Here is a 57,671-nt window from a genome sequence, read left to right on the forward strand (position 1 = left end):
TGGCCATTACAACCTCTTCCAAGGCCGTGTTGCCCGCCCGTTCACCGATACCGTTGATGGTACATTCAATCTGTCTAGCCCCGTTTTGCACCGCAGTCAGTGAATTGGCCGTTGCCATACCTAAATCGTTGTGGCAGTGAACAGAAATTACCGCCTTATCAATGTTTGGCACACGGTTACGCACCTCTTTGATAATATTGCCGTATTCACTTGGCAGGCAGTAGCCCACGGTGTCAGGAATGTTTACTGTAGTCGCACCCGCAGAAATAGCCGCTTCCACAATACGGCAGATGTTATCAATACCTGTTCTGCCCGCATCTTCGCAGGAAAACTCCACATCATCAGTATAGTTTCTGGCTCGCTTAACGGAAGCGACAGCCATTGCGACTACATCATCAAAGGAACGTTTGAGCTTGGCTTCTACATGGAGGGCGGAGCTGGCGATAAAGGTGTGGATACGGAAGGCTTCGGCCACCTTGAGGGCTTCATAGGCGGCATCAATGTCCTTGTCCACCGCACGGGAGAGGGCGGCAACCCGGCTGTTTTTGATATGTTGGGCAATGGTGCGAACTGACTCAAAATCGCCTGCCGAAGAAACAGGAAAGCCGACTTCCATCACATCCACCCCCAGGCGTTCAAGGGCCAGGGCGATTTGCAGTTTTTCTTTCACGGTCAAACTGGCCTTTAGGGACTGCTCGCCATCACGTAGGGTGGTATCAAAAATAATCACGTTGTTGCTCATAGGGATCCTCTCTTAATATAAATTCGACCTCTCAGCTTATTCCCTCCCCCGCTTGCGGGGAGGGTTAGGGAGGGGGATTGCAACGAAGTTGCAAGAAAACATTACATAGCAAGCGGGGCAAAAATCTCAAAATTTTGCAAAACCATACTTTGCCTGTCGGCAAATCCCCCACCCTAGCCCTCCCCGCAAGCGGGGGAGGGAATTGGAGAGTGGAGGCTTCAAATAAAAAAGCCCGCAAGGTGCGGGCAAATATGGATAGTCAATTTCTTTTCCTCACCACTTAACCACGCACCGAGGTACGCAAGGTCAGAAGCAGGAGGAGGGAAGAAATACGTGTTACCATTGTCTTGTGTGTGTTTGCATATGTTTTAATGTGGGAGCTATATTACCGCTTAAAAAAGCCCTGTCAATAGCATTTTATATTAAAAGCAAACGTTTAACTGGCCATTTCCCTTTTCACAAAAAGATTTTATTTTTCATAAAAACCCTTTTGCGAGATTTTATGCTAATTTATTTAATCCTTATGGCAAAAATCTGCCTCTTTTAGACAAAAGGCAGATGTTAATTTTTTGTGAAAATTTTTTATTTACTGACCGCTTGCTGCCAGGTATTTGACCATTCCTTAATCACTTCTGGACTTGGCTGGCTGAATTTCAGCGCTGGATAAGTCGGGAGGGTTTTAAAGAGCGGATCGGCCTGGCTGCTCACCACAGGCTTCATCACATTATTAAAGGAGATGATTTTTTGAGCTTCTGGGCTTTGTAGGAAGGTCAGGAACTGACGGGCCAATTCAGGCTGCTTGCTGGTTTTGGTGATGGCAGCCACTTCAATTTGTGCCAAATGGCCCTCTTCAAAGCTGGCGGCAACATAGTCCTGGCTTTGTTCGTGCCACTGATGGTAGAGCGGTGAGGTGCTGTAGCTTAGCACTAAATCCGATTCGCCCTTGAGAAAGGCCCCATAGGTTTCCGACCAGCCCTTGCCCACGGTAACGGTATGTTTTGCAAGTTTTTGCCAGGCCTGGGCCGCTTGTGAGCCATAGACTGTATTGACCCAATAGAGCAAGCCCCGGCCAACCGTGCTGGTGCGGGGGTCTTGGTAGATGACCTTCAGATCTTGGCGTTCAACCAGCTCTTTGAGGCTTTTTGGTGGGTTGGTTAGCTTGGTTTTATTGTAAATAAAGGCAAATTCTCCGTAGTCGTAGGGGTAGAAGGTCGGGTTGATCCAGGCTTCTGGCAGTTCGGCCTGGCTGCTTAGGCCATGCTCAACAAATAATCCTGATTTTTCCGCCTCGCCCATGGCGAAATTATCCAGGCCCAACATCACGTCCGCCTTGGTTTTCTTGCCCTCTAGGCGAATGCGGTTGAACATGGTAATCCCATCTTCAAAGGGCATAAATTTCAGATCGCACTTGCATTGGGCTTCAAAAAGCGGTTCAAGTTGCGGGGCTGGGCCGTATTTGGAGGTGAAGGAGTCGTAGGTGTAAACGGTTAAGGTGGGTTGGCTGGCAAATGCACTTGTGGCAAGAGCAAGGCTTGAAAGCACGAATAAAGAGCGTTTCATGGTGTGTTCCTTCTAAAGTAAAAAATGGGTGAGCTGTAGGGAGGGCATCCCTGCCCACCATTTCATATTCCTTTGAACGGTGGGCAGGGATGCCCACCCTACATCAATAATTTAGAAGGATTTAAAACAGAAAAAGCACTGTCTCAAATCCCTACGCTGATGCTAATCAGATCAGGTTCTATGGGTATTTCTCAGCTTGCGCACCCCATTGAGAACGCCACATTGTAAATAAAATGTAAACAAACCACAAGAAAATTTCCGCAACCGTTTGCTTTTCTGGCAAAAACCTTTATACTAGGCACCCGTTTGTTCAACGGGAAAATAAGATGAAACACGCTAAAGACACCAAATTTTCACAGCCAAGCCTTGCTATCCGAGGCTTGGCTATTTTTTTATTTTCCCCTTATTAAGATCTCGTTTGAGATCTTTTTTTTCGCCTACAAGCGGGCAGGATTTGATAAAAATTTGCAAATTTAGAGGAAAACCATGAGCCAGTTAATTCGCACCCTAAAAAGCCATATTCGTGATGAAGTGATTAAAAAAGGCGGTTGGGTCAATGCCCATGCCCACGCCGACCGGGCCTTTACCATGACGCCTGAAAAAATCACTATCTACCAAAATGCCAACCTGCAACAAAAGTGGGACTTGGTGGATGAGGTTAAGCGCCAATCCAGCGTGGACGACTACTACCGCCGCTTTAGCCAGGCCATTGAGCTGATGATTTCCCAAGGGGTGACGGCCTTTGGCACCTTTGTGGACATCGACCAAATTTGTGAAGATCGGGCCATTATTGCCGCCCACAAGGCCCGAGAGGTTTATAAGAGCGACATCATCCTCAAGTTCGCCAACCAAACCCTCAAGGGGGTGATTGAACCGACCGCCCGCAAGTGGTTTGATATTGGTTCGGAAATGGTGGATATGATTGGTGGCCTGCCCTATCGGGATGAATTGGACTACGGCAAGGGCCTGGAGGCCATGGATATTTTGATGGAGACGGCCAAGTCCCAGGGCAAGATGTTGCATGTTCACGTCGATCAGTTCAACACCCCAACCGAAAAAGAAACCGAGCAGCTTTGCGATAAGGCCATGGAGCACGGCATGCAGGGCCGAGTGGTCGGCATTCACGGCATTTCCATTGGCGCCCATTCCAAAGAATACCGTCAGATGCTTTATCAGAAAATGAAGGCCTGCGATATGATGATGATCGCCTGCCCTATGGCCTGGATCGACAGTAACCGCAAGGAAGATCTTATGCCCTTCCATAATGCCCTAACGCCTGCCGATGAGATGATCCCCCAGGGCATTACAGTGGCCATTGGCACGGACAATATCTGCGACTATATGGTACCGCTTTGCGAGGGCGATATGTGGCAGGAGTTGAGCCTACTCTCGGCAGGCTGCCGCTTTACCCACTTGGATGAGATGGTTAATATTGCCAGTACCAATGGGCGCAAGGTGCTGGGTTTGCTGTAATAACATAAAATAACAAGGGGGCTATTGATAATTCCCCCCTCAGCCCTTCGGGCAGCTCCCCCGCAAGCGGAGGGAGCGAAAGTTACACAAAATATTGATGGGAAACTTCCCTCCACCCGCTTGCGGGGGGAGGTGCCGAAGGCGGAGGGGGGGGATTTAACTAACTTTAATTAAATTATCAACAGCCCCTAGGGCGTGTCCTAGCTTATTTAAACCAAGTTCCCCACAATAGAACGAGTTTCTAGGCGAACTTCAGTCAATTTTACCCGTACAGCCTGGCCAATTTGGTAAGCCTTTTCGCCCTTGATATAGAGGGCGATTTCCTCTGGGCGGTAGTCCATTTCCTCCTTGTTGTCGTGGAGGGTGGAGAAAGGCACAAAGATGGACGCACCATTTTCAATCACTCGCACCCGTAGGCCACCACGGGAAACATCGGCAATTTCGCCCTCAAATTCCACATTCTGCTCCACTTTCGGGGCCAAATAGCGGGCATAGAGCCAGTCGGCAATATCCCTTTCCACCATACGGTTTTGCTTGCGAGCCTCTTGCAGGCGGGCCAAAATACTTTCCTCTACAGGCGGTGTAGCTTGCTGACGCAAACAGGCCTTAATCAGACGATGATTGACCATATCGCCATACTTACGAATCGGTGAAGTCCAGGTGGCATAGTGGCTAATGCCCAGGCCAAAGTGCGGGGCCACCGTGTTGCTAAAGAGGGCGAAGGTCAAATAACGGCGTAAACGTAGTTCCAAGAAGTTTTCAGGGAAATCCCGAATGTCCCGCTGCATTTGGCAGTAGCCATCTAGGGTTTGTAAGGCCTCTAGGCTGTAACGCTCTGCCAATTCGGCTCGGTTTTCATCGGTCGCTAGGGTATCCAGCAAGAAGGCTTGCACAGCTTCTAGGTTCTTAGGATCAAAGCCTGAATGGGTGTTAAAGACCCCTGTTTGGGCGTTTTTGTCCAAGAATTGGGCGGCACAGATATTGGCAATGATCATCGATTCTTCAATCATCTGGTTGGCAATGCGACGGTATTCCACGTGAATATCGGTCACTTCGCCATCTTCTGCTAGCTCAAAACTGTAATCGCCTTGTTCCTTAAAGACCAGGGCGTTTTTGCTACGCCAGTCAATTCGGGCCAGGGTGAATTGGTGGAGCCAGTCGATTTGTTGCTTGGTCTCCGCCTCCTCTGGTTGCCAGGCCTTTTCCTTGCCCTCTAGGTAGTCGGACACATTATCGTAGGCCAGTTTCGCCTTGGACTCGACCCAGGCAGAGGTGAAGCGAGTCTCGCCTACAATCTCCCCGCTTAAATCGGTTTCGATAAAGGCCACCAGGGCTGGGCGTTTGGCATTTGGCACAAGGGAACAGAGGTCGTCTGATAATTCCCGTGGCAGCATTGGGATATTAAAGCCTGGCAGGTAGTTGGTGAAACAACGCTGGCGGGCGGCCTGTTCAATCTTGGAATCCAGCGGAATATAGGCCGTTGGGTCGGCAATGGCTACCACCAGCTTCCAGCCTGTTTGCTGGCCCTTGGTCTCAAGTGGCTCGATATAAAGGGCATCGTCCATATCCTGGGTGCTTGGGCTGTCGATGGTGGTGAAGTAAAGACTGGTTAGGTCTTCACGTTCTAATTCATCGTGCAACTCATAGCTGGCCTCATTGGCCACGGGTTCACGGGGCTGCTCGTGGCGGGCCAGCGTAACCCACCAAGGAGCGAAGTTGTCGTCCTTGCTACAGATAAACTGGGTGATTTGGGCGAAGAAAAAGCGATCATCACGCAAAGGGTGGGTCTTGAGTTCAGCCACCACCCAGTCGCCCTCTTGCAGTTTTTCCGCCACCTTCTTCTGCTGGCTGGCTCCGATTGGTGCCTTGATGTTAGGGTGATCAACCACCACCTGCAACTTGCCCTCACGGCCGAATTTGACCCGTGCAATAAAGCGGGTCAGCATAGGCTCAATGAGGCTGTCCACTTCGGCTTGTTCCTTATCACCATCCTTGATCACAGCAGCCTTGATCTTATCGCCGTGCATCACCTTCTTCATTTCTTGAGGGGAATAAAGTAGCTCTTTTTCTCGCATTCTAAGAAGCCGTAGGCCTTGTCCGTGCCTTTGACCGTGCCTTCAACAAATTCCTTGCTGTCGTGCATTTGCTGTTTTAATTGGGCAAGTAGGGGGTTGTTTTGAAACATTAATTTTAATTCTCTATAAATAAAAATGCCCTGCCCTATAATTAGAGCAGGGATGGGAGGATATAAGCGGTATAAAAAGCCTTATTTTTTGCAAGGCCTGCACAAAGATTACTCTTCGCCCAACTCACCCATGGCTGTGATGCTAAAGCCTGCATCCACATGGACGATTTCACCGGTAATACCTGAGGCTAAATCAGAGCATAAGAAGGCGGCTGAGTTACCCACATCTTCAATGGTTACGGTACGTTTAAGAGCAGCTGTTTGTTCAAAGGCAGCTAGCATTTTCTTGAAGTTCTTAATACCAGAAGCTGCAAGCGTGCGGATTGGGCCGGCTGAAATGGCGTTTACACGAATGCCGTCTTTACCCAGGTCGGCTGCCATCACACGGGTGGCCGCTTCAAGGGAGGCCTTGGCCAAGCACATCACGTTGTAGTTTGGAATGGCACGCTCTGCCCCTAAGTAAGACAGGGTTAAGAGGGCCGCATTTGGATTTAAGAAGGGGCGAGCAGCCTGGGCCATGGCTACAAAGCTGTAGGCACTGATGTCGTGGGCAATGCGGTAGCCCTCACGGGTGGCGGCATTAACGTAGTCGCCGTCTAACTGATCGCCTGGAGCAAAGGCAATGGCGTGGACAAAGCCATCAAACTTATCCCAAGTTTTGCTAAGGTCTGCAAAGCAGGTTTGGATGCTTTCATCGGTGGCCACGTCTAATGGCAACACGATGTCTGAACCAAATTCCTTGGCGAAGTCTTCAACACGCGATTTTAATTTATCATTTAAGTAGGTAAAGGCCAGCTCTGCCCCCTGCTCTTTCATGGATTTGGCAATGCCGTAGGCAATAGAACGGTTGCTTGCAAGGCCTGTGACTAAAATACGTTTACCAGCTAAAAAGCCCATAGTGTTTTCCTCTTAATTTGATTTCTGCCCCAATGGCAAGTGGCAGGATTATAGCCAAATTTGGAGGGATTAGCAAAGCTGACCATTAAGCCACAAAACCCTGTAAAATTCTGGCGGTAAATTGCTTGCGTAAGTAAAAACCCAGGGGCAGGGACTGAACCTGCTCTCCCCTGTCGTTGATGGCTGCTGCTCTAGCCTGGCTATTCCTGCCCTTGGGGCGAAGCTGGAGGACTTCTCCCAATCTGGCATTAATTTGGTGAAGTTTGCCCAGCACGATGAGATCCATCAGTTCCTCCCAATCGGCCTTTAACAAAAGCTCCTCTTCTTCACTGGGCGACCATAAAATAGGCTGGCCGATCAGGCGTTGGCCTAGCGGGATAGCTCGCTCCCCCTGCACGGGTATCCACAAAACCCTTTGTAATTTATGCCGAACGTGGGACTGCTCCCAAACGAGTCCGTGATTATGGGTGAGCGGGGCCAGGCTGACAAAGGTGGTTTCAAGCGGCAGGCCTTGGCCATTGACTGGAATGGTTTTAAGCTCAATGCCCAAATGGGCAAAATCCTGCTCGGCCTTGGAACCTGCCTTAGCACCTAGGGCCGTTTCAATCAGCATACCGACCCAGCCCTTGTCTCGGCGCAGATCAGGCGGCACAGGAATATTGAGCTGGCCGGCAATTTCACCTAGGCTAAAACCTGCCAGCAACTGGGCTTGGGCCAAGAGCTGGCTTTCAGATAAGGAATGGTTGGCTAAGGGCATCATACAAGCGAATAATTTCTAAACCTAACTTAATTAAACTCATCTCCTAAGGTTGCCACCATCACGGCCTTGATGGTGTGCATGCGGTTTTCGGCTTCATCAAAAACGATGGAGGCTGCTGATTCAAAGACCTCATCGGTCACTTCCAGCCCTTGCATCCCGTATTTTTGGGCAATTTCCTTGCCCACCACCGTTTCATCATCGTGGAAGGCTGGGAGGCAGTGGAGGAATTTCACATGAGGGTTGCCTGTGAGCTTCATCAAATCAGCATTAACCTGATAAGGCCTCATCAGTTTAATCCGCTCATCCCAGGCTGATTCAGGTTCGCCCATGGAGACCCACACATCGGTATAGACAAAGTCCACATCCTTAACTCCCTCAGCCACATCTTCGGTGCAGGTAATTTTAGCACCGGTTTCCTGGGCAAGTTCCTTAACCTCATCCAGCAGGGCCTCTTCTGGGAAGAACTGTTTTGGCGCAACTAGGCGTAAGTCCAAGCCCATCAGGGCTGCTCCTTCCACAAAGGAATTGCCCATATTGTTGCGGGCATCGCCCAAATAGGCCAGTTTCATTTGGTTGAGGGGCTTGTCGCAATGTTCCATCATGGTCAGGAAATCAGCCAAAATTTGAGTTGGGTGGAATTCATCGGTTAAGCCATTCCAAACCGGCACACCAGCATGATCGGCCAGGGTTTGCACTAACTCCTGGCCAAAGCCCCGATATTGAATGCCATCGTACATTCTACCCAGCACACGGGCCGTGTCCTTCATGGATTCCTTATGGCCAATTTGCGATCCACTTGGGCCGATATAGGTCACATTAGCCCCCTGATCAAAGGCCGCCACCTCAAAGGCACAGCGGGTGCGGGTGGAAGTTTTCTCAAAAATCAGGGCGATATTCTTGCCCTGCATGGTTTTCTGTTCGGTCTTGTTTTTCTTATCTGCCTTTAACTTGGCTGATAGATCTAAGAGAGACTGGATTTCAGCAGGGGTAAAATCCATTAGGCGAAGGAAGTGGCGATGTTTTAAATTGGGTGTTGGCATAGGGAGATCCTCTTGGTTTGTTATTATGGCGAGATTATAGGCTAGTTTTTCGTTTTTTTTAAGCCTTGTTTGCCTCTGTCAAGCAGGAATTTTTGCTTTTGCGATCCTGATCGAGAAAATCGCTTTTCCTGCTTGTTCTTACTCTTTTTCGCATTAAAATCCTTTTATTGATTGAAAAATAGTTAAAAGGTAATTATTATTTTATATGTATTCATATAGATTTGAATGGGATAAAAATAAGGCGCTAAGCAATCTGAAAAAACATCAGATTAGCTTTGAAACAGCAACTCATGTCTTTAAAGATCCTAATATATTGCTTAAACAAGACCGTTTTGAACACGGAGAAGAACGTTGGCAAGCCATTGGAAATGTTGCAGGCCATCGTATATTGTTAGTTGCTCACACATATCGTTTCCAGCAAGGAACCGAAGTGATTCGGATTATTTCCGCCCGTAAAGCCAATGCCAAAGAGAAGAAAGAATATGACAATCGTTAGTTACACTTTAGAAACCTTACCACCGCCTAACCCTAAAGAGCTTCAGGCTATTGATGCCATGTCTGATGATGATATTGACTATTCAGACATTCCAGCCAATACGCCCGAGCAACTAGCCCAATTCTACCGCCCCATCAAAAAGCAGGTGACTGCCAAAATTGATGCTGACGTACTGGCCTGGTTAAAAAGCAAGGGCAAGGGCTACCAAACCCGGATGAATAACATTTTACGCCAAGCCATGTTGGAAGAACGCCAATTTGCCAGAGAATAGGCCCTAAACCTTGTGACAAGCCAGGTCTTGTGGTATCTTGCCCCTAATTTTTAGTCCTGCAAGCGAGCCAGTTTGGCCCATTTTTTGCAAACAGAGGCAACCCTATGTCAAAACACCTCACTGAACAACGTTTTATTGATTTCCCCATCCACGAAAATGTCCTGGCCGCTCTTGATAGCAAGGGCTTTGAGTTCTGTACCCCTATTCAGGCCTCTTCCCTGCCCTACACGCTGGCAGGCCAAGATATTGCAGGCCAGGCTCAAACAGGGACAGGCAAGACCATGGCCTTTTTGGTGGCCACCTTCCACCACCTGCTCAAGCAAGATTTAGACACCAAATCCAACCAGCCTCGTGCCCTCATTCTGGCTCCAACCCGTGAACTGGCGGTACAAATCGCCTCTGATGCGGAACTCTTAGTCAAACATTCTGGCCTCAAGATTGCCTTGGCCTATGGCGGCGATGGTTACGACAAGCAACTCAAGGCCATTGAACAGGGCGTGGATATTTTGGTCGGCACGACTGGCCGGGTGATTGATTATGTTAAGCAGGCTATTATTGATCTGAATAAGGTGCAGGTGGTGGTACTGGATGAGGCCGATCGGATGTTCGATCTGGGCTTTATCAAGGACATCCGCTACCTCATGCGTAAATGCCCTAAACCAAGCGAACGCCTGACCATGCTCTTCTCTGCCACCCTTTCTCACCGTGTGCGGGAGCTGGCCTTTGAAGATATGAACGATGCCCAATATATTGAAATTGAACCAGAGCAACGCACCGGCGAGCGGATTAAGGAAGAGCTCTTTTACCCCTCTAACAAGGACAAGATGGCCCTGCTCTTAACTCTTCTGGAAGAAGAATGGCCTGAACGTTGTATTGTCTTTGCCAACACCAAACAGAAATGTGAAGACGTTTGGGGCTTTTTGGCCGCCGATGGCCACCGTGTCGGCCTCTTAACCGGCGACATTCCTCAGAAAAAACGCCTAGCCCTGCTGGATAGCTTTACCAAGGGCGATTTAGATATTCTGGTCGCCACCGATGTAGCCGCCCGTGGCCTGCATATTCCACAAGTCACCCACGTTTTCAATTACGATCTGCCAGATGACCGTGAGGACTATGTTCACCGTATTGGCCGGACAGGCCGGGCCGGCGAAAGTGGTCACTCTATCAGCTTTGCCTGCGAACGCTATGCCATGAACCTGCCAGCCATTGAGGAATATATTGGCCACTCCATTCCAGTTAGCCAATATAACAGCGAGGCCTTACTGGATTTGCCAAGGCCTTATCGCCTGAAATCCAGCAGCAAGCCGAGCCGAGAGCGCCGCAGAAGATAGTCCAATCCACAAACAAAAATAGCGAGTTAAACTCGCTATTTTTAGGCATATAGGACAAAATAGTTGGTAAAAAGTGGCTTAAAGCCTTATAGTACAAGGCTTTAAGCCCTCTTTTTGAAATATGCACAAAAAACTGTCCTTTCTGCCAACATTCCCCGATCCAGAAGTATGGCAAACAAAATAATGTACAGCGTTACAAATGTCTTAGCTGTAATAAAACATTTACCTTTAAGAATAAATTAGATCCTGAAAAAATTTGGCTTGATTATTCATCTGGAAAACAAACACAAGTACAGTTAGCAGAAAAATATTCTTGCTCTTCTCGAACTATTCGAAGATATTTAGAGAAGCACCCTAAATCCTCCTTAAATAAACCTCAAAATACATACTTGAACTTAATTATTGATACAACATTCTTTCACCGAGATTTTGGTGTAATGGTGTTTATTGATAGCTCTACAAAAAAGGTGGTTTATCACCAAATAGTCAAAACAGAAAAAGATATCTATTACAAGAAGGCCATGAACCGTTTAAGGGAAAGAAATTATATTATTCAATCAGTTACCTGTGATGGGCGTAGAGGCCTCTTAAAAGATTTGTTCAATACACCAACACAGATGTGTCAGTTTCATCTTGTAGCAATCGTAATGAGGGCATTGAGAAAGAAACATCAATCACATGCAGGAAGAGAATTAAAAAGTATTATTAAGACGCTTAAAACCAGCTCTAAAAATGAATTTTATTTAAAAATATATGAATGGAAGAGAAAACACCAGGAGTTTTTAAGTGAACGGTCAGATAAACCAAATGAAAAAGGGAAATACCCTTATAAACATCGAAGTGTAAGAAGTGCTGCTGCGAGTATTAAGCGTTATTATGAATATATTTTTACTTATGAGAAATATCCTGAATTAAATATTGAAAAGACAACAAATAGGATTGAAGGTTTATTTAAGGAACTAAAAGACAAATTACGTCCGCACAGCGGTTTAACAAGAAAGCATAAGATCTTGTTTATACAGGACTTTTTGAACAAAAAGAGTTGGTAAGGATCTGTTAAAATAATCTTTACCAACTTTTTTGTCCTATAGAGGCATAAAGTGCAAAAAGACCAACTATTTTGTCCTATATGCCCAAAAACAACCCGCTTGCAGCAACAAGCGGGTTATTTTTACTCATATTCTTCAAGCCATTTCAGCAAAATTGCTTCTAAAATAGATTCATTTGAGCCTTCTGGGTTATCGTCAAACTCCTCCATTTCACAGATCCATTTGTGCATATCGGTGAAACGTACCGTTTTTGGGTCTAAATCTGGGTCACGATCATAGAGTGCCCAGGCGATTTCTTGTACATCTGTCCATTTCATTTTAGTGATCCTCTTTGGCGTGGTTGAGGCTGTATTTTGGAATTTCGACTACAATGTCTTCTGAGCCGATAATGCACTGGCAGCTCAAGCGGCTGTCAATCTCTAAGCCCCAAGCCTTGTCTAGCATATCTTCTTCTTGCTCGGTAGTTTCGTTCAGGGAATCGTAACCCTCACGAATAACAACGTGGCAGGTGGTACAGGCACAAGATTTGTGGCAGGAGTGCTCAATTTCAATGTCGTGATCGTGCAGGATATCAACCAGATTATCGCCTGTCTTGGCCTCGATCACATAGCCCTCAGGGCAAAGTTCTTCATGTGGTAATACAACAACTTTTGGCATTTTTGCTTCCTTCGTAATAAAAATATTGTTTTTTACTCCCTATCCTTCTTATGGTTTAGCTTATTAGTAGGGTGGGCATCCTTGCCCACCATTTTAAATACGCTTTTAATGGTGGGCAAGGATGCCCACCCTACATATCCCATAAGTGAATAAGAAAGTTTGATAAGATCATTTTTTCATAAAACAATCAATCTACCAAGCCTATTTAGGCTGTTAAATTGATAGTTAAATCTTTAGGCTTGTTCGACTTCACTGACCGACTTACCAGCCAAGGCCTTATGAATAGTCGCATTCATGCGGCGGGCGGCAAATTCTTGGGTAGCATTATCCAAATCTTTAATGCCTTGCATAATAGCCGTGCGATCATCTTGCTGCTTCAACTCCATCAGGTTTTGCAAGGCCTGCTCAATCTGGCGAAATTCAGCTTCAGTTAAGAGTTCAGCACCATCAGCTTGTAGGGCAGAAATCACGCTATCAATTACTCGACCGGCCTCTACCCGTTGTTCTGCTAACTGGCGAGCAGCCACATCAGATTGGGCGTTATCAAAAGAAGAGCGGATCATAGCGGTTACTTCTTCATCAGTTAGTCCATAAGACGGCTTAATCTGAATAGAGGCCTGGACCTTGGTGGATTTTTCCATGGCGGTAACACTAAGTAGGCCATCTGCATCCACCTGATAGGTAACACGGATATGGGCAGCCCCAGCCACCATAGGCGGAATGCCACGCAAGGTAAAACGCCCCAGCGATCGGCAGTCGTCCACCAACTCACGTTCGCCTTGTACAACGTGAACAGTCATGGCCGTTTGGCCGTCCTTAAAGGTGGTAAATTCTTGGGCACGGGCCACAGGAATGGTGGTGTTACGAGGGATGATTTTCTCCACCAAGCCGCCCATGGTTTCAATCCCCAGTGAAAGTGGTACAACATCCAAGAGAAGCATTTCGCTGTCTGGCTTATTGCCAACCAAGATATCCGCCTGAATGGCTGCACCAAGGGCAACCACCTTGTCAGGATCAATGGAAGTTAAAGGGTTTTGGCCGAAAAAGCTGCCTACCTGCTCTCGTACAAAAGGCACACGGGTTGAACCTCCCACCATCACCACTTCTCGCACCTCTTCGCTTTCCACACCTGCGTCCTTTAAGGCTCGGCGACAGGTGATCAGTGAACGTTTGACAAGCGGTTGAATTAGCTCATTAAATTGCAAACGGCTAATTTGTCCCTGCCAGCCCTGCCAGTCCACGTTAGTATTTTCCGCTTGGCTAAGGGCTTCTTTTAGGTTGCGGGCAAAGGTTAGCAATTCACGCTGCTGGTTGGCATTTTGAGGCTGTTTGCCTGATTGTTCCACAATCCAGTTGCCAAGCAAATGGTCAAAATCATCGCCACCTAAAGCGGTATCACCACCGGTGGCGAGCACTTCAAACACACCTTTAGACAAACGCAAAATCGAAATATCAAAGGTGCCACCACCCAAGTCGTAAACCGCAATCACGCCTTCTTGTCCGCTGTCTAAGCCATAAGCCACGGCAGCGGCAGTTGGCTCATTTAGTAAACGCAAGACATTAAGCCCGGCCAGACGAGCGGCATCCTTGGTGCTTTGGCGTTGGGCATCGTCAAAATAGGCGGGGACGGTAATCACCACGCCAGATAATTCGCCGGCCAAACGCTGCTCTGCAATTTGATTTAGACGGCTTAAAATATCCGCCGACACTTCCACAGGGCTTTTCTTGCCTTGCTGGGTTTCAATCAAGGGTAGGCCGTTTTCAGAGGCGGTAAACTGATAAGGAAGATCGTAGCGAGCCTGCACATCAGCCAGGCTTCTGCCAATTAAACGCTTAACTGAAATGACGGTATTTTGCGGATCTCGGCTTGCCTGCTCAAAGGCCTCCACACCCACGATTTTTTCCGCCTGCCCATAATGCACCACCGATGGCACAAGGCTGCGGTCTTGCTCGTCCTCTAAAATAGTCGCCTGCCCACTGCGAACTGCTGCCACAAGGGAGTTTGTCGTCCCCAAATCAATCCCCACCGCTAAACGATGTTGGTGAGGTGCGGCGGTTTGGCCAGGTTCTGCGATTTGTAATAGTGCCATATTATTTCTCTTTTTTATGGGTATAGCTTTCTTGCCATGACCACAGTAATTACTTCTAAAATATTCTCTGAAGGCTGGTGATAAACAATACGGTATTTCCCCTTGATTGGATACAATTCCCTTGTTCCTTTCACTTGACCTAATTTCCCCATTTTAGGGAAATGGCTTGCCAGCTCAACAATCTTCTCAAACTCTTCAAGATAGCGATAAGCACTTTCGGGACTTGCATATTCAGCTACTTGCTCGACAATCCATTCAATATCCGCTAAGGCTTCATCTGTCCAAACAATCTTCATTGAGAGGAAGCCTTACCTTGTTCAACACGTTCAATAACAGCTCTCGCCCTACTCATGACGGTTTCTGAGGAATGTACTCTACCCGCTCGACTATCTTCCAATCCTTTGGCTACTTTTTGCTCCAACCATTGTTCGTATTTTTTTTCCTGTAAAGCAACATAAGTATCAAAGATTGTTTCCCAGAGATCTTGCTGGGTCAGTCCTGTTTCTTCCATGATTTTATGGAATTGGTGAGAACGCTGTGAATTTAATTCTATTTGTGCCAACATCATTCACTCCTTATTTACAAAATTTTCAGATTTTTGCTCCGCTTGTAGAGGAAAACAAATCTGTTCCATCATTTGCTCAATATTATCCCATCGGCGAAAACCGCTTAATTCGCCTTGTTCTATATCATCGCGAAGCTGCTTCAGTTTATCACGCTCTTGAGACATATTAACTCACCGAATAAGCCACGCCGTACTTGTCTTTAACATTAAAGGTGGCTTCAAAGTGGCGTTCGATGGCAACCGCTTGTTTTGACCGATCATCCATTTTAGCCGCATGGCTTAATTCCGGCTCAAAGCGATAGACTTGGTTGCCGTCTAGGTTTTGGACATCTGCCTGCCAATTTTGCCAATAAAAGCCTTGGTAAAAGGCCATTAAGTCAGCATTTAAGGCCCAGCCTAGAAATTCAGAATAGCTTAAATTGAGATCCTGCCATTCTTCCTTTTGTGGCGAATAGTAGTAGATCTTGCCGACATTTGGGCCTAAGCCACCTGCATTAAGGCCGAAATAGCCACCTAAGACATCATCGGCTACCAATAAATAAGAGGGCTGTTCGCCTGACTCTTGGAAGGTTTTGCCGAAGTTCCACTCCAGCAAGCCACGGTTGAGTTTGGGGCTGCCTGAGCCTAAAATCCGTAACCAACCGTGGTTGATTAAGATGCCACCTGTTTCATAAATCACCGCCCCCATGGGTGAACGGACGCTGATTTGCAGGCTAAAGAGATCCTTGCCAGCCACCTTTTTATCGGCTGATAAGATTTCAAAATGATTACGGGTTTGCTTAAACCAGGTTTTTAGCACCGCCCAAGCAGATTGATCCGCTTGGGTTAGTTGTTCGATTGTTTGCATTTAATCCTCTTTCTATAATTGACAATACAGATTTTATCTCAACATATAGAAATTTTATCTGTTTCCTACTTTAATAAAATATTTCTCAAAATAAAAATAAGAAACATAACTTACTAACAGTGTTAAAAGCATTGCAATTCCAAAATAAACTGGATAAGGTATAGACAACAATCCAGCTATTTTCTTTACAAAATTAAAAACCACTGGATGAATAAGATATACTCCATAGCTAATTTCCCCCAATAGTTTTAGCCCTTTCTTTAAAAAATCTGGTAAAAATAAATCGTATCTAAGAAAAACATAAACAAATAATATAGACATTGCTGTATATACTAGTCTTGTCATGCCTGTTACTAATTCCGTAATACTTCCGCTTACAGGGTGGAAGATAAAAACTGAAATCAAAAAAATATAGATTAAAATATTAGCTATTCTATTCTGTTCTGTTCTGTTCTGTTCTGTTCTGTTCTGTTCTGTTCTGTTCTTAACAATACAACCTAACATTACTCCACTGGCAAATAAAAACAACTGATTAAGTGGATTTATATAGACACGCCACCAACCATTATTAGCATTAGGAATTAAAACAAAAGCAAAGTAACAATATATAAGAAAACAAACTCCCATTAATAAAAAAAACAATTTATTATTTTTGCTTAAACTTAGCATCATGATAGGAAAGAAAAGATAAAAAAATAATTCATTCCCTATAGACCAACCACCCGTCAATATATAGTTATCATACGCAAAAACAGAAAACAAACCTGATATATTCAAGAGCAAGCTTAAATAACTGGACTCAGCACTATAAGTTACAATAAATACAAACAACGTCAATATTGAAAATAATGGCAATATCCTGAAAATTCTCTTTTTAAAAAAACTTAATATCTTTTAATTTCGAAAAATTATATTTTTGATACACATAATATAAAGTAAATCCACTTAATATATAAAATATTGACACTCCATAAATTGCCACTTTAGTAATAAATAAATCTGCTCCAAATACAGATACATCATTACTATTAAATAGTAAATAATGATATATCATAATTAAGAAGGCACAAATTCCTCTCAAATAATCGAGACCTTCTATTCTAACTCTAGACATGCTTTGCATATTAACCCTCAAAAATCTTATCTTCCACCCGCTCAATCTCCACCATCAGCTTTTTCACAAAGCGGAGTTTGTCGCATAAGCCGTCCGCTTCTTGCCAATCTTGGTTATTGAGAGAAAGAGTAAGTTCTGCAATCATCTGCTTCTGCTCGGCCTTGATTTGCTGGGTAAAATCCTCAAGAGCGGCTTCATCTTGGCTATTTTCAATGCCGTTCAAGGCCTCTCGCCATTCCAGTTGCTGCATTAAAAAAGCCACATCACGGTTGCTTTTTTGTTCGGGATCGTGGGTTAGGCCGGTGTTAAGAGCGATGATGGTTTCTGCACGCAAAATGGGGTCTTTGAGGATCTTTTGAGCATCATTAACTTCAGTGGATTTTTGCATGGCAATTCGCTGATCTTGGGCCGAATGCGAGGCAAAGTTATCTGGGTGAAGCGATTTCTGTAATGCAAGATAACGCTCGGAAAGCACCGCTTGATCGATTTCAAAGGCGACAGGCAGGTCAAATAATTCAAATGGATTGCTCATACCGCCCCTTAAACGTGGAAACTTTCGCCACAACCGCAGGATTCTTTCACATTAGGGTTGCTGTATTTAAAGCCCTCATTAAGGCCTTCTTTGACGAAATCGAGTTCAGTGCCTTCAAGGTAGGTCAGGCTTTTAGGATCAACAATGATTTTTACGCCATGTTGCTCAAATACTTGGTCTTCTTCATTTAGCACATCGACAAATTCCAGCACATAGGCAAGCCCCGAACAACCCGAGGTTTTAACCCCAAGACGTAATCCAATGCCCTTGCCACGGTTATCTAAAAAGGTTTTGACGCGAGAAGCGGCAGCTTCTGTTAAGGTAATGCCCATTTTTTGTCCTTATTTGTCGCTAAAATGTAAATGGGTAAAAGACTTTACCCACCGTTGAGAAATGCCAAAGGGCGAATCATCTTCGCCCTAATTTTTAAGCACCTTGTTTGGCTTTATAGTCAGCAATCGCTGCCTTGATGGCATCTTCTGCCAAGAGTGAGCAGTGCACTTTTACAGGTGGTAGCTCAAGCTCTTCGGCGATGTCGCTGTTTTTAATGGCCGCTGCTTCATCTAAAGATTTGCCCTTAACCCATTCAGTGATTAAAGAGCTTGAAGCAATGGCTGAACCACAGCCGTAGGTTTTGAATTTGGCGTCTTCAATAATGCCACTGCCGTTTACCTTGATTTGCAGTTGCATGACGTCACCACAAGCTGGTGCGCCGACCATGCCGGTTCCTACTGCGGCATCTTTCTTATCTAAGGTGCCTACGTTACGTGGGTTTTCGTAGTGATCAATTACTTTATCGCTGTATGCCATTTTGTGTTCCTTCTGGTTGGAAAATTTGGTTTAAGTTTATCCCCCTCCCCCGCTTGCGGGGGAGGGTTGGGGTGGGGGATTGAGCGAAGCTCAAGATACAAGCGGCTCAAAAATAACAAGATTTTGCAAATCTACTTGTCTTTATATCGCTTGTTGCCTATCGGCAATCCCCCTCCCTAGCCCTCCCCCGTAAACGGGGGAGGGGATTTTTTTAGTTTAGATTAGTGCTCTGCCCACTCAATGGTGCTAAGGTCGATACCTTCTTTGAACATATCCCAAAGTGGAGAAAGTTCACGCAGTTTAACCACCGCTTTTTTCACGATGTCGATGGTATAGTCGATCTCTTCTTCGGTTGTCCAACGGCCAACAGTGAAGCGAATGGAGCTATGTGCCAATTCATCATCACGGCCTAGGGCACGTAAAACGTAAGACGGCTCAAGGCTGGCGGAAGTACAGGCTGAACCTGAAGAAACGGCGATGTCTTTAAGGGACATCATCATGGACTCACCCTCAACAAAGTTGAAACTGATGTTGAGGTTGCTGCCCACACGGTGTTCCATTGAACCGTTGATGTAAACCTCTTCCATATCGGCAAAGCCTGCAAGCAAGCGGTCACGTAGGGCGGTTAAACGCACCATTTCGTCTGCCATTTCTTCTTTAGCAATGCGATAGGCTTCGCCCATACCCACGATTTGGTGAACAGGTAGAGTACCAGAACGCATACCACGCTCGTGGCCACCGCCGTGAATAATGGCTTCTAAACGCACACGCGGACGGCGGCAAACGTATAAACCGCCGATCCCTTTCGGCCCGTAAAGTTTGTGACTAGAGAAAGACATTAAGTCCACGTTAAGTTCAGCCACGTTTACTGGCACTTTACCGACGGATTGGGTGGCATCGACGTGGAAAATGATTTTTTTCTCACGGCAGATTTTACCGATAGCCGCAATGTCTTGAATCACACCGATTTCGTTATTGACGTGCATAATAGACACTAAAATGGTGTCTGGGCGAATAGCAGCCTTGAATTTTTCAAGATCTAGCAAACCGGTATCTTCTGGTTCTAAGTAGGTTACTTCAAAGCCTTCACGCTCTAATTGGCGGCAGGTGTCAAGCACGGCCTTGTGTTCGGTTTTGCAGGTAATGATGTGCTTGCCCTTGGTTTGGTAGAAGTGAGCTGCACCTTTAATGGCAAGGTTGTCAGACTCGGTTGCCCCAGAAGTAAAAACGATTTCACGGGCATCCGCACCGATTAAATCTGCAATGTGGTTACGGGCCACATCTACCGCTTCTTCCGCTTCCCAGCCGAATTTGTGGGAACGAGAAGCTGGGTTGCCGAAGATGCCGTCTTTGGTCATATATTGCATCATTTTTTGTGCGACACGCTCATCCATCGGGGTGGTTGCGGCGTAGTCCAAATAAATTGGTAATTTCATTGTTACTCCTAAGGGTTAATGCTGATGATCGTGGCAATGGGATTTGACACAATCGTGATCTTTATGTTCTTGAACCAAGTCTGCCAGCGAAATTGTGTGCAAAAACTGCTCAATTTGCATTTCCAAACGCTCCCACAGGGTATGGGTTAAGCATTGTGCGTCTTTGCTACAATTCCCACTGCCCTTGCATTTGGTCACATCAATGCTTTCATTGACCGCCTCAATAATCATTCCCACACTGATTTCTTCAGGCGTCTTGCCCAGCTGGTAGCCACCGCCCGGCCCACGCACGCTGCTGACAATTCCCTCCCGCCGCAATTGGGCGAAGAGTTGTTCTAAATAAGACAGCGAAATGGCTTGGCGATCGGAAATATCCGCAAGGCTGACTGGCTCAGACTTACCATGCAAGGCAATATCTAAAATGGCAGTTACTGCGTAACGGCCTCTTGACGTTAATTTCATTGAGAAGCCTCATAAAAATGATTTAGCTCAAAACTAAAACGAGATGAATTTTGATATACCCAACTAATTTAGTCAAGTATAACCAACTTATTAAATTGAAAGGTTTTATAAATTAAATAGGGTTATTATAGGCTAAAGGCGGGGATTTTTCTATTTTTTGCTGCCCTTTTTAAAGCCTAAAAATTATCCTTTTGCTGCCGTAACCGAATAAAATCCGCCAAATTTTCTGCCCGTAGAAACGGATTAATCTGCTTTTCCAGGCCAATAGTGGTTGGCAGGCTAGGGCGGCCTTGGGCCCGCCAAATATCTACCTGCTCCTGATATTCTGCCAGGGTACAGCTAGGCGGCAGGACAGCTTGGGCGAATTTCAAATTGCTTTGGGTATATTCATGGGCAGGAAAAACCTGTACCCAGTCAGGCAGCTGCTTAAAGCGCTCTAAGGCCTCAAATTGCGCCTTATAATCCCCAGTAAAGACCCTGCCGCAACCGCCTGAAAAAAGGGCATCGCCGCAGAAAAGGTAGGTCTTATCCAACAAGTAGCTGATATGCCCTGCCGTATGGCCACCGCTGGCCAAGACTTCAAAGGTCAGCCCCCATCGTTCAAAGCACTCTTGAGGCTCAACTATCTGATTGGCAAAGGCCGCCGTTTCTGCAGGGCCGAAAACGGGCAGATGGGGATACTCTTCCAAGAGGGTTTGCACGCCCGCGGTGTGATCATCGTGATTGTGGGTTAGCAAACAAGCGGTTAATTTCAAACCCTTTTTTGCAAGAAAATCCCGCACAGGCTGGGCCTGGCCTGGGTCAATAACCAGGGCTTCTTGGTCTTTCTCAAGCAACCAAATATAGTTGTCACTTAGGGCGGGGATGGGGGTGATTTTTAGCATATCCTTCCTTACCTACTTTCCAAACTTGAAGATGGCGCCAGCCTCCAGGCTGGTGCCTTATATATCAATGGGTTATCAGCACCAGCGAGGACGCTGGCGCTATCCAAAAGCCTACTTCCCAAAGCCCTTCAGCCCCACCACATGCACATATTCCTGATTATTGGCGATCTTCCGCACCAATTTATAGGTTGTGCCCCGTTCTGGGCTGATGTTTTCTGGGGCGGCAATAAGTAGCTGCATATCCAACCGCTCGCAAAGTTCAAACAAGGTGTTAATAGAATTTGCGTCAAGTCGAGCCGCTTCATCAAGGAAGAGCAGGCGGCAAGGCAAAATATCCTTGGCACGCAGGCGGCGGGATTCTTCTTCCCAGCTCTGCACCACCATTAAGAGAATGGACATACCTGTACCGATGGCTTCACCGGTGGAAAGAGCACTACTTTCTGCCCGCATCCAGCCGTCTGCCCCACGGTAGGTTTCGACTTCCAGCTCTAAGTAATTGCGGTAGTCCAGCAACTCTTCGCCAATGGTTTGTGGCGTACGTTGGCCCAGCTCGATATGCGGATTAACGCGTTTGTAGAGCATGGCCAAGGCTTCTGAGAAGCCCAGTTTTTCGCTCTCAAACAGATCCTTGTGCTGCTCCCGTTCGCTAGAAAGTGCGTTCAACAAGATAGCGTGGGTGTCACGAATATTGACCACCAAACGCACGCCCTTGACCTGGCCGAAGCTGATATTCTGCAAGCCTTGGTTGAGTTGCAGAATGCGGTTTTGCTCCCGCTGAATGGTTTTGCGTAAGATATTGGCGACACTTTCGCTGCTAATCGCCAGTTTTTTCTCACGGCTGGTCAGCTCGCTGGTGAGGCGGGAAAGCTCAATTTCCATCTGTTCGATGGCATCAATTGGGTCGTCCGTTTTGATAATATCTTGGCGAATCCGCTCACGCAGGTGCTGATAAACCGCAATAAAGAAGGCCACCTTGTTTTCAGGCTTGCGGCTGTCTTCGGAAGCTCTCAGGCTGTCACGCAGGTATTCGTTGTCGGCTACCGCTGTACGTAATGCCCCTAAAGCCTTATCGGAAATAGAACGCAGCTCTTCGGCAGTTTGGTAGGCCAGTTCACGGCGGTTGAGGCGTTTTTCCACATCGCTATTGCGAGAAAGTTTAAGCACCATACACCAGCTGACTTTTGCCTGTACCACCAACTCACGCTGGGTGTGGTAGTCCCGCTCTGCCTTGCGTTGGGCCTTGGTCAGGTTGTCCATTTCGGCCTCAATCACCGCTAATTGTTTTTCAATGTAATTGCGGCGAGAACGTTGCTGGCTCAGGCGTTGTTGTAGGTCGTCCCGTTTGGCTCGGGCAATCACTTCCACTTCGACATCGCCTCGCACACCCAACTCATCAATTTCACGCAGGAACTCTTGCAGGGTTTGCTGTTTGCTGTCGAAAGAAGCCTTGAGGCCGGTTAAAACGCTTTCGTATTGGGAAAGCTGGGCTTGGGCAGTGCGTAGCTGGTTACGCGCCTGTTCCCGCTCACGTTGGGCGGCTTCTAGGCGTTGGCGGAGCTGGTCGGTCAGGCTTGAGCCCTCTGCCCCTACGGTTTCTTGGTAGGAGAAATGCAGGCGGCGGCCAATTACATCAGCCAGGCTAAAGACCTTCTGATTTGCAAGTTTTTGCTCATTTTTGACCCGCTTGTAGTCGGCTTCCAGCTGTTCAAACTGGGCAGGATCGCTTTGCAGGGCAACTGCAATCGGCTCAAGTTGGGCTAGATAGAAACCAAATTGGCGGATAAAGATCTCGTCCTCTTGGGCTTCCTCTAAATCGGCACGGGCGTATTCCACTCGCTCGCTCAGGGTTTCATCGCTTAGAAGATTGAGCTGTGGCAGAACCTTGTTGAGCATTTGAATCAGGGCTTTTGCCTTGTCTAACTGGCTCCGCAGGTGTTGCTCGGTCTGGCTGGCCTGGTTGAGTTCTCGCTCAATTTCCGCTCGTTGAGCCTGAATTTCTTGCATAGCCTCTTCAGGATTTGGCTGGAAGGCCAGGCTTAAGTGCGTGCCGATAAACTGGCTCAAGTGCTGATGTAAACGCTGGCATTTTTGCACTTCAAAGGCAGCTTCGGCGTGTTTTTGGCTGGTTTCTTCTAGTTCGGCTTTCAGCTCTTCCAAACGCTTTTCACGGGCGGCACGGCCAAAGAGAGGCACTTGTGGGAACTTGGAATAACGCCACTGGCGGTTGGAAATCTGTACCACCACGCCTTCACCCAATTCATCAGCCTCAAAAACGGCGTCATCAAAGGCGTTCGGGTCACCTTCGATCAAGTAAAGATCGTCTGGACAGTCGTCTAGCTGTTCTAATTGGGCCTTAACCGCATTCAGATCCCGCACCACAATGGCATGGCGGGCTTCGCCGTAAAGGGCGGAGAAATAAGGTGCATCTTCAATCGACACATCTTCATAAAGTTCCGATAAGAGCACGCCGCCAAAACGTTCGGCAAGCTGGTTGAGGCGTGGATCTTCCGAACCGTCTGGCTGACTGAGGCGGGAAATTTGCCCTTCAAGTGCCTGCTCGTGGCGATCCAATTCGTCCCGCTTGAGGGTGGCTTCCCGCTCACGGTTGAGGGTGTTTTGCATAAAGCTCATCACCGACTGGCTTGCCTCGAAATTCTCACCACATTGTTCTTGCAGGCGAACCAAGGCAGATTGGGCGGTATGCCAAGCTGGAGCGGTTTGAGCCAAACGCTGGTAATCTTGGTTGAGCTGTTCCCGCTGCTGGCGTTGGGCAGAGCGGCTTTCGACAAACTCGCCCAATTCGCCCTCTAAATCCTCTAACCGTGCCTGTTGCTCTTCAAAATAGGCCTCTAAATCTTCTGCGGTGGCCAGTTCGGTTTGTGCTTTTTGGTTAAATTCCCGTAGTAAACGCTCGGCATTTTGTTGTTGGGCAAGTCGCTGTTCTAATTCGTTGAGTTTATGGCGAAGGGCTACCGCTTGTTGGGCTTGAGCCTTTTGGCGAGGATAGTTGGCCATCAGCTCTTTTGCCTCGTCCCAGGCCTGCAAGCGGTCGGTATCGCCGATAATTTTGCAAACCAACTCATAAGCCTTGTCGAACTGGGTCTTGGCCATTTCAGACACCGACAAACGCTGTTCCAACTCAAACACTTGGTCGGTCAGTTCTTCGGCTTGGGCGGCAAATTCGCTGTGGTAGTCCTCAATATTGTGTAAATCTAAATTCGGCAAACCGCAAAGCTGCTTGGCTTTCTCTAAAGCATTAACCGCCTGTTGATATTGCAAAGCTCGAGTTTGTTGTGCATCCAGTGCCTGTTGGTAATCGGCCAACTGGGAACGTAAATCCTCTACCACTTCTTCGGCTTGGTCGGCTCGTTCTTGGGCAGACTCCGCCTGCTCATGGATTTCTTCTAGGGCAACATTCTGCTCTTCGATTTTTTCCGCCAGTTCGTCCACTTCATCTTGGTAGCGTTCGATTTTTTCCTGATGGCGTAGGGCATTTGTGACCAAATTGAGATGGTCGTTGGCACTGTTGAGCTCTGCTTCTAAACCGCTTTCCGCCTCGCCCAATTCATGGGCTTCACGGCTAAATTCGATTAAGCGTTGCTGTTCTAATTCCAGATGGGATTTTGCTTGATACCAAGCTCGGCGTTGCTCAAGAGCCGCCTGCACATTGCCGCGACGTTCATTGGCGTGCCGCATATAGTCGGCGGACACATAATTGGTTGATTCGGTGATGAGTTTTTTGAACATATCCCGATCAGACTGGGTCAGCTTAATGGCCTCCAGGGTCATACGGTTCTCACGCAGTGCCGACTCCATATCTTGAAAGGCCTGGCGAACGCCCGTATTTTCTGGCAGGAGGTATTCACGCAGGGAGCGGGTAATCGCCCCTGAAATCCCCCCGTAAAGGGAGGCTTCAATCAGTTTGTAGAACTTGCTACGGTCGGAGGCTGAACGCAGGCGTTTTGGGATCACACCCAAATCGAACAAGAAGCTGTGGTAGTCGGTAATGGAATGGTATTGCTTGAAGATCACTTCTGTGCCGTCAAACTGATCCTTGAGATCGCTCAAGGCCAGCACACGGGCGTTACGCTCGCCCACCTGTTCGGTAAGAATGCTGATAATGCTTTGATTGGCTTCAATATTTTGCAAAGAGAAGGGGCGAATATCGACCTTTTTATCCCGCCCTGCAATCTGTTGCAGGCGAACCCCGGCAATAATCCGCTGGCCACGGGAGTTTTCGCTTTCCAGCACTGCATAACAGATCCCGGCTTTTAACTTACCGTACAAGCCCTTGTCCCGAGAGCTAGAGGTTGAACCTGCCTCGGTGGTATTACGGAAGTTAAGCAAGGTTAAATCAGGAATGAGGGAGGTGACAAAACCTGCCATGGTGGTGGACTTCCCTGCCCCATTACCGCCTGAAAGGGTGGTGACCAGCTGGTCTAAATCAAAGGTACGAGCAAAAAAGCCGTTCCAGTTAATCAGGGTTAAGGAGCGGAATTTCCCCCGCACAATGTCAGGGCGGGCAAGCGGGGCGGGTTGGGGAATAGTTTGCAAAATTTCGTTTTCCATTATCAGTTCTCGTAAGGGTCTGCGATTGTTAACCTGTCTATTATAAGGAGGAAGGGAAAAAATGCTAGAAAAGGATTTACTAAATTGGCCGTTTTTGCCAAAATCAAGCCACCCTACCCCTTAAATTAGGCTTCCCTATGTTTTTAGACTCCCTGCTCTTTAGTGCCAATGTTACCCTTCCCACCATTCTTATGCTTCTCTTGGGCATTTATCTTAGGCGTAAAAAAATGCTGGACGACAGCTTCTGCGAAACGGGTTCCAAACTGGTTTTTAATATCGCTCTGCCAGCCTATCTCTTCTTGAGTATCGTAAATAATCCAGCTGACTATGGCAGCCAAATTCCCTTGGTACTGGCAGGGATCTTGGGGTCAATTTTGGTCTTTGTAATTAGCGAATGGCTGGCCGCCCGTTATATTGAGCAACGGGCGTATCGGGGGATTTTTGTGCAAGGGGTTTTTCGGGGGAATACGGGGATTTTGGGCCTGGCCCTATGTATCAACGCCTACGGCACAGCAGCCACGGCACCGGCTTCGGTTTATACCGCCTGCATTACCCTCTTTTTCAACGTGCTGGGCGTGCTGACCCTTAGCCGATCTCTTAGTGATAAAAAAATGAGCTGGGCCAATGTCTTGAAATCCTTGGCCAAAAACCCGCTGATTATTTCGATTTCCTTGGGGATTTTGGTTTCAAAGCTCGGCCTTGAATTGCCAACGCCTTTGCTGAAAACAGGTGATTATTTGGGCAAAGTTGCTCTGCCCTTAGCCCTGATTTGCACCGGGGCCAGTTTAAACTTCAAGATGCTGAAAAAACTGGACAAGGACAATGCCAGCTCCTCTGTGGTTATCTGGGCCAGCCTAGGGCGGCTTTTGATTGTGCCCTTGCTCATGGTTATCTTGGGCAAGTTCGTCTTTGATCTCAACACCATTGCCCTGGGCATTCTCTTTTTAATGGCCTCCACCCCAGTGGCGGCAGTTAGTTATCCTATGGTGCGGAGCTTTGGCGGAGATGCCACGGCGGCAGCCAATTTGATTGGCGTTACCACCCTAGGAGCCATGTTTACCTCCAGCCTGGGGATTGTGATTTTACGCTCTATGGGTTGGATGTAAGCGGTTTAAAATCTGCATTTTTTTGCAAAGAAAAAAGCCAATCTCCTTATGAAATTGGCTTTTCCTTTATTCAAACAACTTAGGCTGCTTTAGGCTTAATAGCCGCATAAATCACACCGGTAATCAAGGAACCGACTGCAATGGCACCTAGGTACATAAGCGGTTGTGAAACAAACGGAATCACGAACAAGCCGCCGTGTGGGGCATTAAGTGTAATACCTAAACCAGCTGAAATGGCACCGGCAGTTGCGCCACCGATAATGCTGGAGACAATCACCCGCACAGGGTCGGCCGCCACGAATGGTAAGGCCCCTTCAGAAATAAAGCAAAGGCCTAGGATAAAGGCTGTGTTGCCGCCGTTGCGTTGGTTGACCGTGAACTTGTTGCGGGCAATCCAGGTGGCAATGGCCATTCCGATTGGTGGCACCATACCGCCGGCCATGGCTGCTGCCATTGGTAGGGTGGCATCAGAGGCAATCATACCGACAGAGAAGGTATAGGCTGCCTTGTTGACCGGGCCGCCCATGTCCACACACATCATACCACCTAAGATGACACCCAGTAAGACAGCGTTAGTGCCGCTGATGGACTGCAACCAGCTGGAAAGAACCTGCATAATGGCTGCAACCGGTGGGTTGATAAGGTAGACCATAGCCAAACCAACAATAGCCGTGCCTAAAAGAGGCAGAATGAGGATTGGCTTAAGTGAGGTAAAGCTGGCTGGCAGTTTAATGGCATCGTTGAGGAACTTGACCACATAACCAGCTAGGAAACCTGCAATAATCCCGCCTAGGATACCTGCCCCGGCACTGGTTGCCAACATACCGCCGGTTAGACCAACCGCCAAACCTGGACGGTCTGCAATGGAGAAGGCCACATAACCAGCAAAGACCGCAATCATGAGATGGAAGGCTGCCCCACCACCGATGTCCATGAGGGCTTTTGGCAGACCGCCTGCGATGTTTGGATCTTCAAAGGCCTTGATGCCGAACATAAAGGAAATGGCAATCAGCAAACCACCGGCTACCACCAAAGGCAACATATGGGATACCCCGGTCATCAGGTGCTTATAAACGCCCTTCTTCTCGTCCGCAGATTCAGCACTGTCGGCCTTGGCTGCACTGGCTTCGCCATTATAAATCTTGGCTTCCTTAAAGGCCTTGTCGAATTCCTGGGCAGTTTTCTTAAGAGCTAGACCAGTTGAGGTGCGGTACATAGGCTTGCCCTTGAACTTGTCTAAAGGCACATCAATATCGGCCGCCACAAAGACCAAATCGGCCGCTGCCACTTCTTCAGCCGAAATCGGATTACCTGCCCCAACCTGGCCACGGGTTTCCACTTTGACATTCCAGCCCTGGGCCTTGGCATAGTTCTCAATGGCTTCGGCCGACATAAAGGTATGGGCCACGCCTGTTGGGCAAGCGGTTACTGCTACGATATTTTTTACAGATGAGCCAGAAACAGCTGCTTGGGTTGCTGCTGCAAAAACTTGCGAATTTTTTACCGCTTGTTGCAGGCTGGCTTCTGGCGCATTAAAGGCCTGGTCTAGATCCAAGACAGCACCTTGCTTGCCTGCCGCCTGGGCCGGTACATTTTGATTGAATAAGACCACAAAGTCCGCCACTTCTGGGCGGGCTACAGTATGGCCTTGGGCCTTGGCAGCGGTTTCTAGCACTTGGTTCACGAGGAACTGGCGTGCCTTGCCGAGGGTTGATGGGTAAATAAAGGAGATATTCATTGGTTGTCCTTATGTTAGTTTTAAAATTTGGTTCTATACTCCCTCCCCCGCTTGCGGGGAAGGGTTGGGGTGGGGGCCTAATCTTCAATTTTTGACCACCCCATACGAGCCGTATGGGGTTTCTCAAACTAAGCCGTTCCACGGCTTGGAGCCACAGAGTGGCTCAACTAAATAACCTAGCACGGCTCGTGCTAGGTTTAGCTAGCTCCCCCCACCCTAGCCCTCCCCCGCAAGCAGGGGAGGGGATGATTTACAGAGCTGTAATTTCGACCTTCTCAAAAATCGCTTCAAGCCCTACTCTATCACTCACCCCCACATTACTCTGCCCCACTGCCATAGCAGAAGTAGCACTTGCAAATTTAAGGGTTTGGGCCTTGTCCCAGCCTTGGGCGAAGCCGTAGATAAGGCCTGCGACCATGGAATCGCCTGCCCCTACGGTAGAAACCACATTTTCACAACGTGGTGGCTGGGCCTGGAGGACGCCTTCATCATTGATCCAGATAGAACCCTTCTCACCCATAGAGATGATCACATTGTCGATCCCCTCTTGGCGGAGTGCTTGAGCAGCTTCAATCACGGCTTCAAGGCTGTCTAGCGAACGGCCAGCCCAGACTTCTAGCTCACGGCGGTTAGGTTTAACCAGCCAAGGGTTGGCTTTAAGGCCATAGGTAAGGGCGGCATTGCTGCTGTCTAAGACCACCTTGAGGCCTTGCGAACGGAGGGATTTGAGCCAATCGGCAAAGGCTTCTGGGCTGACACCACGAGGCAGGGAACCACAAACTGCGACTAAGTCGAAATCTTCCGCCCAGCCTTGGGATTGAGCAGTGAAATCCGCCCAGTCTTGGGCACTGACTTCAAAGCCCATAAAGTTGAGATCGGTCACATCAGCTTCGGTTTCGGTGATCTTGACGTTAATCCGGGTCTTGCCGGCCACTCTTTGGAAGCGGTCGTCAAAGCCATTGGCCTGGAAGGACTGGACGAAATCGCCCTGGTTGTCCTGGCCTAGGAAGCCGGTCACGCTGAGTTTGGTGCCTAAATCGGCCAAGACCTTGGCCACGTTAATCCCCTTTCCGGCCGGATAGAGGCCTAGGGTTTCCACCGTATTGACCTCACCCACCTCAATTCGGCTGAGACGGCCGACCAGGTCAAAGGCTGGGTTGAGGGTCACGGTGGCAATGCGTAATGTTTGTGCCATCTTATTCTCCCAAACCTGCTTCAATAGCTGCCCCAATGCCATCTAGGGCCTTTTGGGCTTCCTCACCGCTGGCAACAAAACGCAGGCGGTGGCCCTTTTGTACGCCAAGGGCGACGATCTTCATCAGGCTCTTGGCACTGACTGGCTGGGTATCACGATCGAGGTTCTGCACCGTAATGGTGGCCTGATATTTCTTAACCTCATTAACCAAGACTGCACTTGGGCGGGCGTGAAGGCCGTGTTCGTTTTTGATGGTAAAGGTGGCTTCCAATTCACCTGCACTTGCAGAATTTTCCACTTTTTCAGCCGCTTGTTGCGGGGCTACTGCCGCTTGGGCAACGACCTCAATGCTGTCTGGCACGGCCACTTCGCTGCTCACGCTTTCACCGAGTCCTGCTGCAAAGGCTTGGCCCAGGGCTTCCATGGCCTCTTTGGCATCCTCACCCTCGGCGACAAAACGCAGGCGGTGGTTGTGGGTGGCACCCAGGGCTACAACCCGCATGGTGCTCTTGGCATTGGCTGGGGCAGCAGGACGATCCAGGTTTTCAACCGTGACCTTGGCCGCAAAAGGCTTGAGGGTTTGAACTAAAACCGCACATGGACGTGCGTGAAGGCCGTGTTCGTTACGCACAGTAAAGGTGCCGACAACCTGACAAGCGGTTGGATTTTCAGGATTTTCTGCAACTTGGGCAGGTTTGGATTCACAACCGCAGTTGCAAGCCTCACCACAAAGGAGGGCTAGAACCTGTTCAGCAGAAGCCGCGGCCAGGGCTTGGCGGGTTTGGGTATCAAGCAGGCGGCCTAGATGGGCTTGTAGGCTGTCGTCCACGGCTGCAACCGTAATCAGGGTTTGACCATCTTTGGAACGGGCCAGGGCTAGGCCATTGGCCAGGTTGCCAGAGGCAGCATCATTCACAAAAACCTTGTCGCCCAAGTTCAAAGCTGAACCGGCCAAGGCTTGGCTGATAAAGGCCTGATTGACATAGCCGGCTTCTTGTAATTTGCCAGCGTTAATGGCGGTTAGGGTAATGAGACTGGAGCTGTCCACATCTAGGCTAACCAAGTCTTTAGCCACCACAGACAGGGCCTTCTTGCCACTTAAGATGGCAGCAAATTCTTCCACATCCTGGGTCTTGGCCAGCTTATCAGCCGCTTCTTCATCACTTAAGACCGTGGTTAATTGGCGGAGCAGGGTTAGGTGTTCGTCAGACTTGGCCGCAATCCCAATCACCACATAGGCGGTGTTGCCCTCGCCCCACTCTACCCCTTGTGGGAACTGGTAGATCTGCACGCCGGTTTCCTGCACCAGATCACGGGTGTCTAAGGTGCCGTGGGGAATGGCAATCCCATTGCCTAAAAAGGTGGAGGTTTGGGTTTCACGGGCCAGCATGCCGGCCTCGTAGCCAGCTGCTACGTTACCGTTAGCCACCAGGCCAGCAGCCACCAATTTAATGGCCTCTTCCTTGTTGGAAGCTGAACCATTTAGCTGGATGTTTTTTGCTGATAAATTAAGCATTGATACTCCTTGAGAGGTCAAAAAATAAAACGAGTGAATTGTACTCCTTTTTTTGCTAAAACGGTGCAGTTGTGTAAAAAAAGTTTGAAATTTACACAAGCTCTAGGCCTAAGCAGCAGCCTACAAAAAACCTTTGATCTACCTCACAAAAGAAAAAAAATCTCCTTGAATTGTAAAGTTTTGTCTGTTAGATTGCCCTGCAATTATCTTCTTCCTTTTATTGACAAGGAGTTCCACTATGCAAGCATCCTCCGCCCAGCACGCCTCTTCATTCATTCAGCAAATCTCCACTGGCCGCTGTGCCGACCCATTTGGCTTTTTAGGTCTCCACCCTGGCCAAGACAAGGGCCTGGTGATCCGCACCTTCCAGCCTGATGCCCTTGAAGTAAAGGTGATTGATATCAAGGGCAAGAAACTGGCCACTATGCAGCAGGTTGATGAGCGGGGCTTCTTCCAGGCGGAATTTGTTCGCAGAAAAAACCCTTTTGCCTACCGCTTGTTGGTGACCTATGCCGATGGCTCGGTGCTGGATGTGGAAGATCCTTATCGCTTTAAATCGCATTTTTCAGACTTAGACAACTGGCTCTTGGCTGAAGGTACACAGCTTCGCCCTTATGAGAAATTAGGGGCCCATTTGGTCACCCAAGATGAGGTGGGCGGTGTGCATTTTAGCCTCTGGGCGCCTAATGCCCAGCGGGTATCAGTGGTGGGGGATTTCAACCAGTGGGACGGTCGCCGCCATGCCATGCGTTTCCACCCAGACAGCGGGGTTTGGGATATTTTTATTCCTAATGTGCCAAAAGGTGCCCTCTATAAATATGAACTTTTGGATCGCAACGGCCAGCTCCGCCTCAAATCCGACCCTTACGCCTTCTTCTCCCAGCTCCGCCCAGATACGGCCTCCATCGTCTCAGGCCTGCCGAGCATTGTAGAAGGCTCTGAGGCCCGCAAGTTAGCCAATGCCTTTGACCAACCCGTTTCCATTTATGAAGTCCATCTCGGCTCTTGGCGGCGTAAACCTGAAGATAATCAATGGCTTAACTATGATGAAATGGCTGATGAATTGATTCCTTATGTTAAGGAAATGGGCTTTACCCATATCGAACTTTTGCCTGTGTCAGAATTTCCTTTCGATGGCTCTTGGGGCTACCAGCCAACAGGGCTTTATTCTCCAACCAGCCGCTTTGGCTCGCCTGATGGCCTGCGTTCCTTGATCAGCAAGGCCCACAAGGCAGGTATTAACGTAATTTTAGACTGGGTGGTGGGCCACTTCCCAACCGATGCCCACGGCTTGAGCTACTTTGACGGCACTCACCTTTATGAGCATTCCGACCCCAAAGAAGGCTTCCACCAAGACTGGAATACGCTCATTTTTAACTACGGCAGACACGAGGTGCATAACTTCCTCTCTGGCAATGCCCTTTACTGGATTGAACGCTTCGGCATTGACGCTTTGCGGGTGGATGCAGTGGCTTCCATGATCTACCGTGACTACTCTCGCAAAGACGGCGAGTGGATCCCCAACCGCTACGGTGGCCGAGAAAACTTGGAAGCTATCGACTTCCTCAGCCGCACCAACACTATGTTGCATAAGGAATCCAGCGGGGCTTCTATTGCCGAAGAATCAACCTCCTTTGCAGGTGTAACTGACACTGAAAACGGCTTGGGCTTTGACTATAAGTGGAACATGGGCTGGATGAACGACACCCTACGCTATATGAAAACCGACCCAATCCACCGCAAATACCACCACAATTTGCTGACCTTCGGCATGGTTTATCAGTACAGCGAGAAATTCCTCCTGCCAATTTCCCACGATGAAGTGGTGCACGGCAAGGGCTCCATGTTGGAAAAAATGCCAGGCGACTGCTGGCAAAAATTCGCCAACCTGCGGGCCTACTACGGCTATATGTGGGGCTATCCGGGCAAGAAACTCCTCTTTATGGGTTGCGAATTCGCCCAAGGGCGGGAATGGAACTTCCAAGACAGCCTAGACTGGTTCTTGCTGGGCGAGGAAAACGGCGGCTGGCACAAGGGCATGCTCAACTGGGTGCGGGATCTCAACCACTTCTACCGCAGCCACCCGGCCCTTTACGAGCAAGACTACAACCCAGAGGGCTTTGAATGGCTGGTGGTGGACGATGCCGAACAATCTATCTTCGCCTTTGAACGCAAGGCCAAAGACGGCTCCAGCGTGATTGTGGTCAATAACTTCACCCCAATCCCACGCCACGATTACCGCTTTGGGGTCAATGAACAAGCCACCTATAAGGAAGTCCTCAACTCCGATGCCGCCCAATATATGGGCAGCAATGTGGGCAACTTTAACGATCTTCAAAGTGAAGAGATTGAATCCCACGGTAAGGCCCATTCCATTAGTTTGACCATTCCGCCTTTGGCGACCATTTACTTGGTTAAACAAGGCGTTGCCAAGAAGAAAACCATGAGAAAGGCGGCGGTTAAGAAAACGGCTGAAACAGCGGAAGCTAAGCCGAAAAAGACAGTTGCTAAAAAAGCGACCGCTAAGGCAGAAACGGCAGAGAAAAAAGCGACAGTGAGAAAGCCGAAAGTGACAAAGGTTAAAGAGACCAAGGAATAAATCACACGCTCGAAAAGCTCCCCTCTTTAGAAAAGAGGGGCAGGGGAGATTTGACAGCCGTGAAAGCGGAGAGAGGGGCTGATTAGACCAACGAATTTTCCTCCTCTGAAATATCCCTCTCTCTGATATTGCTTCTGCCAAATCTCCCCTAACCCCTCTTTGCTAAAGAGGGGGATCGGATCGAGGCAAGGACAAGTTTATCCAGCTAATCCATATATACAAAACCCAAGGATCCCTATGCAGTATCAATCAGGACGCCCTTTTCCATTAGGCAGCAAACTTACCACCTACAACAAAAAACAAGGGGTGAATTTTGCCATCTTTTCTGCAAATGCCACGGCAGTGGAGCTTTGCCTCTTTCTTGAGGGCAAGGAAATCCGCCTGCCTATGGTCTTGACCGATGATATTTGGCATTTATTTGTAGAAGGCCTAAAGGCTGAAACCCTGTATGGCTTTCGGGTTTATGGGCTGGTGGATGAGGCAGTCGGCAAGCTCTTTAATCCACAAAAACTCCTGCTAGACCCTTATGCCCGTAAGATTGTAGGCTCTGTCGATTTAAGCTCTGATGAGGCCTGTGCTTGGTTTAGCTGGGACGATCAGCGGGATAATGCTGATCGGGCACCAAAATCGGTGGTGATCGATAACGAATTTGACTGGCAGGGCGATACCAATCCTTTTACGCCTTGGGCGGATACGGTCATTTACGAGGCCCACGTCAAGGGCTTTAGCCAGCTCAACCCTGCCCTGCCTGAAGCTATCCGTGGCACCTTTGCCGGCCTGGCCCACCCTGCTTCTATTGGGCATTTTAAACGGCTGGGCATTACGGCAGTAGAACTGCTTCCTGTGACCTTTCATATTGATGAAACCCACCTGCAACGGGCAGGCCTGTGTAACTACTGGGGCTATAATGTGCTGGGGCATTTTGCAGTTGATCCCAAATTGGCCAGCGATAAAACTGAGCCACTCAATGAATTTAAACAGATGGTTAAAACCCTACACAGCCATAACATCGAAGTGATTATGGACGTGGTCTTTAACCACACGGCTGAAGCCGGCAAGGACGGGCCAAGCCTCTGCCAGCGGGGAATTGACAATCCTGCCTATTATTGGCTGGATGAAAAAAGTGGCTATGTAAACTGGTCGGGCTGTGGCAACACTCTCAACATCTTTAACCCTGCCACCCTGCGTTGGGTGATTGACTGCCTCTGCTACTGGGTGGAAAAATGCCATATTGACGGCTTCCGTTTTGACCTAGCAGCCGTCTTGGGCAGAACCCCAAGTTTTTCGGAAAAGGCCTCCTTTTTTACCGCCATTCAAAGCAATTCCAAGCTGGCCCACATTAAATTGATTGCCGAGCCCTGGGATATTGGCTGGGGCGGCTATCAACTAGGCTCCTTCCCTAAGCCTTTTGCCGAATGGAACGACCGCTATCGGGACGATATGCGTCGCTTCTTCTTGCAAGAATCGGGCGATTTGGCCAGCTTTGCCCGCCGTTTTGCCGGCAGTGATGATATTTTCGGCAGCCACCGCCTGCCGGCCAATAACATCAACTTTTTAACGGCCCACGATGGCTTTACCCTGCAAGATCTGGTCAGCTACAAGCAAAAACATAACTGGGCCAATGGCGAAAATAACCGAGACGGTCACGGCAATAACATCAGCAATAATTTTGGCATTGAAGGCCCAAGCGACTCACAAGCGGTGCAAGATTTACGAAAATCTGCAAAACAGGCCCTGCTGGCCACCCTCCTCCTTTCAGGTGGCACCCCCATGCTCTTGGCCGGTGATGAATTGGGCCACAGCCAGCAGGGCAACAATAATGCCTACTGCCAAGACAATGAAATAACCTGGCTAGACTGGCAAAAGGCCGACCAAGATCTGATCGATTATGTGGCAGGGCTTATCCAGCTTCGCAAACAAATTAAACTGCTTCACAACAACCAGTGGTGGAGCGAAAAAGAGGTGCAGTGGTTTAGCCCACAAGGCCAGCCGATGGTTCAGGAAAACTGGCACGACCACAGCACAAAAGCACTACAAATTTTGATGGAGGATCTATACTTAGTCCTTATCAACGGCAAACAAGGCCAACAAGACTTCTTATTACCTCAAGGCAAATGGCAGCTGCTTTTAGGCCAAGAACACACGCTGATGACAGATACGCCTGCTGTTACGCTCACCCAAATGGGCGTATGCGTTCTTCAAAAGATTTCATAAACTTTTAACTTTGGAGAATCCCCTATGCTTACACAGGAAATTTCAAACCTAACCTCTATCCGTGACATTACCAACGAAACCCTTGTCCTCATTCTTGCAGGCGGCCGTGGTTCTCGCCTTTATGAGCTAACTGACAAACGAGCCAAGCCTGCGGTTTACTTCGGTGGTAGCCGCCGGATTATCGACTTTGCCTTGTCCAACTGTATCAACTCCAACCTGCTCAAGGTGGGCGTGATTACCCAGTATGCAGCCCACTCGCTCCTGCGTCACTTGCAACGGGGTTGGTCTTTCCTGCCTTATGAGCGCAACCAATATATTGATATGTTGCCAGCCCGCCAACAAATTGATGATACGACTTGGTACCGTGGCACAGCCGATGCGGTTTATCAAAACATGGAAATCATGAAAAACCACTATCGCCCGAAATATGTGGTCATTTTGGCTGGCGACCATATCTACAAGATGGACTACACCCAAATGCTCAAGGATCACGTGGACAGCGGGGCAAAATGTACAGTAGGCTGTATTGAAGTGCCTCGCCACGAAGCCACTGAATTTGGGGTAATGGCCGTGAATGATAAATTACAGGTCAAGGCCTTTGTGGAAAAACCGTCTGACCCACCAGCCATGCCAGACCGTCCGAATTCTTCCCTAGCCTCCATGGGGATCTACGTTTTCAACGCAGACTATCTCTATCAAATGCTAGAAACCGAGGTTTCTAACCCAGACACCTCCCACGACTTCGGCAAGGACATCATTCCAAAAGCCGTGGAACAAGGCGTACTCTATGCCCACCCATTTGAGCGCTCTTGCAAGGGCCGCAATGCTACAGGCTCCATCTACTGGCGTGATGTGGGCACCATTGACAGCTACTGGTCTGCCCATATGGACTTGGTCAGCGAGAAACCAGAACTGGATCTCTACGATGAATCTTGGCCAATCCACGGTCGCCCACAACAAACGGCACCGGCCCGCTTCTTCTACAATAAATCCCGTGACAGAACCCTGGAAAACTCACTGATTTCAGGCGGCTGCGTAATTACCGATGCCGAAATCAGCAACTCAGTTCTCTTTAACCGTGTGCATGTTGAGGGCGAGTCAGTGATTGAGCATAGTGTCGTTCTGCCACAGGTTCACGTGGGCAAAAACTGCATCATTAGACGAGCTGTGATCGACCGCCATTGTGTTATTCCAGACGGTTTACAAATTGGGGTAAACCCAGAAGAAGATGCCAAACGCTTCCGCATCAGCAAGGGCGGGATTGTTTTGGTTTCTCGGAAGATGTTGGAGAAGTTGAAGTAAGGTAGAATATACCCCTCTAACAATTCCCCCCTTTGAAAAAGGGGGGCTAGGGGGATTTAGCTACCTACAAGCGGGGCAAAATTTACTCATTTTTGCAAATTTAAGATTGTTCTCTGTTTTCACTTCCGTAAAAATCTCCCCTAACCCCTCTTTTTCAAAGAGGGGAACTGATCGAGCGGAAAATCAATTCTTCACTTTTATTACCTTATACAGGAAAACACCAAATGAAAATCCTCCATATTTGCTCGGAAATGTATCCGCTGATTAAGACAGGCGGCCTGGCTGATGTTATGGGTGCCCTACCCTATGCCCAGCAGGCGGCAGGTGATGATGTTCGTGTCCTTATTCCCTACTACCCACAAGTGGCCGAAAAGATTGGCGAAACCGTGGAGGTCACCACAGTCGGCACCTTTGCAGGCGTGGTTACCCTGCGTTTTTCCTACTTCAACGGCTTGGGCGTTTACTTAATTGACGCACCTCATCTTTTCGCCCGCCACGGCAACCCTTATCACGATGCCAACTACCAAGACTACCAGGACAACTACAAACGCTTTGCCCTCCTAAGCCTGATCGGCGCCCAAATTGCCTCAGGCCTAGACTGGTGGTGGGGCCGTGCAGACGTGCTCCACGCCCACGACTGGCAGGCAGGTCTAGCCTGTGCCTACCTCAAACACTGGCAAAGCCCAGTGAAAAGCGTCTTTACCATTCACAACATCGCCTATGCTGGCCGCTTCCAAGCCCATCATTTAGCCGAACTTGGCCTGCCTTGGCACCATTTCTCCACCAATGGCCTGGAATTTTACGGCGAGATGTCCTACCTCAAGGCCGGGCTTTATTTTGCCGATCGGATCACTACCGTCAGCCCAACCTATGCCCGTGAGATCTGCGAACCAATTGCCGGCGGCGGTATGCACGGCCTGTTGCTAACTCGTCAATATGAAGGACGGTTACGGGGCATTCTAAATGGGGTGGATGAAATGGTATGGAACCCGGCCTCAGATAGCAGTATCGTAGCCAACTTCACAGCCCAAGACCTGCAAGGCAAGGCCATCAACAAGGCCAAACTGCAAGAATATTTCGGCCTGCCGCAAGATCCAAGCAAGATGCTTATGGTGATGGTCACCCGCTTGACCGAACAAAAAGGGGCGGACTTCCTGCTCTACTATATCGACCGTGTTATGGCACTGGATGTGCAATTAGTGGTGCTAGGCTCTGGCTCGCCTGACTTGGAACACTTCTTGCGGGAAGCTCAGGCCCGTTACCCAGAGCAGATCGGGGTCAAAATAGGCTATGACGAAGCCCTGTCCCACCAGATTATTGCAGGGGGTGATGTGATCTTAGTCCCAAGCCGCTTTGAACCGTGTGGTTTAACGCAATTATATGGTTTGAAATACGGCACACTACCACTGGTTCGCCGCACAGGTGGCCTAGCCGATACGGTAGTCGATAGCTCCAAGGAAAACATCGAAAACCACACCGCCACCGGCTTTGTCTTTAACGATCCGAATGCCGAAGGCTTCCTTGAGGCCGTCACCCGAGCCAGCCAGCTCTGGGCCAAACCAAACCTTTGGGCAAGCGTTCGCCAAAATGCTCTGGCTCAAGATTTTGGCTGGGGCAAGGTGGCAGGGCAATATCAGGCCCTCTACTACGAGATTTAAGAGGCTCTACCAAAATAAGCGGGGCAGGAAAGCAAAAAACTTGCAAACCTGCCCCGCTATTTTTCTGCCCTTAAGCCGAGATAAAATCTTCTAAGTTCACTACCTTATCACAACTCTTTTCAATCAAATGCTGATCGTGGCTGACAATCATCAGGGCACAGTTTCGGGCTCGGCACTGATTGACCAAGAGGCTAATGACCTCTTGCTGAGTGATAGGGTCCAGCCTTGATGTAACTTCATCGGCAAAGAGCAAGACTGGCTCCAGCAAGAGGGCGCGTAGAATAGCCACCCTTTGTAGCTCGCCACCTGACACTGTATCTGCTGTGCGATTAAGCAGCTCTGGATTGAGGCCTAATTGTTCCAGCAAGGCAGGGATGAGGCTGCGATCTAACTTGTGGTAGTTGATCACATCATCCAGCAGGGTTTGTAAACTCACATTGGGGGCAAAGGCCTCGGGCGGATCTTGGTAGAGCTTAAGCACCTGGTGCTTCTTGTGGCAGGTAGAATGCCAGACCACCTGGCCTGATGTTGGTTTGAGCAAGCTACAAAGCACATCGGCAAGCGTGCTTTTGCCAATCCCACTTGGGCCGACAATACCTAGAATTTGGCCCTTATTGAGATCGAAGGAGAGATTCTTGAAGAGAGTGCGTTTGCCACGAGCAACAGTAAGATTTTTAACAGAAAGTAGCCGCTTATCGCTCCCTTCAAGTGAGGCGGAAAGGCTTTCCCAATATTTCGGATCCGCTCCAATCAAGGCCTGAGTATAGGGATCTTGCGGCTGATTCAAAATCTCCTCCGCTCTGCCCTGCTCCAGTAGTTTCCCTTTCTTCATCACCATAATTTCCCCACCCAAGGCCTCTGCCACCTCAATATCGTGGGTAATGGTCAGCAAACCACCACCCTGCTGGTAGGCTGCCTTGAGCAGGTCAATCACACTCTGCTTGCTAAGGGGATCTAGCCCCTTGGTCGGTTCATCGGCCAGCAGAATTTTGCCGCCCGAAGCCGTGGCAATAGCAAAGGAGGCACGCTGTGCCATACCGCCCGAAAGCTGGTGGGGGTAGCGGTTTTGGGCCTCTTTTAGGTCTAGGGATTGCAGATAATCAGCCGCCTGATTGTGGGCGGTTTGGCTGTCTAACCCTGCGACAAAGTGGTAGCTTTCCCAAACCTGTTTATTGATGGCCATAATGGGGTCAAGCGAGCGGCGGGGCTCCTGTGGCAGCATGACCAAGGTCTTGCCCCACAAGCGGTCAAATTTGTCCGACATTTTGCAAGATTCCATCTCAATTTCACCGCTTGCAGTCAAGCCTTCGGGGAGAGCGCCCATAATGGCCTGAATCAGCAGGCTCTTGCCTGAGCCAGTTTCGCCTAAAATGGTAATATTTTGCCCGGCCTCTAGGCTCAGGCTAATGGGCTCAACTAAGGTCAAGCCTTCGGTCGTTTGTACGCTGACTTGGTTAATGTTTAACAAGGCCATTATTTGACCCTCCCTGATAGCAGTTGCAGACTTAAGACCAGTAAAAAGACCGCCAGCACCGGCTGGGCGAAGATCCAAGGGGCTTCGTAATAATAAGGGAAGAGTTCGGTCATCATCAACCCCAGTTCGGCCGTTGGCGGACGAAGCCCCACGCTGACAAAGCCGAGTGTAGCCAGGGCTAAAATCGCATTGCCCAAGGAGAAGGCTGATAAGGTAGCCACCATAGGCAAGAGCCGTGGGAAAAGGTGGCGTTTAAAGCAGTACCAGAGCGGCATCCCCATCAAACGAGAGGATTGGATTTCGCTACTAGAAGCCAGTGTGCTACTAATGGCTCGCACCACCCGGAAAAATTCCACCCACATAACGAGTGAAATCCCCAAATAAAGCGTCCAAAAAGCCCCTGGAGCAAGGGAGGCAAAGAGCAAAATGAGCAACAAGCCCGGCAGAGCCATAATCAGATCGCAGAGGAAGCTCAAGGCTCGGTCCAACCAACCGCCAAAAAACCCAGCCAAAATGCCCAGTAAAAGCCCAGCCACCAAGGCACAAGCCACACTAAAAAGCGACAAGCCAAAGGAGAGACGAATGGCCGAGGCTAGGCGAGCCAGCATATCCCGGCCTAGATGATCGGTGCCCAGCCAGCTTTCACTGCTGGGTTCTGCCAAGAGATTAGTCAGATCCTGGAAGCTCATATCCATGGGGTAAAAATAGGGCTGTAGGCAGGCAAGGCCCAAAAGTAGGGCGAGGATGGCTGCCCCGATTTTTTGTGCAAGGGTTAATCTCATTGTTTTTCTCCAATCCGTGGGTCGATCCACTGGCTAAGCAAATCCGCACACATATTAAGCAGAACGAACAAACCGCCCATCACCAAGGCCGTGCCCTGAATCATGGGCACATCACGGGCGACAATGGCGTGTACGAGGGCATGGCCACTGCCCGGCCAGGCAAAGAGGCTTTCGACAATTACGACCCCTTCAATCAAATAAACCAACTGCACCGCATGGTAGGCAATGACTGGAATGGCGATATTGCGAATGCCGTGGCGAACAAAGGTCTGCCAGCCACTCAAGCCCTTGAGACGAGCGAATTGGTAGTAGTCAGACTGCTTGACCTGCACCATGGCCTGTCGTGTTACCCGCACTGACACCGCACTCAGCCCCAAGGCCAGGGTGAGGGCTGGCAGGACGAAATGCTGCCAAGAACCGTAACCGCCAGCCGGCAACCATTGCAGATTGACGGCAAAGAGGCTAATCAGGCCGATGGCAATAATAAAGGCCGGTAGGGAGCGAAAAAGCGTGCTGAAAACCAACATTAGGCGGTCAAAAAAGCCATTAGGCTTGCGGGCGGAGAGTACACCCAAGGCCGGGCCGATTAAGAGAGCTAAAATCAAGGCAACGATGGCCAGGCTCAGGGTATGGCCGAATTGGTGCTGGATTTCGCTCCAGACCGAATCGCCTGTGACTAATGACTTGCCTAGGTTAAATTGGGCCAAATCCAAGAGCCAAGAAAAGTAGCTCTGCCACCAGGGTTGATCCAGGGCTAATTCAGCCCGCACGGCATCGGCTGCGGCAGAGTCCAACATATCATAACCGTAACGGCTGGCCGCAATGCGGTAGGCCATATCGCCCGAGAGTTGGCGGGTTAGAATAAAGGTTAGGGTTCCCACCGACCAGATCACAAGCAGGAGCTGGCTTAAGCGGCGGAGGAGGATAGAGGGCATGGGGCTTTCCTTAACTAAATTAAATAATCACCCCATACGAGCCGTATGGGGTTTCTCAAATTAAGCCGTTCCACGGCTTAGAGCCACAGCGTGGCTCAAGTAAGTAGCCTAGCACGGCTCGTGCTAGGTGTTTATATTTTATTTCTTCAACAACTCCAAAAAGAAGCGTCTTTCAAAGGGATCCAGGGTCACGCCCTTCATATCCTTATGCGAAGCCACATTCTGCTGGTAGTAAACCACCGGAATAATCGGCAGTTCATCATGAATAATCTGGCTGACGGTCTGTTTGAGGGCCTTGGCCTTTTGTGGATCACGCTCGGTTTCCAGGGCCTGGAGGCTGGCCTCAAGGGTGCTATTTTGCCAGTTCATCACACCCCAGTCACTGCCCGCTTTGCCAAATTCCTGCACGATAACGCCCAGCGGATCTAAGGTCTTGCCATAGTTGAGGGCATAGAGAGCGATTTCCAATGAGCCGTCTTGGTGGCCGGCCGGGATTTCGCTGAAGTTACCCACGGCCACATTCACATCAATCCCCAACTTCTTCCATTGGGCCTGTAAGATGGTGGCCACAATCGGCAATTCTGGCCGATCTGGGTAGGTTTTGAGGGTGAAGCTGACCGGCTTGCCTTCCTTGAGCAGGTTGCCCTTGTCATCATACTGATAGCCCAAAGCGGTCAGATTTTGCTTAATTTTTGCAAGTTCCACCGCTTCATCCTTATCGGCAATCCGCCAGTCGGCAAAGGCCTTTGGCAGGATCTGTTCAGCGACCCCATCTTCAATTTTCAAGACCTTCTCGGCAATGGCCTTGCGGTCAATAGCCTGGCTGAGGGCTTGGCGGAAGGCGACATCGCTAAAAATGGGGTTGGCTACGTTCATTTTTAGCTGAATAGTGCGGGCAATGGATCCGCTGGTGAGATTGATATTCGGGTCACGTTTGAGGCGGGCCACGCTGGCAGTATCCAAGTTAAAGACCAGGGCAGACGGCTCACTTTGTGCCATAAGCATACGGGTTTCGCTGCGGCTGCTGGCCAAATAATTGGCCTGGGCCACTTGTGGTTTGTCGCCCCAGTAGGCCTCAAAGCGTTCGGCCTCAATTTTTTGCGGTGCCTGGATTTTGGTAGGCTTAAAGGCACCTGTACCAATCACTTCCACCACTTCGCCCTGGGCATTGTAGGCTTCTTGGGCCAAGATGATGGTTGAATAATGGGTTAGGAAGGCCGGGAAGGGCACGAAGGGCTTGGTCAGGCTGATTTCAAGCTGCTTATCGTTAAGGGCCTTGATGTCCTTCACAAAGGCCTTTTGCAGAATACTAGGCTGGGCCAATGCAAGTTTTAGGCTCTTTTCCACCGCTTGTGCAGTCAAGGCTTTGCCATTGTGGAAGACCACATTAGGACGGAGATTGAAGGTCCAAACGGAAGCATCTTCATTACTGCTCCAGCTTTCGGCCAAGCCACCGATAAGCTCACCCTTATCATTGGCTTCAACCAAGGTTTCAACCAGGTTCATGCGTTGAAAAATCACGCCAGATTGATTGGGGCTAAGGCTATTTAGTTCCCAAGGGGCAATCACCGTGGCAAGGGGAATTGAAGTAGGCTCTTGGGCTTGGGCCAGGCCACCAAAGAGAAACTGGCTGGCAACCAGGGCTGAAAGCAGGATTTTTTTCATGTCATTTCCTTAAAAGTTATATGGATTTATAAAGCTGGGCTATTCTGCCATAATTTCCTTAAAAAAATAGAGGGTTTAGTTTGTTTGTTTAAATTATCAGCAAGAAAGACACTATTTATACATTCTCTCCAAAAATTTGAGAACTAGATCATATTTTCGCAAAAATGTACAAGAGTCTTTACAGACTTAGGCTTAAAATAGGTAAGTATTTAACATTTACTTAACATAGGAGCTTATATGGCAAACCGTTCTGAACAGCTGATTTCTCAAACCCAACAATATGGAGCGAACAACTACCTGCCCCTGCCCATTGTGATTAGCAAGGCCCAGGGCATTTGGGTGGAAGACCCCGAGGGAAATCGCTATTTGGATATGTTGAGCGCCTATTCAGCCGTAAACCAAGGCCACTGCCACCCTAAAATTGTGCAGGCTTTGAAAGATCAGGCCGACCGTGTCACCCTCACCTCCCGTGCCTTTCATAATGATCAGCTTGGCCCTTGGTATGAAAAAATCTGCCAGCTCACCAAGAAAGAGATGGCCCTGCCAATGAATACCGGGGCAGAGGCTGTGGAAACCGCCATCAAGGCCGCCCGCCGTTGGGGCTATGAGGTCAAGGGTATTGCAGAAAATCAGGCCGAAATTATCGCCTGCCAAGGTAACTTCCACGGCCGCACCATGGCTGCGGTTTCCCTTTCTTCCGACCCAGACTACAAGCGGGGCTTCGGCCCAATGTTGGGCGGGATTAAGCTGGTGGACTATGGCGATTTAGAGGCCTTGGAAGCAGCCATCACGCCAAACACAGCGGCCTTCTTGGTCGAGCCAATTCAGGGCGAGGCGGGGATCATTATTCCACCAGCAGGCTATCTCAAGGCCGCCTACGAGCTTTGCAAGGTCAACAATGTCCTCTTTATTGCTGATGAAATCCAGGCTGGCCTAGGCCGTACAGGCAAGCTCTTTGCCACAGACTGGGAGGGCTTTGAGCCTGATATGTATATCCTGGGCAAGGCCTTGGGCGGCGGGGTTTTCCCTATCTCTTGTGTGGTGGCCAATCGGGATGTTTTAGGCGTCTTTAACCCAGGCTCCCACGGCTCCACCTTTGGTGGCAACCCACTGGCCTGTGCCGTTTCTCTGGCAGCTTTGGATGTGCTTTTAGAAGAAAAACTGACTGAGCGTTCACAAGAACTCGGCGACTATTTCCTGGCAGAACTGAAGAAAATCCAAGACCCACGCATTAAAGAAGTGCGGGGACGAGGCCTCTTTATCGGCCTGGAACTGCACGAACAAGCCCGCCCTTACTGCGAAGCCTTGAAAACCAAGGGTTTGCTCTGTAAGGAAACCCACGGCACGGTTATTCGCTTTGCTCCTCCACTCATTATTGAGAAAGCAGATTTAGACTGGGCCTTGGAGCGGATTCGTGAGGTTTTTTAAGAGATAAACATAGGCGGAAAAACTTATGGTTCGACAAGCTCACCAACTGTCTTTCCGCCTTGCCACTTCGCAAATCATAAAAAAACCTGTTAAATCTTCATTTAACAGGCTTTAGCTTTATTCTTGCTCTTGATTTAAGGTTTTCAGGCTCTCATCTGTACGGCGGGCCTCGCCTTTTTGTTTTTGCTTGTTGAGCTGGGTTTCTAGCTTAACTTCCACATCGTTAATGGCCTTGTAGAGGTCATCATCTTGGCTCTTAGCAAATAAATCCCCAAGCGGGGTGCCGATGGAGGCCTCAACCTCATAGCCATTTGGCAACTTGTGGATCATAAAATGCGGGTTAATAAGCTGTACTTTCCATTTATCCAATTTGGCCAAGCGATCCTCAATATGGGCACGGATGGCAGGGGTAACGTCCATTTGTTTGCTTGAAATGTTAATTGTCATTGCATTTTCCTCTTTGCTAATGGCCAAGGCGGCCGTTAATGGATAGGTTCAACATAAAGGGCTTTGAACGAAATTTCAAGGCATCAGGCCCAAGAAATTGCAAAATTTTGATCTACTTAACACTTTTTCTGATTAGTTGGTATAATCTTGCACATTCGCCCTTTTCATCTTGATACTATGTCTGACAAGCAAAAATACCCTCCGTTCAATAAGGCTTTTTTACAGCCCAAATATTGGCCGCTATGGCTAGGCCTTGGGCTATTTCGCCTGATCTTGCTCCTGCCCTACCCTGTCCTACGGCAAATCGGCCTAGGCCTGGGCAAGCTCTTCGCTCGCCTTTCCCTGGGCAAACGCCGCATGGCCATTGCCAGACGCAACCTTGAACTCTGCTTCCCCCACTACTCTGCCGCCCAAATTGAGGCCCTCTTGAATGAAAACGTAAAATCGGTCGGCATGGCCATTATTGAAACGGGTATGGCCTGGTTTTGGTCGGATCAACGCATTCTTAAATGGTCTAAGATTGAGGGCCTAGAACACCTCAAACAGCCGCAAGATGTGGGCATTATTTTTGTTGGTGTACATTTTTTAACGCTTGAGCTGGGGGCAAGAATTGTCGGCCTCCATCATCAGGGCATTGGGGTTTATCGGCCCAACGACAACCCACTTTTAGACTATATTCAGTTTAAGGGCCGGGTTCGCTCCAATAAGGCCATGTTAGACCGCCGAGATTTGCGGGGCATGATCAAGGCCCTGCGTCAGGGCGAAACCATCTGGTATGCGCCAGACCACGACTACGGCCGTAAGAACAGCGTCTTCGTGCCTTTTTTTGCCGTGCCAGACACGGCCACCACCACAGGCTCTTATATGCTGCGCCGCTCTGCCCCTAAGAGCATTGTCGTGCCCTTTAGCCCAATTCGCAATGAAGATGGCTCAGGCTATACGGTCAAAATCAGCCCTGCGGTGGATTTCAGCGCCTGTGAAAATGAGCTGGATACAGCTATCTTGATGAACAAGGTGGTGGAAGCAGAAATCCTCAAGGCACCCAGCCAATATATGTGGCTTCACCGCCGTTTTAAAACACGGCCGAATGAGGAAGATAGAAGTCTTTATAGCTAAAATATTGTAGGGGCAAATCACATTTGCCCCTACACAGTTCCATAGCACAAGCGGTCAATTCCGTCCTCTTTTTTGCAAATTTTGATCTGAAATAGACCGCTTGTAGATGAAGGCTATTTCAAAAACAGTGCTGCCGCCCCTCTTGTGCCACCCGCATCACCATAGATGGCCTTTTTAATCACAGGCACCTTGGCCGAACGCATTAAACGGGCTGGCAGGGCTTTTGGTAGGGCTTCGTAGAGGTGGTCGAAGTTGGAGAGGCCGCCGCCGAGCACGATCATTTCAGGGTCTAAGATGGTAATCAGGTTGCCCACGCTGATGGCCAAGAGTTCTACATATTTTTCAACAAAGGCTACCGCTTGGGGCTGGTTGGCGTAGAAGTTTTGGATAATGGTTTTGGCGTCTAAGGCCTCGCCTACTAAGTCCTTATAGAGTTTTTCAAAGCCACGGCCTGAAAGGTAGGTGTCTAGGCAGGCTTGGTTGCCGCAGCCGCAGTCGTAAATGGGTGCGTCCGCTCCGCCCAATAATTGCAGGGCGTGGTAGTTGAGTTGGGTATGGCCCACTTCGCCTGCCATGCCGATCTTGCCTGAGTGAATCTTGCCATCAAAGACCAAACCACCGCCAAAGCCCGTGCCTAAGATCAGGCCTAAGACCGATTTGTACTGCTGGTTGTTTTCATCCCAGGCTTCAGACAGGGCAAAGCAGTTGGCGTCATTCTCGCCCCGCACTTCACGGCCTAAGCGTTGGCTCAAATCTTTAAGAATAGGTTGGTTGTCGGCCACTCGAATGTTGGCGATTTCGGCCAGGCCTGTTTCACGGTTTACAAAGCCTGGAAAGCCCAAGCCCACTGTGCCCTGGGTGTTGAACTTGCTGTCTGCCGTACGCACCAGGTTTTCCACCGTATAGAGCCAATCTTCATAACTGGTTTGTGGGGTTGGTACCCGTTCGCTATACAATTTTTCTAATTTTTCGTTAAACACCGCCAATTCAATCTTGGTGCCACCAATATCTAAACCATAATGAAATGCCATATTAGCCTCGCTTGTTGAAGAATGTGAAGGTTTCTAGAAAAGGGATTGTCCGCAGGAAGATAAAGAGGTGGAGAGCCCACGCAATCAAGCTGCTGACAAAAAGATCGATGGGATAGTGCATCCCCAAATAAACACGGCTGGCCAGAATGCCTGCTGCCCAGAGGGTCATAAAGCCCAATGTCAGACGCACGCCCAGCTCATTTAGACCATGTAAAAAGCCGGCAAAAATCATAAGCCAAGAGGCCGCAAAAATGGTATGGCCTGAAGGGAAGGAATAGCCCAGCTCGCCTGCCTGATGTTGGGCCACCCAGTGTTCATCTTCAATCTTAGCTGAATTGAGGGTCACTTCTGCCTGCTGGTCTTCTGTTAATTTGTAAAAATCGGTCGTTTTCAAGCCGCTTGTTTGCTCAAGCTGCACCACAAAAGGGCGGGGTTCTTGGAAAATCTGCTTCATGCCCTCTTTAATGGCCTGAGTGCCCAGCTGTGAAAAAAAGCAAACCGCCAGCACCAAACGCCAGTTGTAGCGACCCTTGGTAAAGTGCAAAAGCCAATAGGCCAGCAGCACGCAGGTCATAAAGGCGAAGGGAACGGAGCCGGTGTCCGTCCAGGTCAGCACCAAAAAGGTCAGGCCCAGTTGGCCAATCATGTGGCTCATTTGCCATTGGTAGTCCAGCGCCCAAGCGGTTAAAGGCACCAGCAGCATAAAAAAGGTGTAAAAAGAAAGTTTATTTAGCATAGTGATATTAAAAGACCGCTTGTGGCCTACAAGCGGTCGATTTGGGTTGAAATTTTACAATTAAATGGCCTTGGTGGCTCTTGGTAGCGAAATTTTCTTCTCTTCGCTTGGGCGATAAAGCACCAAAACGTGGCCGATGGTTTGCACAGCGGCTGACTTGGTTTCCCGCACGATGGCATCAATAATCAGCTGCTTGGTTTCACGGTCGGCACCGGCGATTTTGACCTTGATGAGCTCATGGTGCTCTAACGCATTGTCGATTTCAGCTAAAACGCCTTCAGTCAGGCCATTGCCGCCCAGCATCACGACAGGGCTAAGGTGGTGGGCCAGGCCTTTTAAATATTGTTTTTGTTTGGTTGTTAATGTAATGGACATTGAATTGCCTTTGGGTTGATAAAAATTAGTGGAAATTTAGCATAAATTGAGGCAAAAGTCAGGTTCATTTTTGTGTCAAATTAGGCTAGAATACTTTCCCCGAAAGCAGCAACCGTTTGCTTATCACCAAATTCCTTTCTTCTCACTCAAATAGGTAACAATAAGATGTCAAACACGATTTTAGAAGCCCTTCCCCTCGGTCAAAAAGTGGGTATCGCCTTTTCAGGTGGCCTAGACACCTCCGCAGCCCTGCTTTGGATGCGTCAAAAAGGGGCAGTGCCTTATGCCTACACCGCCAATTTAGGCCAACCAGATGAAGATGATTATAATGCCATTCCTAAAAAAGCCTTGGAATACGGGGCGGAAAATGCTCGCCTAATCGACTGCCGCACCCAGCTAGCCCACGAGGGCATTGCTGCCATTCAGTGTGGTGCCTTCCATATTTCAACCGGTGGTATGCCTTATTTCAACACCACACCACTAGGCCGTGCCGTAACAGGCACCATGTTAGTGGCTGCCATGAAGGAAGATGATGTAAACATCTGGGGTGACGGCTCCACCTTTAAGGGCAACGACATTGAGCGTTTCTATCGCTATGGCCTCTTAACCAACCCAAATCTTAAAATCTACAAACCTTGGTTAGACCAAAATTTCATTGATGAACTAGGTGGCCGCCATGAAATGTCTGAATTTCTGATTGCCAATGGCTTCAACTACAAGATGTCGGTAGAAAAGGCCTACTCAACCGACTCCAATATGCTGGGTGCCACCCACGAAGCCAAGGACTTAGAGCTTCTCAGCACTGGCATTAAGATTGTAAAACCAATTATGGGCGTGGCCTTCTGGGATGAATCGGTTGAAATCAAGCCTGAAACCGTGGTGGTGCGTTTTGAAGAAGGCGTGCCTGTTGCCCTAAACGGCCAACGTTTTGACGACCCAGTTGAGCTGATTTTAGAAGCCAACCGCATTGGTGGCCGCCACGGCTTGGGCATGACCGACCAGATCGAAAACCGCATTATCGAAGCCAAATCCCGTGGTATCTACGAAGCCCCGGGCATGGCCCTGCTCCATATTGCTTATGAGCGTTTGGTAACCGGTATCCACAATGAAGACACCATCGAACAATACCGCATTAACGGCTTACGTTTAGGCCGCTTGCTCTATCAAGGCCGCTGGTTCGATCCGCAAGCCCTCATGTTGCGTGAAACCGCCCAACGCTGGGTAGCCCGTGCCATTACCGGTGAAGTCACCCTTGAGCTTCGCCGTGGTAACGACTACTCCATCCTCAACACCGAATCACCGAACCTGACCTACGAGCCAGAGCGTTTGAGCATGGAAAAAGTGGAAGATGCACCGTTTACCCAACAAGACCGTATCGGCCAATTAACCATGCGTAACTTGGACATCGTGGACACCCGTGGCAAGTTGGGCATTTACACCCAAACGGGCTTGATTTCGGCTCAAAATGGCGTAGTGCCGCAGTTGGAGCAGAAGTAATTTACTTGCTTAAACATGATGATGGCGCCAGCGTCCACGCTGGTGCCTCATGTAAATTGATTTGGCACCAGCGTGGACGCTGGCGCCATCTTTAGGGGATCAAGCATCAATAAATTATAAAATTTTTTGAAAAAATCAAATTTTTTGTAGTTTTTTGCCTCATACCCTCTATTTGGAATTTATTTTATCTGCTTAAACGTGTATCCTAAGCAGGTTTTCGTATTTGTTAAAATACGGTTAAATCACAACCATTGTTCTACATTTATATAAGGTTTCAACTATGTCTAAAAATGTACTTATCCTTAACTGCGGTAGCTCTTCTTTAAAATTTGCTATCTTAGACGCCGAAAATGGCGATGAAAAATTATCTGGCTTGGCAGAAGCCTTTAACCTTCCTGATGCCCGCATCAAATGGAAGTTAAACGGCGAGAAAGGCAGCGCAGATTTAGGTAATGGTGCAGCCCATAGCGAAGCCTTAACCTTTATTTCTGAAAAACTCTTACCACAGGAACTCAAAGACAGCATCGGCGCCATCGGCCACCGTATCGTACACGGCGGCGAGAAGTTCACTCAATCTGTAGTGATCAACGATGATGTTTTAAAAGGCATTGAAGAAGCGGTTCAATTCGCCCCTCTTCACAACCCAGCCCACTTAATCGGTATTGCGGAAGCCTTCAAAATCTTCCCACACTTAAAAGAGAAAAACGTAGCCGTATTCGACACAGCCTTCCACCAAACCATGCCTGAAGAAGCCTACCTCTATGCGCTTCCATACAGCCTCTACCGTGACCACGGTGTACGCCGCTACGGCGCCCACGGCACCAGCCACCTCTTTATCACCCAACAAGTGGCCGAGCGTGTTGGCAAGCCAGTGGATCAAGTAAACGCCATTATCTGCCACTTGGGTAACGGTGCTTCTGTATCTCTTGTTCGCAAGGGTAAATCTGTGGACACCTCAATGGGCTTAACCCCATTAGAAGGCTTGGTGATGGGTACTCGTTGTGGTGATATCGACCCAGCTATCATCTTCTATATGCACGACAACCTCGGTATGTCTGTAGATGAAATCAACACCACCCTAACCAAAAAATCAGGCTTGTTAGGCTTAACCGAAACCTCTAACGACTGCCGCTTCTCTGAAGATAACTACGACAAACTTCCAGAAGCCAAACGTGCCTTAGACGTGTTCTGCTACCGTTTAGCCAAATACATCGGTGCCTACATGGCTGCCCTTGGCGAACCAACCTTAGATGCCATTGCTTTCACAGGCGGTATCGGTGAGAACGCCGGCCCAGTGCGCGCCCTCACCCTCAACCACTTAAAACTCTTCGGCATTAAAGTGGACAACGAGCGCAATATGGCGGCTCGCTTTGGTAACGAAGGCGTGATCACAGCCGATGATTCTGCCTACCAAGCTATGGTTATCCCAACCAATGAAGAATTAGTCATTGCCCAAGATACCGCAGCCTTATTATTGAAATAATTGATTTGAAAAGCTGTTGGAGACAACAGCTTTTTTGCTTTTACCCCCCTCAGCCTTCGGCAGCTCCCCCCGTAAACAGGTGGAGCGAAGAAAGCATGCGGGTAAAAAAATTAAAAATTTTGCAAAAATAGGAAACCAAAATGTCTAGAACCATTATCCTGATCCCAACCAGCACAGGCGTTGGGCTGACCAGTGTAAGCCTGGGCCTTGTTCATGCCCTTGAACAAAAAGGTGCCAAAGTGGGCTTCTTAAAACCCATTGCTCAACCTGTGAGCGGCGAAGATACTCTTGACCGTTCAACCTCCATCATTCGTGCCGCCCAAACCACCGAAGTAGGTGAGCCATTTATGTTGAGTGCGGCAGAAGCCCTGATTGGCCAAAACCAAACTGATGTGCTGCTCGAAAAAATCGTAGAACGCCATCAACAGCTTTCTAAAAACAACGAAATCGTGGTGGTAGAAGGCTTGATCCCAACCCGTAAAAACTCTTACGCCAACAGCGTAAACTACGAAATTGCCCAAGCCCTTGATGCGGAAATCGTCCTTGTTGCAGCGCCAGGCTCTGACAAACCTGCTCAGTTAAAAGAGCGTGTCGAAGCCGCTGCCTCTGAATTTGGCGGCCGTAGCAACCCTAACCTATTAGGTGTGGTCATCAACAAATTCAACGCCCCTGTGGATGAGTCTGGCAGAACCCGTCCAGACCTAACCGAAATCTTCGACTCCTTCCAACACTCGGTAAACAACGTGGCGGAAGTGGAAGGCTTATTTGCAAAAAGCCCGATTAAACTCCTCGCTTGTATCTCTTGGAAGGCCGAGCTTATCGCCACCCGTGCGGTGGACGTGGCCAAGCACTTGGGTGCGGCCATCATCAATGAGGGTGAACTCCACAAACGCCGTATCCGTGGTGTGACCTTCTGTGCCAGAAGCCTGCCGCACATGGTTGATCACTTCAAGGCAGGTAGCCTGCTTGTGACCTCTGCCGACCGCCCAGAAGTGTTAGTTGCTGCTTCCCTTGCGGTGATGAACGGAGTGGAAATTGGTGCCGTACTCTTAACAGGTGGTTACAAAATCGACAGTCAAATTGGCAAACTTTGCCAACAGGCCTTTGAAAGTGGCTTGCCAATCTTCCGTGTGGAAGGCAACACCTGGCAAACCGCGTTAAGCCTACAAAGCTTCAGCCTAGAAGTGCCAATTGACGATAAAGAACGTATCGCCAACATCAAGCACTATATGTCTGAACAATTCGCAGGCGGCTTTATTGCCGACATCACCAATGGTGCAGTGCGTGCAAGACGCTTATCACCAGCGGCCTTCCGTTATCAATTAACCGAATACGCCCGTGACGCCAAAAAACGCATTGTGTTGCCTGAAGGTGACGAGCCTCGTACCATCAAGGCCGCTGCCCTTTGTGCCGAACGTGGCATTGCCGAATGTATCTTGCTTGCCCCTGAAAATGATGTCCGCCGTGTGGCTGAAGCCCAGGGCGTGAACCTTGAGAAATACCTGGGCAAGGGCATTCAAATTATCGACCCGGCCAGCGTGCGTGATGGCTATGTTGATCGCCTAGTTGAATTGCGTAAAAACAAGGGCATGACCGAGGTTGTGGCTCGTGAGCAACTCTTAGACACCGTAGTGCTTGGTACAATGATGTTAGAAGCCAACGAAGTGGACGGTTTGGTATCCGGTGCAGTTCACACCACAGCCAACACCATTCGCCCACCAATGCAGATCATCAAAACAGCGCCAGGCAGCTCGATTGTTTCATCAATCTTCTTTATGCTTCTGCCAGATCAAGTGCTTGTCTATGGTGACTGTGCGGTAAACCCAGATCCAAATGCTGAACAATTAGCTGAAATCGCCATCCAATCGGCCGATTCTGCCAAGGCCTTTGGTATCGACCCACGTGTGGCCATGATTTCTTACTCAACCGGTACATCAGGTTCTGGTGCAGACGTAGAAAAAGTTAAAGAAGCCACCCGCATTGCCAAGGAAAAACGCCCAGACCTCATCATTGACGGCCCATTACAATATGATGCCGCTATTATGGAAGACGTGGCCCGCTCCAAAGCTCCAGACTCCCCAGTGGCAGGTAAGGCAACTGTCTTTATCTTCCCAGATCTGAACACAGGTAACACCACCTACAAGGCGGTACAACGTTCAGCCGACCTGGTTTCTATCGGCCCAATGCTACAAGGTATGCGTAAGCCAGTGAACGATCTTTCTCGTGGTGCCTTAGTGGACGACATTGTTTACACCATCGCATTAACCGCTATTCAAGCGACACAAGAGTAAGGCGATAAGCAAATGAAAAGCCCCTGAAAGTTAGATTTCAGGGGCTTTTTGTTGGCTAGGGGCTGTTGATAATTCGGAAAAATTTGCGATTGTCGTGATCTTTGATGAACTAGAGATGTAATTCCCCTCTTTAGCAAAGAGGGGTTAGGGGAGATTTGGCAGGAGTGATAACGGAGTGAGGGAATGATTAGTCAGAAATTATCTTGTTTGTTTTATCTCCGAAAATAGCCCTCTCGTTGCTCTTTCTTCTGCCAAATCTCCCCCTGCCCCTCTTTACTAAAGAGGGGAGTGAATTACATCCCCATACTCCCCAAACCCAACATCAACATAAACAAGGCCGTTTCTACCTGTTCTTGAGGAATATCTGTGCCGTTGAGTTTGACATTGCCCTTATCTACTTCCAACTTGACTGCAATCCCCTTGTCCGTACTGACTGCAAAACCACCCTGGGTAGCCTCACTCAGCCATTGGGCGACAATTTGTTTGGCCAGGATTTCGGCTTGTTCACGGGTTTCTGGCGTGAGCTTATTGACTTGGGTCAGCAGCTCTTCCATATTGTCCTTGTCTAGCTTGACCTCAAGCAAGGACTGTTGCAAAGGCGTGAGAAAGTCTGCCATACCCTTGAAGTTATCAGGGTTAAAGGTTTCCAAATTGAGGATAAGGGCCAAATCGCTCTTGCCCTTGGCATTTTCCAGGCTCAGGGATTTAATGTGGAGCTTGCTATCCGTGGTGAAAAGTTCACCCATTGCTTTTAGAACGACAGCTTCATCGTTAGAAGTTTCACCCAAAAAGTTATCAAAACGCTTGGCATCAACATCCATAAGGAGATCCATGCTGAATTTACCCAGGTCAATTTTTTCATTACCCTGGCTGATCAGCATTTTTTCACTCACAAAATCCGCACTAGACACCACCCGATCTTTTTCAAGACTGGTCAGGCCCTTAGAGCGAATACCTTCAAAGGACATGCTGCCCTGCTCTTCTGGGTAAAGCATTTGCAGCGATTTAAGCTTGAGATTGGCCTGGCCTGTTGAGATATTCGGATAAGCATCTTCTAACTTGAAATTATCCAGATCATAAACCAGCTCTTCTAGCCTCAAGACCATATTTCCGCCTTGAGGGTTGCTGGCCTTAAACTCCACCAAAGGCAGGCTCATATTGCCCGAAAAAGCACTGGAATAAGAAATAGCCAAGTTGGAACTTAACGGATTCGGCATATTGGCCTTGAGGGATTCAGGGGCGCTGATTTTAGACTCCAGACTGGCCACCACAGGGGAGAGCTTGCCTTGGGTTAGGCGATTAAGAGGGATTGGGCCGTGGAAGAGCTTATCTTGGGCCGTGAATTGGTAGGCCTGGCCCTCGGGGGTTTTGACATCTAATACATAGGTTACATCCGAGCTGAAAATACCACGCTCAAGTTTGACGTCTTTTAACTGGGCATCCAGCTCATAGCTCTTAAGGGCCACTAATTGCTTGTTGGTTTTTTCCACCAATTCAACATATTTTTCTTCGGCTAACTTGCCGGTGTACCAGCTGGCCCCAGTCAGGCCCACACCTAAGATGGCAACGACAGAAAGGGCGACGGTTGATAATTTCATAAAATGTCCTTTTGAGAAAATAAGAGTAGGTCAAACAAGATTTTAACTTAAATTGACCAAATTGTGTTGCAAAATTGTTAAGTTATGTGCCAAATAAGCGGCGGATTTTAAATCGGCAACTGATTTAATTTCAGGGAAGTAGGCCTGCAAGCCAGGATTGCTGGGATCTAGACGTAAAAAATCCGCCAACTGCTGCAAGAGCTGATATTGGCTGGCTTGAGGTTTAGTTGAGTCATAACAAGCGGTCAGTTTTTCGATTTCTTTTGCAATTCTAGCCTGATTGCCCACCAAATAGCCCCGTTGAGCCTTGCTTAGGCTACTGAGCCACATGCCATCATACTTGGGCAACTCACGCAAAAAGGCAAAAAGATCCTCCACCCTGCCGCTTTTTAGCTCCAACTCCAGCTCGCAAATGGCCTCGCTGCCAAATTGGTTTTTAATCAGGCCCTGATCTAGGGCAATTTCAAGCTGGCTCTGGCCCTGCTCAATCAGCCAGGTTTGACGGGTGAAGTCTGTACTGAAAAGAGCCTTGAGTTGGCCCAGTTCAGGCATTTGCAAATTATAGTGGCTATTTAACCGCTTGAAGTCAGGCTCCGCATTTTCCAAGGGCAAATTATATTCAGGCCGAATATGCAGGCCGCCCACGATATTGCCCTTGGTTTTAAGGGTCAGCTCATATTGGCCATTTTGCTGACGCACCCGCAAGCCCATTTTCTGGCCCGCAAAAAATTGGTCTGCCGTATCATAATAGGTATTGCCCAGCTCAAGTTGCACCTTTTCAAGGCAGACTTGCCCATTTAGCCAGGCTGTCACAGGCCCTACATTTTCAGGGCTGAGCATGATTTTTAGCTCAATTTCATTTTCCATTTTCTCGTCCCGCTTATGGTTTTGTGCTAGAATTTAGCCATTTTAGGCAAAAGCAACCTTGAGTTCAAACAGATGTTTAACCGTATTCAACATAAACTAAGCAACTTCGTCCAACGTGGGCTAGACAACCATCTCCGCCTGGCCGTCACAGGCTTAAGCCGCAGCGGCAAAACTGCCTTTATTACGAGCTTGGTGGATCAGCTCCTGCACATGGGCGGCGATAACGACCACCTTAAGCTCTTTATGCCTGCCCGAAATAAGCAGATCCTGTCTGTTAAGCGAATTGAACAGGGCGACTTAACCATTCCCCGCTTTGAATACGACCAAAACCGCCACTGCTTTGAAAGCCAGCCGCCCTACTGGTGCCCTTCCACCACGGGCATCAGCGAAATCCGCCTGGCCATTCGCTACCAACGCCAAGAGGGCCTGCTACGCCATTTGAAGGAAGAAAGCACCCTTTATGTGGACATTTTTGACTACCCTGGCGAATGGCTTCTAGATCTCCCCCTGCTCTCACAAAACTTCCGTGAATGGAGCAAAAGCCAAGAGTTAGTACACAAGGGCCAGCGGGCAGAACTGGCACAGGACTGGCTAGAAGAGGTCAAAAAATTAGATCTGCAGGCCAAGGCTGATGAAAACCAACTTGCAAAAATCAGCGAAATTTACACCGCTTACCTCTTTCACTGCAAGGCAGCCGGCATGCAATATATCCAGCCCGGCCGCTTCGTCCTGCCTGACAGCCCCCGTGGTGCGCCCGTTTACCAGTTCTTCCCGCTCTTGCATTTAAGCGAGCAAGACTGGCAGGCCTTGGAAAACAGCCCAGAAAACAGCACCTTCAAGGCCCTCAA

General features: G+C 48.8%; 49 protein-coding genes, 1 pseudogene and 1 other annotated feature (2 of these 51 only partly in view). Of the genes and pseudogenes, 16 read left to right on the forward strand and 34 right to left on the reverse strand.

Annotated features, from left to right (window positions below; all coding sequences use genetic code 11):
• Window positions 1-742 carry the 5' portion of a 2-isopropylmalate synthase gene (locus A4G20_07565; GenBank protein QIW16197.1) on the reverse strand. Its footprint begins 797 nt before the window's first position, so the window shows 742 of its 1,539 coding nt (coding positions 1-742); the start codon lies at window positions 740-742; its stop codon lies off the left edge, out of view.
• Between the two features lie 582 nt (window positions 743-1,324).
• Window positions 1,325-2,302, reverse strand: coding sequence for a thiamine ABC transporter substrate binding subunit (locus A4G20_07570; protein ID QIW16198.1), 978 nt, complete (start codon window positions 2,300-2,302; stop codon window positions 1,325-1,327).
• Window positions 2,303-2,432: 130 nt separating this feature from the next.
• Window positions 2,433-2,520: a binding site (TPP riboswitch), on the reverse strand.
• 268 nt (window positions 2,521-2,788) lie between these two features.
• Between A4G20_07570 and A4G20_07575 the strand changes: the two genes are divergently transcribed.
• Window positions 2,789-3,775: a hypothetical protein gene (locus A4G20_07575; GenBank protein QIW16199.1), complete on the forward strand. Its 987-nt coding sequence runs from the start codon at window positions 2,789-2,791 to the stop codon at window positions 3,773-3,775.
• Between the two features lie 209 nt (window positions 3,776-3,984).
• On the opposite strand, the pseudogene A4G20_07580 reads toward A4G20_07575, so the two are convergent.
• From A4G20_07580 to A4G20_07595, 4 genes and pseudogenes are all read right to left on the reverse strand, one after another.
• Window positions 3,985-5,960, reverse strand: a pseudogene (locus A4G20_07580) (exoribonuclease II).
• Between the two features lie 108 nt (window positions 5,961-6,068).
• Complete coding sequence (locus tag A4G20_07585) at window positions 6,069-6,857, reverse strand: enoyl-[acyl-carrier-protein] reductase (GenBank protein ID QIW16200.1); 789 nt, start codon at window positions 6,855-6,857, stop codon at window positions 6,069-6,071.
• An 85-nt stretch (window positions 6,858-6,942) separates the two neighbouring features.
• Window positions 6,943-7,614, reverse strand: a complete 672-nt coding sequence (locus A4G20_07590) for a DNA mismatch repair endonuclease MutH (GenBank protein QIW16880.1) — start codon at window positions 7,612-7,614, stop codon at window positions 6,943-6,945.
• 29 nt (window positions 7,615-7,643) lie between these two features.
• Window positions 7,644-8,657, reverse strand: a complete 1,014-nt coding sequence (locus A4G20_07595) for an ornithine carbamoyltransferase (protein QIW16201.1) — start codon at window positions 8,655-8,657, stop codon at window positions 7,644-7,646.
• 205 nt (window positions 8,658-8,862) lie between these two features.
• Here A4G20_07595 and A4G20_07600 point away from each other — a divergent pair, with 205 nt between their 5' ends.
• The 4 genes from A4G20_07600 to A4G20_07615 all read left to right on the forward strand — a co-directional run bounded on the left by A4G20_07600 (window position 8,863) and on the right by A4G20_07615 (window position 11,804).
• Entirely contained in the window at window positions 8,863-9,153 is a 291-nt protein-coding gene (locus tag A4G20_07600) for a hypothetical protein (protein ID QIW16202.1), read from the forward strand.
• A complete protein-coding gene (locus tag A4G20_07605) occupies window positions 9,140-9,424 on the forward strand; it encodes a hypothetical protein (GenBank protein ID QIW16203.1) in 285 nt (94 codons plus the stop codon). Before A4G20_07600 ends, A4G20_07605 begins: the two co-directional genes overlap by 14 nt.
• Before the next feature lie 104 nt (window positions 9,425-9,528).
• A complete protein-coding gene (locus A4G20_07610; GenBank protein QIW16204.1) occupies window positions 9,529-10,755 on the forward strand; it encodes an ATP-dependent RNA helicase RhlB in 1,227 nt (408 codons plus the stop codon).
• A 437-nt stretch (window positions 10,756-11,192) separates the two neighbouring features.
• The gene (locus tag A4G20_07615) at window positions 11,193-11,804 is read left to right on the forward strand and encodes a transposase (GenBank protein QIW16205.1); all 612 of its coding nucleotides are present in this window, start codon (window positions 11,193-11,195) and stop codon (window positions 11,802-11,804) included.
• A 122-nt stretch (window positions 11,805-11,926) separates the two neighbouring features.
• On the opposite strand, the gene A4G20_07620 is transcribed toward A4G20_07615, so the two are convergent.
• From A4G20_07620 to mukB, 15 genes are all read right to left on the reverse strand, one after another.
• Window positions 11,927-12,121 (reverse strand): Fe-S assembly protein IscX, encoded by a 195-nt coding sequence (locus tag A4G20_07620; protein ID QIW16206.1) that lies wholly within the window; start codon window positions 12,119-12,121, stop codon window positions 11,927-11,929.
• Window position 12,122: 1 nt separating this feature from the next.
• Window positions 12,123-12,461: a ferredoxin, 2Fe-2S type, ISC system gene (locus tag A4G20_07625; protein QIW16207.1), complete on the reverse strand. Its 339-nt coding sequence runs from the start codon at window positions 12,459-12,461 to the stop codon at window positions 12,123-12,125.
• A 233-nt stretch (window positions 12,462-12,694) separates the two neighbouring features.
• On the reverse strand, window positions 12,695-14,551 hold the full coding sequence (locus A4G20_07630; protein QIW16208.1) for a Fe-S protein assembly chaperone HscA: 1,857 nt from the start codon (window positions 14,549-14,551) through the stop codon (window positions 12,695-12,697).
• Between the two features lie 14 nt (window positions 14,552-14,565).
• A complete protein-coding gene (locus tag A4G20_07635; protein QIW16209.1) occupies window positions 14,566-14,847 on the reverse strand; it encodes a hypothetical protein in 282 nt (93 codons plus the stop codon).
• Window positions 14,844-15,119, reverse strand: a complete 276-nt coding sequence (locus A4G20_07640; protein QIW16210.1) for a hypothetical protein — start codon at window positions 15,117-15,119, stop codon at window positions 14,844-14,846. Before A4G20_07640 ends, A4G20_07635 begins: the two co-directional genes overlap by 4 nt.
• Window positions 15,120-15,282: 163 nt before the next feature.
• The gene (locus tag A4G20_07645) at window positions 15,283-15,963 is read right to left on the reverse strand and encodes a hypothetical protein (protein QIW16211.1); all 681 of its coding nucleotides are present in this window, start codon (window positions 15,961-15,963) and stop codon (window positions 15,283-15,285) included.
• 54 nt (window positions 15,964-16,017) lie between these two features.
• Window positions 16,018-16,635 carry a hypothetical protein gene (locus A4G20_07650; GenBank protein QIW16212.1) on the reverse strand — a complete coding sequence of 206 codons (618 nt, stop codon included), beginning with the start codon at window positions 16,633-16,635 and terminating at the stop codon, window positions 16,018-16,020.
• A gap of 202 nt (window positions 16,636-16,837) precedes the next feature.
• The gene (locus tag A4G20_07655) at window positions 16,838-17,086 is read right to left on the reverse strand and encodes a hypothetical protein (GenBank protein ID QIW16213.1); all 249 of its coding nucleotides are present in this window, start codon (window positions 17,084-17,086) and stop codon (window positions 16,838-16,840) included.
• A gap of 1 nt (window position 17,087) precedes the next feature.
• Window positions 17,088-17,609 carry a Fe-S protein assembly co-chaperone HscB gene (locus A4G20_07660; GenBank protein QIW16214.1) on the reverse strand — a complete coding sequence of 174 codons (522 nt, stop codon included), beginning with the start codon at window positions 17,607-17,609 and terminating at the stop codon, window positions 17,088-17,090.
• A gap of 8 nt (window positions 17,610-17,617) precedes the next feature.
• The gene (locus A4G20_07665) at window positions 17,618-17,941 is read right to left on the reverse strand and encodes an iron-sulfur cluster assembly protein IscA (protein ID QIW16215.1); all 324 of its coding nucleotides are present in this window, start codon (window positions 17,939-17,941) and stop codon (window positions 17,618-17,620) included.
• Window positions 17,942-18,035: 94 nt separating this feature from the next.
• Window positions 18,036-18,419, reverse strand: coding sequence for a Fe-S cluster assembly scaffold IscU (locus A4G20_07670; protein QIW16216.1), 384 nt, complete (start codon window positions 18,417-18,419; stop codon window positions 18,036-18,038).
• A gap of 221 nt (window positions 18,420-18,640) precedes the next feature.
• Window positions 18,641-19,855 carry a cysteine desulfurase IscS gene (locus A4G20_07675; protein ID QIW16217.1) on the reverse strand — a complete coding sequence of 405 codons (1,215 nt, stop codon included), beginning with the start codon at window positions 19,853-19,855 and terminating at the stop codon, window positions 18,641-18,643.
• A gap of 15 nt (window positions 19,856-19,870) precedes the next feature.
• Complete coding sequence (locus A4G20_07680) at window positions 19,871-20,317, reverse strand: Fe-S cluster assembly transcriptional regulator IscR (protein QIW16218.1); 447 nt, start codon at window positions 20,315-20,317, stop codon at window positions 19,871-19,873.
• A gap of 176 nt (window positions 20,318-20,493) precedes the next feature.
• Window positions 20,494-21,201: a hydroxyacylglutathione hydrolase gene (locus A4G20_07685; protein ID QIW16219.1), complete on the reverse strand. Its 708-nt coding sequence runs from the start codon at window positions 21,199-21,201 to the stop codon at window positions 20,494-20,496.
• 111 nt (window positions 21,202-21,312) lie between these two features.
• Window positions 21,313-25,770: a cell division protein MukB gene (mukB, locus tag A4G20_07690; GenBank protein QIW16220.1), complete on the reverse strand. Its 4,458-nt coding sequence runs from the start codon at window positions 25,768-25,770 to the stop codon at window positions 21,313-21,315.
• Window positions 25,771-25,907: 137 nt separating this feature from the next.
• On the opposite strand from mukB, the gene A4G20_07695 reads away from it, so the two are divergent.
• Window positions 25,908-26,876, forward strand: a complete 969-nt coding sequence (locus tag A4G20_07695; protein QIW16221.1) for a malonate transporter — start codon at window positions 25,908-25,910, stop codon at window positions 26,874-26,876.
• A 79-nt stretch (window positions 26,877-26,955) separates the two neighbouring features.
• Here the strand turns inward: A4G20_07695 and A4G20_07700 are convergent, their stop codons facing one another.
• The 3 genes from A4G20_07700 to A4G20_07710 all read right to left on the reverse strand — a co-directional run bounded on the left by A4G20_07700 (window position 26,956) and on the right by A4G20_07710 (window position 31,325).
• A complete protein-coding gene (locus A4G20_07700) occupies window positions 26,956-28,614 on the reverse strand; it encodes a PTS fructose transporter subunit EIIBC (GenBank protein ID QIW16222.1) in 1,659 nt (552 codons plus the stop codon).
• A 250-nt stretch (window positions 28,615-28,864) separates the two neighbouring features.
• A complete protein-coding gene (locus A4G20_07705; protein ID QIW16223.1) occupies window positions 28,865-29,809 on the reverse strand; it encodes a 1-phosphofructokinase in 945 nt (314 codons plus the stop codon).
• 1 nt (window position 29,810) lies between these two features.
• Window positions 29,811-31,325: a PTS fructose transporter subunit IIA gene (locus A4G20_07710; GenBank protein QIW16224.1), complete on the reverse strand. Its 1,515-nt coding sequence runs from the start codon at window positions 31,323-31,325 to the stop codon at window positions 29,811-29,813.
• A 238-nt stretch (window positions 31,326-31,563) separates the two neighbouring features.
• Here A4G20_07710 and A4G20_07715 point away from each other — a divergent pair, with 238 nt between their 5' ends.
• The 4 genes from A4G20_07715 (at window position 31,564) to A4G20_07730 (ending at window position 39,098) form a co-directional block, all read left to right on the forward strand.
• Complete coding sequence (locus tag A4G20_07715; GenBank protein ID QIW16225.1) at window positions 31,564-33,924, forward strand: 1,4-alpha-glucan branching enzyme; 2,361 nt, start codon at window positions 31,564-31,566, stop codon at window positions 33,922-33,924.
• 237 nt (window positions 33,925-34,161) lie between these two features.
• A complete protein-coding gene (locus tag A4G20_07720; protein ID QIW16226.1) occupies window positions 34,162-36,138 on the forward strand; it encodes a glycogen debranching enzyme GlgX in 1,977 nt (658 codons plus the stop codon).
• 24 nt (window positions 36,139-36,162) lie between these two features.
• Window positions 36,163-37,440, forward strand: coding sequence for a glucose-1-phosphate adenylyltransferase (locus A4G20_07725; GenBank protein QIW16227.1), 1,278 nt, complete (start codon window positions 36,163-36,165; stop codon window positions 37,438-37,440).
• Between the two features lie 224 nt (window positions 37,441-37,664).
• Window positions 37,665-39,098, forward strand: a complete 1,434-nt coding sequence (locus tag A4G20_07730; protein QIW16228.1) for a starch synthase — start codon at window positions 37,665-37,667, stop codon at window positions 39,096-39,098.
• A gap of 70 nt (window positions 39,099-39,168) precedes the next feature.
• On the opposite strand, the gene A4G20_07735 is transcribed toward A4G20_07730, so the two are convergent.
• From A4G20_07735 to A4G20_07750, 4 genes are all read right to left on the reverse strand, one after another.
• Window positions 39,169-40,572, reverse strand: coding sequence for an ABC transporter ATP-binding protein (locus tag A4G20_07735; GenBank protein ID QIW16229.1), 1,404 nt, complete (start codon window positions 40,570-40,572; stop codon window positions 39,169-39,171).
• Window positions 40,572-41,354, reverse strand: coding sequence for an ABC transporter permease (locus A4G20_07740; GenBank protein QIW16230.1), 783 nt, complete (start codon window positions 41,352-41,354; stop codon window positions 40,572-40,574). The genes A4G20_07735 and A4G20_07740 overlap by 1 nt, the downstream gene beginning before the upstream one ends.
• Window positions 41,351-42,289: an ABC transporter permease gene (locus tag A4G20_07745; protein ID QIW16231.1), complete on the reverse strand. Its 939-nt coding sequence runs from the start codon at window positions 42,287-42,289 to the stop codon at window positions 41,351-41,353. Before A4G20_07745 ends, A4G20_07740 begins: the two co-directional genes overlap by 4 nt.
• A gap of 138 nt (window positions 42,290-42,427) precedes the next feature.
• Window positions 42,428-43,954, reverse strand: coding sequence for an ABC transporter substrate-binding protein (locus tag A4G20_07750; protein QIW16232.1), 1,527 nt, complete (start codon window positions 43,952-43,954; stop codon window positions 42,428-42,430).
• Window positions 43,955-44,191: 237 nt separating this feature from the next.
• Here A4G20_07750 and A4G20_07755 point away from each other — a divergent pair, with 237 nt between their 5' ends.
• A complete protein-coding gene (locus A4G20_07755) occupies window positions 44,192-45,382 on the forward strand; it encodes an ornithine--oxo-acid transaminase (protein QIW16233.1) in 1,191 nt (396 codons plus the stop codon).
• A gap of 117 nt (window positions 45,383-45,499) precedes the next feature.
• On the opposite strand, the gene A4G20_07760 is transcribed toward A4G20_07755, so the two are convergent.
• Entirely contained in the window at window positions 45,500-45,829 is a 330-nt protein-coding gene (locus A4G20_07760; GenBank protein ID QIW16234.1) for a ribosomal subunit interface protein, read from the reverse strand.
• Between the two features lie 177 nt (window positions 45,830-46,006).
• On the opposite strand from A4G20_07760, the gene A4G20_07765 reads away from it, so the two are divergent.
• Window positions 46,007-46,945, forward strand: a complete 939-nt coding sequence (locus tag A4G20_07765; GenBank protein QIW16235.1) for a lipid A biosynthesis lauroyl acyltransferase — start codon at window positions 46,007-46,009, stop codon at window positions 46,943-46,945.
• A gap of 113 nt (window positions 46,946-47,058) precedes the next feature.
• On the opposite strand, the gene A4G20_07770 is transcribed toward A4G20_07765, so the two are convergent.
• From A4G20_07770 to A4G20_07780, 3 genes are read right to left on the reverse strand one after another with little or no spacing between them, the layout of a single operon-like run.
• Window positions 47,059-47,976 carry an N-acetylglucosamine kinase gene (locus A4G20_07770; GenBank protein ID QIW16236.1) on the reverse strand — a complete coding sequence of 306 codons (918 nt, stop codon included), beginning with the start codon at window positions 47,974-47,976 and terminating at the stop codon, window positions 47,059-47,061.
• Window position 47,977: 1 nt separating this feature from the next.
• Window positions 47,978-48,712 carry a hypothetical protein gene (locus A4G20_07775; GenBank protein QIW16237.1) on the reverse strand — a complete coding sequence of 245 codons (735 nt, stop codon included), beginning with the start codon at window positions 48,710-48,712 and terminating at the stop codon, window positions 47,978-47,980.
• Window positions 48,713-48,772: 60 nt separating this feature from the next.
• Window positions 48,773-49,081 carry an RNA-binding protein gene (locus A4G20_07780; GenBank protein QIW16881.1) on the reverse strand — a complete coding sequence of 103 codons (309 nt, stop codon included), beginning with the start codon at window positions 49,079-49,081 and terminating at the stop codon, window positions 48,773-48,775.
• A 171-nt stretch (window positions 49,082-49,252) separates the two neighbouring features.
• On the opposite strand from A4G20_07780, the gene A4G20_07785 reads away from it, so the two are divergent.
• The 3 genes from A4G20_07785 to A4G20_07795 all read left to right on the forward strand — a co-directional run bounded on the left by A4G20_07785 (window position 49,253) and on the right by A4G20_07795 (window position 54,358).
• Complete coding sequence (locus tag A4G20_07785; GenBank protein ID QIW16238.1) at window positions 49,253-50,584, forward strand: argininosuccinate synthase; 1,332 nt, start codon at window positions 49,253-49,255, stop codon at window positions 50,582-50,584.
• A gap of 280 nt (window positions 50,585-50,864) precedes the next feature.
• On the forward strand, window positions 50,865-52,067 hold the full coding sequence (locus A4G20_07790) for an acetate kinase (protein ID QIW16239.1): 1,203 nt from the start codon (window positions 50,865-50,867) through the stop codon (window positions 52,065-52,067).
• 140 nt (window positions 52,068-52,207) lie between these two features.
• A complete protein-coding gene (locus A4G20_07795; protein QIW16240.1) occupies window positions 52,208-54,358 on the forward strand; it encodes a phosphate acetyltransferase in 2,151 nt (716 codons plus the stop codon).
• Between the two features lie 293 nt (window positions 54,359-54,651).
• Here the strand turns inward: A4G20_07795 and A4G20_07800 are convergent, their stop codons facing one another.
• Window positions 54,652-55,956: a hypothetical protein gene (locus A4G20_07800; protein ID QIW16241.1), complete on the reverse strand. Its 1,305-nt coding sequence runs from the start codon at window positions 55,954-55,956 to the stop codon at window positions 54,652-54,654.
• Window positions 55,957-55,998: 42 nt separating this feature from the next.
• Complete coding sequence (locus A4G20_07805; GenBank protein ID QIW16242.1) at window positions 55,999-56,823, reverse strand: adenylate cyclase; 825 nt, start codon at window positions 56,821-56,823, stop codon at window positions 55,999-56,001.
• A 72-nt stretch (window positions 56,824-56,895) separates the two neighbouring features.
• Between A4G20_07805 and A4G20_07810 the strand changes: the two genes are divergently transcribed.
• On the forward strand, window positions 56,896-57,671 hold the 5' portion of the coding sequence (locus A4G20_07810) for a hypothetical protein (GenBank protein ID QIW16243.1). It continues 628 nt past the right edge of the window; the window shows 776 of its 1,404 coding nt (coding positions 1-776); the start codon lies at window positions 56,896-56,898; its stop codon lies beyond the right edge, outside the window.

This window comes from Pasteurellaceae bacterium RH1A (assembly GCA_012221805.1).
Lineage (GTDB): Bacteria > Pseudomonadota > Gammaproteobacteria > Enterobacterales > Pasteurellaceae > RH1A.

Coding starts and splice junctions, on each gene's coding strand:
- A4G20_07630 (QIW16208.1), bottom strand. CDS start 14,551: ATGGCACTATTACAAATCGCAGAACCTGGCCAAACCGCCGCACCTCAC.
- A4G20_07625 (QIW16207.1), bottom strand. CDS start 12,461: ATGCCAAAAGTTGTTGTATTACCACATGAAGAACTTTGCCCTGAGGGC.
- A4G20_07685 (QIW16219.1), bottom strand. CDS start 21,201: ATGCTAAAAATCACCCCCATCCCCGCCCTAAGTGACAACTATATTTGG.
- A4G20_07645 (QIW16211.1), bottom strand. CDS start 15,963: ATGCAAACAATCGAACAACTAACCCAAGCGGATCAATCTGCTTGGGCG.
- A4G20_07655 (QIW16213.1), bottom strand. CDS start 17,086: ATGCAAAGCATGTCTAGAGTTAGAATAGAAGGTCTCGATTATTTGAGA.
- A4G20_07575 (QIW16199.1), top strand. CDS start 2,789: ATGAGCCAGTTAATTCGCACCCTAAAAAGCCATATTCGTGATGAAGTG.
- A4G20_07605 (QIW16203.1), top strand. CDS start 9,140: ATGACAATCGTTAGTTACACTTTAGAAACCTTACCACCGCCTAACCCT.
- A4G20_07635 (QIW16209.1), bottom strand. CDS start 14,847: ATGAAGATTGTTTGGACAGATGAAGCCTTAGCGGATATTGAATGGATT.
- A4G20_07610 (QIW16204.1), top strand. CDS start 9,529: ATGTCAAAACACCTCACTGAACAACGTTTTATTGATTTCCCCATCCAC.
- A4G20_07600 (QIW16202.1), top strand. CDS start 8,863: ATGTATTCATATAGATTTGAATGGGATAAAAATAAGGCGCTAAGCAAT.
- A4G20_07790 (QIW16239.1), top strand. CDS start 50,865: ATGTCTAAAAATGTACTTATCCTTAACTGCGGTAGCTCTTCTTTAAAA.
- A4G20_07705 (QIW16223.1), bottom strand. CDS start 29,809: ATGGCACAAACATTACGCATTGCCACCGTGACCCTCAACCCAGCCTTT.
- A4G20_07735 (QIW16229.1), bottom strand. CDS start 40,572: ATGGCCTTGTTAAACATTAACCAAGTCAGCGTACAAACGACCGAAGGC.
- A4G20_07585 (QIW16200.1), bottom strand. CDS start 6,857: ATGGGCTTTTTAGCTGGTAAACGTATTTTAGTCACAGGCCTTGCAAGC.
- A4G20_07590 (QIW16880.1), bottom strand. CDS start 7,614: ATGCCCTTAGCCAACCATTCCTTATCTGAAAGCCAGCTCTTGGCCCAA.
- A4G20_07660 (QIW16214.1), bottom strand. CDS start 17,609: ATGAGCAATCCATTTGAATTATTTGACCTGCCTGTCGCCTTTGAAATC.
- A4G20_07800 (QIW16241.1), bottom strand. CDS start 55,956: ATGAAATTATCAACCGTCGCCCTTTCTGTCGTTGCCATCTTAGGTGTG.
- A4G20_07725 (QIW16227.1), top strand. CDS start 36,163: ATGCTTACACAGGAAATTTCAAACCTAACCTCTATCCGTGACATTACC.
- A4G20_07570 (QIW16198.1), bottom strand. CDS start 2,302: ATGAAACGCTCTTTATTCGTGCTTTCAAGCCTTGCTCTTGCCACAAGT.
- A4G20_07640 (QIW16210.1), bottom strand. CDS start 15,119: ATGATGTTGGCACAAATAGAATTAAATTCACAGCGTTCTCACCAATTC.
- A4G20_07715 (QIW16225.1), top strand. CDS start 31,564: ATGCAAGCATCCTCCGCCCAGCACGCCTCTTCATTCATTCAGCAAATC.
- A4G20_07770 (QIW16236.1), bottom strand. CDS start 47,976: ATGGCATTTCATTATGGTTTAGATATTGGTGGCACCAAGATTGAATTG.
- A4G20_07750 (QIW16232.1), bottom strand. CDS start 43,954: ATGAAAAAAATCCTGCTTTCAGCCCTGGTTGCCAGCCAGTTTCTCTTT.
- A4G20_07785 (QIW16238.1), top strand. CDS start 49,253: ATGTCAAACACGATTTTAGAAGCCCTTCCCCTCGGTCAAAAAGTGGGT.
- A4G20_07670 (QIW16216.1), bottom strand. CDS start 18,419: ATGGCATACAGCGATAAAGTAATTGATCACTACGAAAACCCACGTAAC.
- A4G20_07730 (QIW16228.1), top strand. CDS start 37,665: ATGAAAATCCTCCATATTTGCTCGGAAATGTATCCGCTGATTAAGACA.
- A4G20_07755 (QIW16233.1), top strand. CDS start 44,192: ATGGCAAACCGTTCTGAACAGCTGATTTCTCAAACCCAACAATATGGA.
- A4G20_07675 (QIW16217.1), bottom strand. CDS start 19,855: ATGAAATTACCAATTTATTTGGACTACGCCGCAACCACCCCGATGGAT.
- A4G20_07710 (QIW16224.1), bottom strand. CDS start 31,325: ATGCTTAATTTATCAGCAAAAAACATCCAGCTAAATGGTTCAGCTTCC.
- A4G20_07695 (QIW16221.1), top strand. CDS start 25,908: ATGTTTTTAGACTCCCTGCTCTTTAGTGCCAATGTTACCCTTCCCACC.
- A4G20_07740 (QIW16230.1), bottom strand. CDS start 41,354: ATGAGATTAACCCTTGCACAAAAAATCGGGGCAGCCATCCTCGCCCTA.
- A4G20_07615 (QIW16205.1), top strand. CDS start 11,193: ATGGTGTTTATTGATAGCTCTACAAAAAAGGTGGTTTATCACCAAATA.
- A4G20_07720 (QIW16226.1), top strand. CDS start 34,162: ATGCAGTATCAATCAGGACGCCCTTTTCCATTAGGCAGCAAACTTACC.
- A4G20_07805 (QIW16242.1), bottom strand. CDS start 56,823: ATGGAAAATGAAATTGAGCTAAAAATCATGCTCAGCCCTGAAAATGTA.
- A4G20_07745 (QIW16231.1), bottom strand. CDS start 42,289: ATGCCCTCTATCCTCCTCCGCCGCTTAAGCCAGCTCCTGCTTGTGATC.
- A4G20_07680 (QIW16218.1), bottom strand. CDS start 20,317: ATGAAATTAACGTCAAGAGGCCGTTACGCAGTAACTGCCATTTTAGAT.
- A4G20_07765 (QIW16235.1), top strand. CDS start 46,007: ATGTCTGACAAGCAAAAATACCCTCCGTTCAATAAGGCTTTTTTACAG.
- A4G20_07795 (QIW16240.1), top strand. CDS start 52,208: ATGTCTAGAACCATTATCCTGATCCCAACCAGCACAGGCGTTGGGCTG.
- A4G20_07700 (QIW16222.1), bottom strand. CDS start 28,614: ATGAATATCTCCTTTATTTACCCATCAACCCTCGGCAAGGCACGCCAG.
- A4G20_07620 (QIW16206.1), bottom strand. CDS start 12,121: ATGAAATGGACAGATGTACAAGAAATCGCCTGGGCACTCTATGATCGT.
- A4G20_07595 (QIW16201.1), bottom strand. CDS start 8,657: ATGCCAACACCCAATTTAAAACATCGCCACTTCCTTCGCCTAATGGAT.
- A4G20_07775 (QIW16237.1), bottom strand. CDS start 48,712: ATGCTAAATAAACTTTCTTTTTACACCTTTTTTATGCTGCTGGTGCCT.
- A4G20_07760 (QIW16234.1), bottom strand. CDS start 45,829: ATGACAATTAACATTTCAAGCAAACAAATGGACGTTACCCCTGCCATC.
- A4G20_07665 (QIW16215.1), bottom strand. CDS start 17,941: ATGGGCATTACCTTAACAGAAGCTGCCGCTTCTCGCGTCAAAACCTTT.
- A4G20_07650 (QIW16212.1), bottom strand. CDS start 16,635: ATGATGCTAAGTTTAAGCAAAAATAATAAATTGTTTTTTTTATTAATG.
- mukB (QIW16220.1), bottom strand. CDS start 25,770: ATGGAAAACGAAATTTTGCAAACTATTCCCCAACCCGCCCCGCTTGCC.